This is a genomic window from Quisquiliibacterium sp. (assembly GCF_982640115.1).
In genome coordinates this window covers 1-40,797 of the sequence record NZ_CEXFHW010000013.1, presented here as the reverse complement: position 1 = coordinate 40,797, position 40,797 = coordinate 1, and the positions used below count along the sequence as shown (strand labels likewise).

The following is a 40,797-nucleotide window of genomic DNA, read 5'->3' as shown; positions in this document are numbered from 1 at the left end:
GCCGTCGACCAGCGGGCGCCGCGCACCGGCGCGCGGTCCGCTGACCACCGCGAGCAGCGTGTCCTCGCGCTCTTCCACCGGCAGATGGGGTTCGGCCACCACCGGCTCCTCGCGCTGACGCCTCAGCATGGCGCCCCCATGGCGTCGCGACAGCCGCTCGTGCTGGCGGGAGGCCGACTGCCGGGCCAGACATGCCGGTAGGTGCTGTCCACCCGCGGCTCGGTGCGGCCGGCGGGGGCGCCAGGCGCCACCGCGGCGGGCATCGCGGGCGCCGGCATCGGCACGCGCGGTGCGGGGGAGGCACCCGCGCCGGCACCGGTGGCTGCGGCGCCACCGGACGCACCGGTGAACGCGGCGGCCGCCGCCTGGACGCGACCCGACTGCACCAGCCGCGGCGTGATCAGGATGAGACGCTCGAAGCGCTGGGTGGTCTCGCTGCGGTTGCGAAACAGGTTGCCGATCACCGGGACATCGCCGAGCACCGGCACGCGATCGGTGCCACGCTCGCTGCTCTCGCGCGTCATGCCGCCGATCAGCAGGCTCTCGCCCTCCTGGATCAGCGCCTGGGTGTTGATGGTGGAGCGGTCGACCACCGGGATCTGATCCACCTGCTGCTTCGAGATGCTGCCGTCTTCCACCGCGACGAGCAGCTTGATGCGCCAGCCTTCGCGGTCGCGGAACACATTGGGGGTCACACGCAGCGAGGTGCCGGCCGACACATTGAAGAGGTCGACCTCCTGCCGGCCGGCCACCCGCACATAGAAGGTGGAGTTGTTGTCGAACAGCGCCTCGACATTCGAGAGCGTGATCAGCTGTGGCCGCGATACCACCCGGGCCGCGCCATCGGAGGCCAGGGCATTGATGCGCGAGATGAAGTTGTAGCCGCTGCCCAGCACCGTGGACACATACATGCCCATGCCGGTCGGGGTGATCTGCTGGCCGGCGGCCAGCCGCGAGTCGGAGTCGTTCCCGCGGCCAAAGAGCACATCGTTGCGGCCGTTGATCCAGCGCCAGTTGATGCCCAGTTCCTGCAGCCGCGAGATATTCACATCGACGATGGTGGCCTCGACCTCGACCATCTGCGGTTCGAAGTCGAGGGCGGCGATCAGCTGCTCGTACATCGGCAGTCGCTCGACCACATCGCGCACGATCACGGCGTTGGAGCGCGGATCGGCCTCGACATGCGCGCCGCCCACCTGGCTCACGAGGTAACGCGAGCCCGGGCCCACCGCAGCCGCCGCACCCAGCGCGCCACGGTCGGCTCCGCGCTCGACCACCGCGCGCTCGGCACCGGCATCACCGGCATCGCCGCCCTGCCCGTTCTGCCCGAGGGTGGGCATCCGCCCGATGTCGGCCAGTCCCTTGCCGCGCAGACGAGGCTGCGACGGACGCAGAAGGGTCTCGCCCTCGGCCATCGCGGCGCCCGGCGCCGCCTGTCCCGGCACCATCGGCTGAACCAGGGTCTGACCAAGCCCGGCGGTGACATTGCGCAGCACCGAGGCCACACCCGGCACCACCAGCTGCCGCCCGCCGAAGGCAACCCGCGTGTCCTGGGCCCAGGCGTGACGCAGATAGAAGACCCGGAAGCCGATCGTGCCTGGCGGCACCGAACCCGGCGCCATTGCCGCGGAAGTGACCGTGGCAGGGGCAGGCACGCGCGGCGCCGGCACGCTGAATTCGGCGCGCACCAGGTCATCCACCTGCTGCAGAAAGCGCGGCGCCCCCAGCGCCACCAGCGTGCCGCTGCGGGTGGTGCGAAGGGTGTTGCGCGGGTCGGTCAGCCCGAGATCCTCGGCCGAGCGCAGCACCCGCGAGGCCTGGGCGGGATCGATGCCGTAGGTTCGCGTGCCGATCTCCGAGGCCGAGGTGACATGCATGACCGCGCCGTCGTGATAGCCCACCAGCGAGAAGCTGCGGGCGATCTCGCGGAACACCGAGTCGGCAGTGCCGGCAAAGCGGCCGTTGACCACGCCGGTGGCACTCTGGCTCACCGCCACCGGCACATCGATCTGCGAGAACAGGTCATTCAGGAAAGCCGGCAGCTGCTGCTCGCGGGCCACCAGACTCACCTTGCGTCCGAGGTTGGGCGCCACGCCGGCCGCTGCCTCCTGGGGCAGCGCGAGCGAGGCCAGCGCAAGCGCCGCCGCCACCGCCAGCATGGCCAGCGCGCGGGCATGACCCCGGATCATCCGCGACGGGCTCATGCCGCCTCCGCCGCGATCTGCCGGGCCGGCTCGGGCGGCACCGCGATCTTGCCCGTGACCTCCATGCGCAGCGTCGGCACGAGCTCATGGAAGGACAGCACGGCCACATCGAACAGGTCGTTCTCGATCAGCTTGCGCAGATGACGCCGCACCTCGATGGTGGTGAGCAGCACCGGCGTGCCGGTGCGCGCCACCTCGGCGCCGATCGCCGCCACCAGCCGCTCGGCAAAGGGCGGATCAATGGCCAGCTGCTGGGAGTGACCCGCGGTGCGAACGGACTGTTTCAGATGATTCTCCAGGTCGGGGTCGAGCAGCAGCGCGCGCAGCACGCCGCCGGGCGCATGGCGGTGACACAGCTCGCGCCGCAACGCGATCCGCGCGAACTCGGTGAGGGTGTGGACATCGCTGTCGCGGTCCGCCGACTCGACGATGCCGCCGAGCAGGGAACGCAGGTTGCGCACCCCCACCTCCTCTTCCACCAGCCGACGGAACACCTCGGCAAAGCGCGACACCGGCACCAGCCGCTGCGCCTCCTTGACCAGGTCGGGCAGGTCCTCGGCGGCGCGGGTGAAGAGCTGTGACACCTCCTGCGAGCCCACGAACAGCGAACACTGCCGGCGCAGCGCCTGAGCGCAGGCGGTGACGATGCCCTGAACCCCGTCGGGCGCGGTCTCGCCGCTGGCGATCGGCACCTCGAAGGCCAGCAGGCGCCAGCTCGAGCGCGGCAGCGAGGGATCGAAGTGCAGCGACACCCGCGGCAGGGCCACGCCCAGCCGAAGGTTGAAATCGCGCAGCACCGCATCGAGCCGGCGGGCAAGATCGGCGGGTCAACCTGCCGCGCCTGCGGCCCGCTGATCTCGAGCAGCAGCATCACCATCGGCTGGGGAACCACCTCGGCAGAGCGGGTGACCACCACCGCGCTCTCCTCCTCGGGGCGCTTGCGCCAGCTGCTGGCCGGGCGCAGGTAGCGCTGCAGACGCTCGCGCAACTCCGGCGTCAGCATGGCGCCGGTGATCATCAGCGTGAGACCGGCCACCACGAAGACCACCGCCGGAAAGCCCGGTACCAGCGCCATCAGCAGCGAGATGCCACCGGCCACCAACAGCACCCGCGGCTTGGCCATCACCTGCTTGCGGATGGAATCGCCGAGATGGCGGTCGGTCTCGTCGCCATTGGTGCGGGTCACGATCAGGCCGGCGGACATCGCCGCGAGCAGCGCCGGGATCTGCGAGACCAGGCCGTCACCGATGGTGAGGATGGAGTACTTCACCAGCGCGCTGGACATGTCCATGCCCCGCTGCAGCACGCCCACCGCCAACCCGCCGACCAGATTGATCAGGATGATCACGATGCCGGCGATGGCGTCGCCCTTGACGAACTTCATCGCGCCATCGAGGTTGCCATGCAGCTTGCTCTCGAGCTCCAGGGCCGAACGCTTGCGACGGGCCTCGTGCTTGTCGATGAGACCGGCGCGCAGGTCGGAGTCGATCGACATCTGCTTGCCGGGCATGGCATCCAGCGAGAAACGCGCTGCCACCTCGGCCACCCGCTCGGCGCCCTTGGCGATCACGATGAACTGCACCACCGTGATGATCAGGAAGGTCACCAGCCCGACCACCAGATTGCCGCCGGCCACCATGGCGCCGAAAGTGTCGATGATGTGACCGGCATTGCCCTCGAGCAGGATCATGCGGGTGGTGGCAATGCCCAGAGACAGCCGGAACAGCGTGGTCACCAGCAGCACGCTCGGGAAGGCCGGAAACTCCGAGGGCGAGGCGATGTAGATCGCCAGCAGCAGCAGGGTCACGCCGCACAGGATGTTCACCGCCACCAGCGCGTCGATCGCGAGCGCCGGCAGCGGCAGGATCATCAGCGCCACGATCGCGATCACGCCGGCCACCAGCACCAGGTCGCTGAAGCGCGAGAGCAGGCCCTCGGCCTGCGGCTTGCCGCTGGCGCGGAAGTAGGCTTCCAGGCTCATCGACGCGCTCCTTCCGGTGCGCGGCCCGCGCTCAGTTCACGGTAGGCTGCAAGCACATCACGCACATAGGCCGTGGTCTCCGGGTAGGGCGGCACGCGGCTGCCGTGGCGGCGCACCGCGCCCTCGCCAGCGTTGTAGGCCGCCAGCACCAGCGACAGGTCATTGCCGAACTCGCCCTGCAACCACTTCAGGTAGGCCGCACCCGCAGCGACATTGAGCGCCGGATCATGCAGATGGCTTTCCGACTGCACGCCGAAACGGGCTGCGGTCTGCGGCATCACCTGCATCAGGCCGCGCGCGCCTGCGGGCGACACCGCCTCGGGACGATGACGGCTCTCCACCCAGGCCACTGCATGCAGCAGCAGGGGGTCGATGTCGTTGCGCTGAGCCGCGGCCATCAGAACGCCATCGGCCTCCCGCATGCGGGAAAGCGACCGCGGCTCCCCGGCCTGCACCCGCGGCGCCGGCGGGCGCTCGGCAGGCGGACGCGAGGCCGGCGGCTCGGCGCGACCGCCCTCGGGTCGCGGTGCGGGCGATGCCGGAAACACCGGCAAGGGCGCGGGCAGCACCGGCATCGCCGCAGGCTCGGCGGGCGGCGGCTCGGGGGCAAGCAGCCGGGCCGTGGCGGGGTCGGGGTCGATGCGGCGCAACGCCGGCATAACCGGCACATCACGCGATGCTGCGGCCTGCTGCGGCACGGTCACGGCTGCGCAGGGTCCGAGGGCCAGCGCGAACTTCGCTCGCGCTGGAGATTCCTGGCCGCCGCCGATCAGGGTCTGCGTCAGCGCGCAGCCCATGGGCTCCCGGGCATCTGCCGGCAATCGCGACAGGATCGATTGCGCCCAAGCCGATGCCGGCAGGACCACCGGCAGCCACAGCGCCACAGCCGCGCACGCCAGACGACCGCGCGCAGTCCCGGACGAATCCGCCGGACGGCAGGCTTGAGTCGACGACACGGACAGCTTGGCGCTCATGATCGAACTTATTATCTGAAGCGGTGCGCGCCATGGCGGTGCACTAATGCACGAACAAGCGTGGCCACCACGGACATGCATCACGGATTCGGGGCCACCCTGAACCGCCCTTCTAGCAGCGAGCCCGATGTCTGACCAGCAGGATTCCGGCGAACGCACCGAACAGCCAACCGAGCGGCGACTCAGAGATGCGCGCCGTCGCGGCGAGGTCAGCAAGAGCCGCGAGGTGGGCGCCACGGTGGGGCTGCTGGCCACGCTGGTGGTGGGCAGTCTCGTGGTCGGTTACGCCGGCGCGCAGCTGTCGGCCCTCATCGAGCTGGCCATCGGCTCGATCGACAAGCCCTTCGACATCGCCATGCGGGAAGTGAGCCGCGCCGGCGCCTGGGCGCTGGTGGGCATCGTGCTGTCGGTGGCCGCGCCCGTGGGCTTGCTGGTCCTGCTGGCGGAGTTCCTTCAGGTGGGTCCGGTCTTCAGCACCGAACCGCTCAGCCCCAAGCTGGAGCGGCTCAATCCGGTGGAAGGCCTCAAGCGGATGTTCCAGGCCGAGAACCTGATCGAGCTGATCAAGTCTCTGGCCAAGACCGCGCTGCTCGGCCTGATCGCCTGGCTGGTCACCCGCGAGATGTTCATGCGGGTGAGCGCGCTGCACCACGGTTCGGCACAGGCCTTCGGCGAGGCCTTGCGATCATCCACCGTGCTGCTGCTGGGCTGGACCGTGGCGATCTTCTCCGTGGTGGCGGTGGCCGATGTGCTGTATCAGCGGTACGCCTACCTCAAGAAGATGCGCATGAGCCGCGACGAGATCAAGCGCGAGCACAAGGAGGATGAGGGCGACCCGCACATCAAGGGCAAGCGCAAGCAGCTGCATCGTGAATGGGCCGAGAACAATGCCGTGCTGTCGGCCGAGCAGGCGCACCTGCTGGTGATGAACCCCACCCATGTGGCCATCGCGCTCGACTACCACCCCGAGAAGACGCCCATCCCGGTGGTCAGCGCCAAGGGCGAGGATGCCCTGGCCATGGAGATGCGTGACCGGGCCCAGCAGGCCGGCGTGCCGGTGCTGCGCGACATCAGCCTGGCGCGCACCCTGCTTCACCGCGCCGAGGTTGGCGAGATCGTGCCCGATGATCTGTTCGATGCCGTGGCCCAGGCGATCGTCTGGGCCAAGGGCATGCGCGATCAGGCAGCCGCGAAGACCGCGGCGGGCTGAGCATGCCGCCGCGGCAGCGGTCAGCCTTGCTGCCGGAAGAGCTGCTGCAGGCCGTCCGAGGTGCGGTTGGCGACATTCGAGGTGAGCTGGCAGTGGAACATGAATTCCTGGCAGCGCACCGTCAGCATGATCATCTCGCCCGGCGTCAGGGTGGAACCCTTCGCGCTCAGGGCGCCGGCCTTCGCCTGCATCTGCGAGGCCTCGGCACTCAGGTGCTCGAAGGGCTTCATCAGCTGCTTCATGGTCGGCGAGCTGGCGGCCGAGGCCGGCGGCTGCACGGACGATGCCTGACCGCCTGCGCGCGCGGCGGCAGCATCGAAGCGCGACAGGTCGGTGAGCGAGAAGGTCGGGTCGGCGGGCTTGATCGCGGGCGTTGCCGCAGGCACGCCGGAACCGAGAGAAGCGACGGACATGGCGGGAGCGGCCTTTGTCAGCCTTTGCGAGCCATGGTCTCGAGCGCCTGACCCACCGAGGTGAGCGAGGACGACGAACTGGTGGCCATGAACTGCATCTTGGCCGACTCCGCCGAGAGCATGGTCAGGGTGGAGGGCTTGTCGTCACCCTCGTTGATCTGCTGCGCCAGGCTCTCGAGCTGACCGGCCTGACCGTCGAGCGACTGGCCCCAGGCATTGGCGAGGGCCTCGTACCAGGTGGACTTCTTGCCGCCGTTGGCCACATTGCCAGCCGCCGAGGTCTGGATGTTGCCGGAAATGTTCTGGAAGTTCAGGTTGCTCATGATGTCCGTCCGATGATGCGTTGACCGGGAGAGCGCTCGCGCAGGTTCAGGGCACACCCGCACGCGAAGCCTCGACAGGCCTGCAGTCTGGCATGGCCGCTGATGCCGGGCCAAGCGCCCATTCATCGGTCTGAGCGGCTATTTCGAGGCTGTCGTGACTTTTCTCACGCGGACACCGCTTGCCGGGCTGGGGCGAACCCCAGCTATCGCACGCCCCAGCTTTCCCGGGCCTGCGCCACGATGGTCCACTGCGGTCGTCGCCAACACACCGGCGCCATCCAAACACCACGAGGACACCCATCATGACCGTCGCCGCCACCTCCGCCGTCAACTGCAACACCGTTTCGCCGACCTGCAACAAGCCCACCTGGCAGATCACCTCCCAGAACAGCGGCAGCGCCACCACGGGTGGCACCATGACCGTCAAGCTCGACAACGGCTACGAGCTGCAGTTCAGCGAGAACAGCTCCCAGATCAAGATCATCAACAACTGCACCACGCCGCCGGAAGTCACCACCATCTGGGGCGACCCGCATGTGGACTGGAACGGTGTGGCCGGCGACGAGGGCCGCTTCTTCGGCACCGCCACCTTCGTGCTCGCCGACGACACCAAGATCACCGTCAACACCGTGCCCTACAACAACGGCAATGAGTGGCTGGCCAACAATGTGGTCGTCACCAAGGGCGACCAGTCGCTGATCGTCGATGGCCTGGCCCAGACCACCAAGGGCGACTTCAAGGTCTACCAGGGCATGAACGGCAAGGAACTCGACAAGCTCGTGGGCGACGGCAAGCTCACCGTGTACGAGAACGCCAACGGCATCGGCTGGGTGACCACAAAAGGCGGCTGCGTCCTCGCGAAGCAATCCGACTTCGACAAGACCAAGGTCTGCGCCGATGATCCCAAGGCCCCCGATCTGTGCAAACAGCTCGAGACCCTCTACGGCTGCGACAAGCCCGGCGGTGGCGGCGACTGCGACGACGACCATGGCGGCGGCGACAAGCACTGCTGCCCGAGCTGGCTCGAGATCATCGCCGGCAAGTGGGGCGACCTGCTCGACTGCCAGGCCAAGAAGCTGGAAGAGCTGGCCAAGAAGCTGCAGGATTGCACCGACGACAAGCTGCGTCCGAGCATCACCCAGGAGCTGACCGTCGCCTCGCAGCAGTTCCAGCTCTACTCCACCCAGGCCATGACCATGACCAACTCGCTCAGCACCGCCCTGCAGAGCCTGGCACGCGCCGGCTGATGCCGACGACGGCCCGCCGGGCAACAGCCCGGCAGGCCGTCCCGCAACAACGGCTGCCCATGCTGGGGTCAACCCCAGCTAGGGCGGACCCGAGCTAGCACGCGCCCCATCTGGCAAGCCACCTGATCGCCGGGTTCAATCGCAGCTCGCGAAGCGGCGGCCGCCGCATCGCCGCACTGCCGTCCTTCGAGCGCCGCCATGACCGTCACAACCGTCCTACCGAGCTTCCAGCAGGCACTGCCCGCCGCCTTCAGCCAACCGGCGCTCTGGCGCGTGATGCCGATGGGCGGCGATGCACACGGCGTGGCGATCCGCCTGAGCAACGGCCACCAGCTGCAGATCGACGAGGCCAGTAGCCAGGTGCGGATCATCAACACCGAGGCCCAGCCGCCGGTGACGACCACCCTGCCTGACGATCTCTCGGGCAGGACCGGCAGCGGCTCCGATCTGTCGGGCCCGTTGCGGTTCATGCTGAATGACGGCACCAAGATCACCCTGCAGGTGAGCCCCGGCGCGAACGGTGCCGGGCCGCGCATCGAAGGCCTGGTGGTCACCCGCGACGAGCAGTCGCTGATCGTCGATGGGCTGGGTTCGCGTCGCGGCGGCGATTTGCGCTGCCTGCCCGGCCTGAACGGTCAGGCACTCGACCGGTTGCTGGGCAACAGCATGCCGACCGTTCGCGAGACCGCGCAAGGCAGCGGATGGACTCCCGACCGCGCGGGCTGTGCCCCCATCAGCACGGCAGGCGCGGGCACCGCCTGCGCCAGCGGCCCATCACTGCCAGATCTGCGTCGCCAGCTCCAGTCGCTCTACTGCGGGAGCTGCGAACCCGCAACCCAGCCGGTTCACGGCAAGCACGGGTATGGCAAGCACGGCATCGGCGGGGCCGGCTATGGCAAGCACGGCTGCGATGTTCACGCCGGCAAGCATGGGTATGGCAAGCACGGCATCGGCGGGCATGGCTATGGCAAGCACGGCATCAGCGGCTCCGACTGCGGTACCTCGCCGGTCTACCACGGCAAGCACGGTGCGAGCGTGCATCACGGCAAGCACGGCGGCAGCACCTACCTGGGCAAGCATGGCTGCGAGAGCGTCCCTGTCTACCCGGGCTGCGGCCCCATCCCCGTCCATCACGGCAAGCATGGCGTGAGCGGCGGGCATGGCAAGCACGGCGCCTACGGCAAGCACGGCGTGGGCTGCTGAGCCCGACGCACCACGCCGATGGCCGAGCGCGCCGACAGCAGCCCGCTGCCCACGCCTGCCTTCAGCGCGGGCGGATTGCGCCGAGCTTGCGCAGCACCGGTCCCCAGTGGGCCTTGAAGTCGTCGAGAAAGCCGCTCGCCCAGGCCTCGGTCACCCGGAAGGCAAGCAGCTCCGGCCAGTCCCGGTTGAGCCGATCTGCCAGACGCGCACCCGGGACACCGGGGCCGTCTGCATCGAGACACAGCACGGCCAGTGACGAGCTCACATCGAGGCGGATCGCCGAGCCCAGCCGAGGGGCTGCCATGTGGCCGAAGCCGTTATCGCGCAACCGGGATGCCAGCAGCACCCGGGCGCTGTCGGCCGCGAGAGACCAGTCCTCGGCGACGCACGCTTCATCGTCTGGTGCAGGCTCGATCAGGAACGCATAGTGGCGGGAGAGCTCGAGCAGTTGCGCGGTCTCGAGCACCAGCCGCGGCGAGTGGCGCCGCAGCCTCGGCAGGGCCGCGAGTTCGCGCAGCGTGAGCCTGCCGGCCACGCAGCCGGTGGTGATCGCATCGACCAGATCATCCGTCAGGCTGAATCGGCGCGAGCCGCAGATCAGCTCGGCCGGAATGTCACGCAGCGGTGTGATCGTGGTGAAGGCCTGATCCCACAGGGGGCTGTCTTCCAGGTCGGTTGCGGCCGGCCAGGCGCGCATGTAGAGGTCGGTTCGAAAACCGTCGTTGCGCAGCAGGCTGCTCGCGATCTCGCGTTCCTCGAAGTCCGCGATGCGGGCAATGTAGTCGAGGCAGGCTGGCGGCACACGCTCGAAGGGCAGGTTCGGCCGGGTCTCGGCCTGCGCCACGAACACCAGCCCCTGGCGACGCGCCTGCGCAAAGAGGGTCGAGCAATAGAGCGGCGCGAAATGACGGTTGCAGAACTCGTGCGCCACATAGCGCGGGTCTTCGGCGCGCAGCATCTCGAGATGCTCACCCGCGACCGGGTTCTGCGCGAAGTACGGCACCCCGGCCTCCCGCAGGAACTCGAGAAAACGCAGGCCCTCGCTGACCCGCGCCACCGAGCCCCCCGGCAGGTCGGCGATGTGATGATCGAGCAGCCGCCACAGGGGTTCCTTTGCCGACCAGCCCGGCAAGGCGTTGTATGACACATAGGCCATGCCCTGCGGCGCGAGGTGCTGGCCGATGAAGCGCAGCAGGCCGTCACGCACCTCGGCGTCGACCCAGGCATAGACGCCGTGCGCGGTGATGTAGTCGAAGACGCCCCAGGGCATCGCACAGGCCTGCGTGATGTCGGCCTGCAGGAACACCAGGTTGCCCAGCCCGGCCGACCGCGCAAGCTCGGTGGCTGCAGCGATGTGCACCGGGTTCAGGTCGATGCCCAGGAAGCTGCTGTCAGGGTGCAGCGCCGCCAGCATCGCCAGCGTGGCACCGTTGCCGCAGCCGAGCTCGGCATAACGAAAGCCCGCGATCGGCGTCGCGGGATCGAAGCCGGCACAGCGCATCGAGTGCCGCATGCGGGCCGGGCTCTGGAGATCGAAGTAGCGGGCGGTGTAGGGCTCGTCGAGCACATAGCCGCGCCCCTCGGGCGCGCAGGGCTGCTCGGCGGCAGGACGCGCCCCGCGATGTGATGAGGAGGTCATGCCGGCGGCGTCTCAGTCGTGGGTGAGGTGGACCAGGCGGAACAGCCCCGACAAGGGCGCCGGGACACGCTTGAGTTCTTCGAAGCCCATCTGCAGCGGCGGGAAGCGGCTGAAGTTGACCGCATCCCGGAACCAGCTGCGCTGGTAGACGATGCTCAGCACCGGCCGATCACGGCCGGACCGGTTGGCCAGACCCCGGTGCAGCAGCCGGTAATCGAAGAGCAGGCCGCTGCCGAGGGGCAGCGGGTGGGTCTGGCCGCCCTGCAGGCCGTGCGGGTCTCCCTCGCCACGATGACTGCCCTTGAAGAGCTCGGTGCCGCCAACCTCGTCATCCGTGGCGACCAGCGGAACCAGCAGCGTGACCGCGTGGGGTGGCAGCCAGGCGCCGCCGGCAGCGTGCGGATAGAGCGGCGGATGATCGGCATGCAGGTGCTGGGCGCTGGCGCCCGGGCGCGAGACCACCAGGGTGATGCTGCCGATGAGGAAATCGGGTCCGAGCAGAGACGACATCAGCCGCAACACGAGCGGCTGGGCGTAGAGGGCCGGCGTGTTGAAGGGGCCCGCCAGCGGCAACGGGTGCATCACACGCTGATCACCCACCGGCAGGCCCTCCTGGGAGCCGGGCGGTTGCGCATCGTGATGCGCCAGACAGGCCGCGAGCAGACGGGCGGGAAAGGCCTCCTGCAGCGCCAGACAGCCATGCTCGGCGAGCATGCCCGAACCGACATCGGCCGCGATCGTCAGCAGCGAGTCATCCTGTCGGGCAGCGCCATCGACCGAGAGCGCGGGGACGGTGCCGGGCGCGCGCGCCGCCGCCTCGGCCTGGGCCCAGCGGGCCACGGCCAGCGCGGTCGCCGGCCGGCGGGCCATGAGGGTTTCGCCAGCGTCGTTCCCGACATCGCCGGCATCGCCCGCATCGCCGGCATCGCCCGCATCGCCCGCAAGCGTGCCTCCCGCCGCCCCCAGCAAGGCCTCGGCGCCGCGTTCACGGGCGAGATCGAGCAGAAGATCCTCGCGCTGATGCGCGGCAAGCAGATGAATGATCGCGCTGCTGGCCAACGGGTGCGGCAGCGCGAGGCGCGCGCACCAGGCCAGGATCGCGTCCGAGATCGCGACCAGATCGGGCACACAGACCTCGCGGCTGGCGTCATCGTGGGGCGGGTATTGGGCATAGGCGGTGAGCCGCACCAGCAGGCCGGCCAGCACCGCGGCGGGCAGGCCGGCGCGAATCGAGGCGAGCGGTGCCACGCCCTCCGAGGCCAGGCACTCGGCGTAGCAGGCGGCGAGGAACGACGACTCATCCCGGTCGTGCAGCCCATCGGTCAAGGCGGTGGCCGGCCCGATCAGACTGCTCAGGGACAGGCCGACCGGGCCGATCAGGGCATTGTCCCAGTCGTGGAAGACCCGCTGCCCGTCGGCCAGCACCGCCACATTGCTGAGGTGCAGATCACCGTGCTCCAGCGTGAGCGGCAACGCATCACAAGCCTCGAGCCGGGCCCGCAGCGGCGTCCGGGCTGCGGCAAGCGCATCGCCGATCAACCCGGCGCGGCGCGGACCGAGGAAGTCGGCCAGGCGGGCGACGGTATCCGCCTGAGGGTCGTCGAACCGGCCACCGAGGAACCGATCCACGCGCGCCAGCAGTTCGCTCAGCGACCAGCGCGGCACCGCCGAGAGCCGGTCAAGCCCCGCGACCGCGACGGCCTGCAGGCGCGCATAGGCCTGCAGGACAGCCTGCCGTTCCTCGACTGGCGCGTCGGGCGCGATGGCATGACCGCCGTGATCGGCACTGAGCAGCAAGCCGCGCTCGGCATCGACTGCGAGCACGCGGGAGACCGCGTCCCCGAGCAAGGCCGAGATCGCGGCGGTGGTCGCTGCCGCTGCGGCCTGTGCCGGGGGGAGGCACTTCAGGAAGCAGGGGCCCGGCTGCGCATCGAGCCGCAGGGTGATCCCCCAGGGCGAGCGCCGGATCAACGCCGCGCGCCGAATGGCCCGGTGCTCCGCCGCCCAGGCGAGGGCGGCGTCAGGCTCACACGGGCCGAACACCGAAGGCCTCAAGCAAGAGGGCGCCCGCAGGCGCCCTCAGAGTCCGGCAAGCCGGGGTCACCGCGCTGCCGCCCGACCCCGCGGGGCCTTGGAGCGCTGCGCCGCGGGCGGACCATCGCGGGCGGTGAGGCTGCGCTTGCCGCCCGGCTTGGTGGAGCGCAGGGTGAGCATCACCCCGGTGAGCACGAGCATGGCGGCGAACAGACCCGCCGCGGCCTGCACCCGCCAGTCGGCGAGCAGGCTGCCGATATCGTCGTCAGCGGGTTCGGGTGCCTTGGCAGCAACCGGCGCTGGTGGCTGGGACGGTGCGGGCGGCGTGATTGCGGGGGCAGCCGCGGGGGCCGGCGCAGGAGCCGGGACCGCTGAGGCATCGGCGGCTGCGACCTGAACGGGGGGATTGCCCGCGGGTGGGATCGGCGCCGCGCCGGGGGCCGGCCCGATCGCCGAGACCGGCGTGACGCCCGCCGCGCCCGGCTCGACCGGACGCCGCTGCGCGTTCTCCTGCAGGCGGGCTAGCTGCCGATCGCGGATCTCGAGCAACCGGTTCAGGTCATCGACATTCTTCTGCAGATCGCGGATCCGCGAATCCGCCTCGGCCTTGGCGGTCTCAAGCGCGGCCACCCTGGCGGCCTTGTCGCTGCCGAGACGACCCTTGCCGCCCGCCTTGCCACCCTCGCCCGAGAGCACCAGTCGATCGGCCGGCGGCGCACCGGCGGCGCGAGCGGGCGTTGCGGGCTTCACCTCGGCGCTGGCTTCGTGCCGGGGCGCGGCGCGCAATTCGGCGTCGTCGGGAACCTGCAGCAGCACGCCGGCAGCCAGGCGATCCGGGCTGCCCCCGAACGCCGCCTGGTTGCGCCGATACAAGGCCAGCACCGCTTGCCGGTCGGTGACATCGGCCGGCTTGAACTGCCGCACGATGGTGGAGGCGGTGTCGCCCGGACGGACGCGCACGCTGCGCCCGGGTTTCGCCTCGGCCACCAGGGATCGGGCGTCGGGCTTGCCCGGCGCAGCGCCGCCCGCGGCAGACACCACCGGATTGACGGGCGGCAGGCTCGCAGGAGCGACGGCAGTCTGGCTGGGCGCAGGCTCGGCCACCCGCGGGGGCTCGGGCTCCTCGACCCGGGAGGGCACGGGCGTGAGGTCCAGGCGCCGCGGATTGGGCTCGGCGGCATCGGGCGTGCTGGCCGAAGGCCCGGACGCCGAAGCCGGTCCCGCGGCTGGCGCGGGCGTTGCGGCGGGCGCAGGCACCGGCGAGACAGCCACCGGCGCACTGGCTGATGCGGTGGTGGAGAGCTGGTAGTTGCGCAGGTACCGTCCGAACCGGCCGGACAGCACCAGCACCATGTTCAGTTCGGGATCAGCCACCGGGCCACGGCTGGCGATCCGGACCGTGACCGTGTTGCCCGGCCGCCGCTGGACGCGAACCAGCGCGCCTTCCAGCGCTGCCGGGTAGGGCAGTCCGAGACGGGCATAGTCCTCGCGCGAGCCGATCGCCGCATCGATGCTGTCGGCATCGGCCGCCGAGACATCGCGGATCTCGATCTCGGCCCGCAGCGGATCACCGAACTCGGAAAGCACCGACATGCCGCCCAGGGCGGGGGCGGCCAGCGCATGGGGCGCGCCGACACACAAGGCCAGCGCCAGCGCCGAGGCCCGCACCGGACCGGCGACGCGACGCGATGGACGCGCGGCAACGGCTTGACAGGTCTGGAAGGTCACCATTCGGACGGCGCAAGGCCAGCAGACTAGGGGACCACCGATGCTACACGCGGGATGAATCGGCCCCAAAGGCCGCATGAGGAGAGGAGGTTTCGGGCAGACTGCCGGCGCACCGCTATAGTGCCTACCGCGGGCAACGCTCCGTCGCCCGTGCCCCGCCCTCTGCCCGGATACCTTCCATGACCGCTGTGTCGCCTGCCCGCCTGATGCGGTTCCTGGCTCTGCTGATCCTGCTTGGCACCGTGGGCGTCGCGCGCGCCCAATCGGGCCCGACCGGCTCGGGCGAGTCTGCCGGCAAGGACGCTCAGGCTGCCCGCTGGGTCATCAGCACCAGCCTCTACACCCGGCATTTCCATCCCAGCCCCGATCACAACAACCAGCAGCGCCTGATCGGCCTGGAACGCATCCGCGATGACGGCTGGCTGGCCGGACTGGCCCACTTCCACAACTCGTTCGACCAACCCAGCACGCTCGCCTTCATCGGCCGTCGCTGGGACTCCACCGAACGGCTGCCGGGAGCCTACCTGAAGGTCGTGGGCGGCCTGCTTCATGGCTACAAGGGCGAGTACCGCGACAAGATCCCCTTCAACCGCTCCGGCATTGCGCCGGTGGTCATCCCCTCGGTGGGCTGGCAGATCGGTCGTGGCTCGCTGGAGATGGTGCTCTTCGGCAACTCCGGGGTGATGTGGACCGTCGGTTACGCGATTCGCTGAGGCAAGGGCGCCCACCGGCGCGGGGGGGCTCACTGGCGCGACGGGCCGCGCTGCCCCTGGTCCTGGCCGGCGTGCTCCTCCAGAGCGGCTGCGCCGCGCTTGACGAGCAGTTGCGCATGGCGGTCTACCGGCCTTCGCGTGCCCTGCCCGACCCCCTGCCCACACCGGCCGCGCCCGACGAGCGCTGGTTCGTGACCTCCGACGACGCGCAGTCCGCCGGGCAGCGCCTGCAGCTCTGGTGGATGCCAGCCGCCCGCACGGACGCGCCGACCGTGCTCTACCTGCACGGCAGCTTCCGCAACCTCTACCGCAACCAGCCCAAGATGCAGGCCTTGCGCGAGGCAGGCCTGTCGGTGCTGGCGGTGGAGTATCGCGGCTGGGGCGAGAGCAGCCCGGCCGTGCCCGACGAAGCCAGCCTGCTGGCCGACGCGCACCGAGCCTGGCGTGAACTCGTCCGACGCCAGCCCGATCCGAGTCAACGCCTGATCTTCGGCCACTCCCTGGGCGGCGCGGTGGCGGTGGCCCTGGCCGCAGCCCTGCCCAGGGGCGAGTGCGCCGGGCTGATCCTGGAATCGACTTTCAGCAGCCTGCCCGATCTGGCCGGCCAGCAGGCGCGGCCGGCGGCCTGGCTGGCGCGGATCGCCGGATTCGGTTTCGACTCACGCGAACGCCTGGCCACGCTGCGACTGCCCCTGCTGATGCTGCATGGCGAGGCCGACCGTACCGTGCCGATCGGCCTCGGCCGACGGCTGTTCGAGGCTGCACCGCCGGGCGCGCGCTTCATCGCGATCGCGCAGGGCAACCACAGCGACCTGCATGCGCAGGCCGCGGATGCCTACCGCGCTGCGCTGCAGACCTTCACGGCCTCGCTGCCGCGCTGAACGCAGGCGGCATCAGACCGGGTCGGCGAAGTTCGGCAGCCGCTTCTCGAGGTTGGCACGCACCGCCTCGGCCTGGTTGGGGCTGCCGATCAGACGGGCCTGCTCCACCGACTCGGCCAGCAGGATGGCGGCGGGATCGCCCTGATCGGCCACGGTGAGCAGCCGCTTGGCCGCGCGCAGGGCGTGCGGATTCTTCTGGCTCATCTCGCGGGCGGTCTGCAGCGCGGTCTGGTAGGGATCGTCGCAGACCCGGGTGGCCAGGCCGAGCGCCTGCGCCTCGCGGCCATCGACGATGCGGCCGGTGTAGGTGAGTTCGCGGATGACATCCGAGCGCATCAGCGTGCGCATCAGCAGCGCCCCCCCCATGTCGGGCACCAGACCCCACTTGATCTCCATCACGCACAGACGGGCGTCGGGCGCGATGTAGCGCAGGTCGGCGCCAAGCGCGACCTGCAGGCCGCCGCCGAAGGCCACCCCGTGCACCGCGGCAATCACGGGCACCGGCACCTGGGTCCAGATCATGGCGGCCTGCTGCGCGGCATTGGCCAGGCCGTGGCTGCGCCAGGTGATGTCGCGGCCGGTGGTGCCGGCCACCGGCCCGGCGCCCTGCCCGCCCTGGGCCATCTGGCCGAAGCGCGAGGTGTCCAGGCCTGCGCAGAAGGCACGGCCCTCGCCGGAGAGCACCACCGCACGCACCGACGGCATGCGCGAGACCCGCTCGCCGGTCTCGATCAGGGCGGCAAACATGGTCGCATCGAGCGCGTTCATCTTGTCGGCGCGCCACAGGCGGACATCGGCCACGCCATCGGCATCGATGCGCAGCCGCACCCGTTCGCCCACCATCTCGTCGATCAGCATTCTGGTTCTCCCGGTTCCGGATGAGGATGGACGCGCGATGCCGCGCGCCCGCGTTGTCAGACCCGCCGCAGTCGGAACACCGACAGGCCGGTGGCCAGCACGAGGCAGACCGCCGCGGCGATGAGCAGCGTGGCCGCGCCGACCGGCAGCAGCGGACCGGCCGGCGTGGCAAGCAGCACCCCGCCGACCATGAGCAGCAGTCGCACCGGCCATTCCAGCGCGCCCAGCCCTTGCAGGTTGCCCACCATCAGCAGATAGCCCTGGATGCCCCCGCAGATGAAGCAGATCCCGATGCCGCACTTGGCGGTGAGCCAAAGCGCCTGCGCCCAGGACCCCTGCAGCACCAGCGCGGGGTCGAGCACGAAGAAGAAGGGCAGGAAGTAGATGATCGAGCCCACCCGCATGGACTCCCAGCCGGTCTTCATGGCCGGGGCGCCGGCAATGCCGGCGGCCGCGAAGGAGGCGATCGCCACCGGCGGCGTGATCGAGGAGAGCATGCCCCAGTAGAAGACGAACATGTGGACGGCCATCTTGTTCAGGCCGGCCTTCTCGAGGGCCGGGCCGACCAGGATGGCGAGGAAGATGTAGCAGGCGGTGGTGGTGAGGCCGAGGCCCAGCACGAGGCTGGTGACCGCGGTCATGGCCAGCAGCAGCAGCGCATCGCTGCCCGCGATGCGAAGCAGATCGCTGGCCAGGCTGGAGATCACCCCGGTCATGGAGAAGGCGCCGATGAGCAGGCCGCAGCCGGCCAGGATGCCGATCAGCTCGACGAAGGTGCGGCCGTTCACCTCGAAGAACTTGAGCACCGTGGCCCAGGTCCACTTCTCGCGGTTGAGGGCCTGGTTGAGGACCAGCAGCAGCAGGGTGGCCCAGAACGGCGCGTGGCTTTCGCGCTTCATCACCAGCAGCATGAAGATCAGCAGCGCGATCACGAACAGGTAGTACCAGCCCTCGCGGAAGGTCTGCCGCAGGGTGGGCAGTTCGCTGCGCGGCAGGCCGGCCAGACCGTGGCGCGCGGCATAGGCGTCCACCTGCATGAACAGGCCGAAGTAGTAGAGCAGCGCCGGGATGACCGCGGCGAGCGCCACCTCGGCATAGCTGACGCCCAGGAACTGCGCGATCACGAAGGCGGTGGCGCCCATGACCGGCGGGGCGAGCACCGCGCCGGTGGAGGCGCAGGCCTCGATCGCCCCGGCATAGGTGGCGCGAAAGCCGGTGCGCTTCATGACCGGGATGGTCATGGTGCCGGCGGTGAGCACATTGGAGACGATCGAGCCCGACATCATGCCCAGCAGCGCGCTGGCGAAGATGCAGACCTTGGCCGCGCCGCCGCGCAGCGTGCCGCACAGGGCGAAGGAGAGGTTGATGAAGAAACGCCCTGCCCCGGTCATCATCAGCGCCGAGCCGAACACCAGGAAGCCGATCACGGTCTCGGCGAAGGCCTGCAGCGGGATGCCGAGCAGGCTCTCGGCCGAGAGCATGTGGTAGACCGCCGCCTGCTCGAGGGTGTACTGCTGGCCCTTGAGCGGACCGAGCCAGGCCGAGTCGGCGAACACCGGGTACAGCGTGAACGGGAGGATGGACAGCAGCAGGCTCCAGCCCCCGGTGCGGCGCAGGCCTTCCATGAGCACCGCCCACATCAGGTAGCTGGCCCAGATGACCGAGGTCGGCGCGCCGGTGAACTCCCAGCCGAGCTCGGCGGCGCGGCGGATGTTGACCATGAGGAACACCGACACCGCAGCGGTGAGCACGAACAGCAGCGCGTCGTACCACGGCACCCGGTTGACCGGCGCGCCAGCAGAGCCCGGAAACACCAGGAAGACAAAGGGCAGCGAGACCAGCAGCAGGCCGTAGTAGTACTCGGTGTTCAGCGGCGTGAAGCCGACGAAGAACTTGAGCGTGAACTGCTGGTTCACGCACAGGAAGATGGTGAGCGCGGCGGCGCCGATCAGCAGCCAGCGCCAGGCGCCGGGCAGGGACCGGACGCGGGTGATCTCGGAGTCGAGCGGCGCGGCGTGCGGATCGTCGAAGGCAGGCGGGGGACTGGCGGGGGTGGGGGTCAAGGCAGGGCCTTCGGCTCGCGTCGCGGGATCGGTCGATCATAGCCGCCCTCCGCGGCGGCCGGCCGGCCGCGGACCAAGCCCCGGAATGGCCGCCCTCGGCCCGTCAGCGGAATCGGACCCTCGGGTGGCGCGGCCCTCACCCGCCGGGTTTGTCGGATCGGCCCCGATGTGGTTCGATCGCGGCTACCGGCCGCACCGGGCGGCGGGTTCATCCAGGGAGCACACCATGCGCGCCATTCTCGTCGGAATCGTTCTGTCGGCCTTCGCGGCCACCGCCTTCGCCGAAGGCGAAACCTGCAGCGCCCGCTCGGCCGAGAAGAAGCTGGCCGGCGCGGCCGAGACCAGCTTCATGAAGAAATGCACCAAGGACGCCAAGGCGGCCTGCGAGAGCGCGTCGGCCGAGAAGAAGCTGGCCGGCGCCGCCAAGACCAGCTTCATGAAGAAGTGCGAGAAGGACGCGGTGGGCGGCTGAGCCCACCACGGGCCGCACTCAGGCGGCCGCGGTCTCCATGTCGATGACCACCCGGCCGAGCACACGGCCGGCCTTGAGTTCATCGAGGGTGCGGTTGATCTCGCTGCAGGCGCGCACTTCCACCGGGGTGCGGGCGAGCTTGCCCGACTGGGCAAGCAGCACCAGCTCGCGCAGCTCGGCCAGATTGCCCACGTACGACCCGCCCACGGTGATCGCGCGCTGGGCCAGCGGCGGCAGCGGCAGCGTGATCTGACCGCCATACAGACCGCACATGATGTAGCGCCCGCCCTTGCGGAAGGCGCCGATCGCCAGCTCGGCCGTGGCCGGCATGCCCACCAGGTCGATCGCACCGGCGAGGTTGTCCTGGGTGAGCGCCTTGAGCCGGGCGACCGCATCGGCGCCACGGGTGTCGAGGCTGACCCGCGCACCGAGAGCGACCGCCTGGTCGAGCTTGGTCTGGTCGACATCGCAGGCCACGATGTTCTCGACGCCGCGGGCGCGCAGGATCGCGATGGTGGCCATGCCCAGGCCGCCGCAACCGATCACCGCCACCCAGTCGCGGGCGGTGAGCTCCGGGAGCTTGCCGATGGCGCTGTAGGCGGTCAGACCGGAGCAGGCCAGGGTGGCGGCATAGGCTTCGTCGAGGCCTGCGGAGTCGATGAGGTACTTCGCATCGGGCACCACGAGATGCGTGCCGTAGGCGCCCTGCGACATCACGCCGATGAACCGGCCGGCCAGGCAGTAGTTGTCCTGCCCGGCCTCGCAGACCGCGCACTTGCCGCAGCCGATCCAGGGATAGACCAGGCGCCGGTCGCCCACCTTGACGCCGGTGACCTCGGGCCCGACCGCCTCGACCACGCCGAACGGTTCGTGTCCGACGGTGAACGGCGGCACGCAGCCGCGATCGCGGACATAGAACCGATTGCCGCCGCCGAGGTCGAAGTAGCCGTCCCAGATGTGCAGGTCGGAGTGGCAGATGCCCGAGCGGGTGACACGAACCAGCACCTCCTTGCCCTGGGGACGCGGCGTTTCGCGAAGCCGCACCTGCAGGGGTTTGCCGTGCTCGATGACGTCGTAGCTGATCATGGAAGTGACTCCCGCGGGGCGTTGTGACGGATGGGCGGCCCGTGCCCGGCAACGGCGCCACCCGCCGATGGTATCGCGGGCAACCGGCCGGCCATTCCGCTAAACCCACCCACCCGCCATGACCGCATCGGCCGATGCTGCAGACCGACTTGCCGGCCGGGTGGCTCGCCATGCCGCGTCCAGGGATGCCCCGGCGATGCCCGCCTGCGCCGGCTTATCATCGCGGGCCTCGTCGATCCCGGAGTCGTCCCATGCCCAACCTCACCCGCCGCGCGCTGAGCGCGCTGCCTCTCGCCGCCCTGCCCGGCCTGGCGGCCGCCCAGGCGTTCCCGGCCAAGCCCGTGCGCCTGATCTGCCCCTTCCCGCCGGGTGGCGCGGTGGACATCGCCTCGCGGGCCGTGGCCGCCGAGATGAGCAAGACCCTGGGCCAGCCGGTCACGGTGGAGAACAAGCCCGGCGCCGGCGGCAACATCGGCGGTGCGGAAGCGGCACGCTCCGCACCGGACGGCTACACGCTGTTCATGACCACCAGCGGCATCAGCGCCATCAACCCGGTGCTGTACCGCAAGATGCCCTTCGACCCCAACAAGGACCTGATCCCGGTCTCGGCGCTGGTCTCGCTCTCGAATGTGCTGGTGGTGCACCCCTCGGTGAAGGCCAACTCGGTGGCCGAGGTGCTGGCTCTGGTGCGGGCCAGCCCCGGCAAGGTGACCTATGCCTCGAGCGGCTCGGGAACCAGCATCCACATGTCAGCCGAGATGTTCAAGCATCTCACCGGCACCGACATCGTCCATGTGCCCTACAAGGGCAGCGCCCCGGCGCTCACCGATCTGCTTGGCGGACAGGTGCAGATGATGTTCGACAACATTCCCTCGGCCCTGCCGCACATCAAGGCCGGCAAGCTGCGGGCGCTGGCCACCACCGGCGCGCGCCGGGACCCGGCGCTGCCCGATCTGCCCACCGTGGCCGAAGCCGGCGTGCCGGGCTACGAGGCCGGGGTGTGGTTCGGCCTGGCGGTGCCAGCGGGCACGCCCGCCGATGTGGTCGCACGGCTGAATGCCGAGGCGGTCAAGGCCACGCGCTCGCCCGACTTCGTGCGCCGCATGAGCGAGCTGGGCTACCTCATCCTGGGCACCAGCGCCGAGCAGATGGCATCGATGCAGCGTGCCGAGCAGGCCCGCTGGGCGCCGGTGGTCAAGTCCTCGGGCGCCACCGCCGACTGACGCGTCGGCACTCAGACCGGCATGACGGTCACGCGCACCGTCAGTTGCTGGGCGCCGCCGCCGCGCACCACGCCGCGCAGCGGCGGCACATCGCCGTAGTCGCGCCCCCATCCCAGGGTGATGAATCCCTGGTCGGCGAGGCGGCCGTTGGTGGGATCGACATCGACCCAGCCCAGCCCGGCCAGCCAGACCGCGACCCAGGCATGCGAGGCATCGGCGCCGATCAGTCGCGGCTGGCCCGGCGGGGGCTGGGTGAGCAGATAGCCGCTCACATACCGCGCTGGCAGGCCCAGCCCACGCAGTCCGCTGATCATCAGGTGGGCGAAGTCCTGGCAGACGCCGCGACGGCGCGAGAGCACCTCCGCAAGCGGTGTGCCCACCTGGGTGGCGTCGGGGTCGAAGCGGAAGCTGCCGCGGATGCGGCGTGCCAGGCCGAGCAGCGCGGCCAGCGCATCGCGCCCCGGCACGAACTCCTGGCGCGCCAGCGACAGCGCCTCGGGCAGCAGCGGCACGAAGGGTGAGCCCAGCCCGAACTGGGCAAGCTCCCAGCGCAGTGCCGGCTCGCCCTCGCGCAGGGCGCGCGCCGAGACCTCCCAGGCATCCGCCTGGGACGGCAGCGCCGCGGCCCGCACCAGGACCTCGGCATTGCTGAAGACCTGCAGCCCGGCATGCGCGCCGGGCACGGCGAATCGCTGCACGGGATTGCCGAAGTAGTCCACGCCCTCGGCCATCTCGGCGGCGGCGGGCGCCACCCGCAGGGTGTGATCGCACAGGGTCTGACGCGCCGTCTGGCGCGGCCGAAGATGAGCGAGCTGCCAGGCGCTGTCGGCCGGCCACTCGTAGCGGTACTCGGTCTCGTGGTGGATCCGGTAGCGGCTGGCCATGGATCAGCCCGAGAGCAGGGTCTGGCGCATGGCCGCCGCGTGTCCGAAGAAGCGTTCGGTGAGCCGGTCATTGACCGCGAAGGCGGCCGCGGCCAGTCCGCGCAGGCCGTCGCGCAGCGCCGGATCATCGGGATCGAGCCGGCCCGGCGCATCGAAACGCCCGAGCTCATGCACCGCTGGCGCGATCAGCTCGTCGCCGCAGGGACCGAATCGCATCCGCAGCCGACCGAGGAAGTCGAGCACCCCGTGCGAAAGAAACCGGATGGAGCGCGGGTTGCCTTCGTCGCGGATCAGCAGGTCGAGCACCGGCAACCACTCCGGGCTGCCGAGGTAGCGGGTGCGGTAGGTGATGCTGGAATCGGCCAGCTCCAGCAGCCAGCTCAGGCCGGCATCACGCCCCTCGGTGAGCGCGCTGTCCAGCGCCTGGCACATGAAGACCAGCCGCTCCAGACGGCGTCCGATCGACAGGAAGCGCCAGCCGGTGTCACGGGTCATGCCGTCGAGCGCATAACCCGAGAGCGTGACCAGACCGGTGATCGAGCGGTCGACCCAGGCCAGCGCGTCGAGCAGCTGCGGCTCGAGCTGCTGCTCGCTGTCCTGGATCAGGCGGTTGAGGGTTCGCCAGTTGTCGGCGGAAAGGCGGTCACGCAGGCTGTGGGCAGTGCGCGCCATCTGACGCAGGTTGCCGGCCAGCCCGGCGGGACGATCGGCGCTCGAGGCCGCCACCAGCCAGCCGTCCTCGGCGCCCTCATGCTGAGCGAGCAGGCCGGTGCGGCGGGCCAGAGCCACCGCGGCCGCAGCCTCGGCGGCGGCCTCCTCGCCGGATTCGAGCAGATGGTTCAGGCCCAGCCGCAGCAGCCGCGCGCAGTCTTCGCTGCGCTCGGCGTAGCGCCCGAACCAGTAGAGGTTCTCGGTCAGGCGGGAGGGCAAGGCCGGTGCGGCCTGCGCGAGCTCGGCCGGACCCACGGTGGAGCGCAACAGGCTGAAGGCGGCATTGACCGGCCCCGCCGAGAGCACCCAGGTGTCCTTGGAGGCGCCACCGCGCTGCATGGAGACCACCCGCACACCGGGCGCCGCCGCCACGCGCGCGAGTCCGCCGGGCATCACGGAATACCCCTCGCCGGCACTGGCGGCGAACACCCGCAGGCCGAGGGAGCGGGCACCGAGCCGCGCCGGCATGCCGGGTTCGATGACCGGCGCCTGCGAAACCTCGACCAGCTCCTGCGCCACATAGCGACCCGGGTGACGGCGAACCTGCTCGCGGAACGCGGCAGCCTCACGCGCGGCAAGGTCACGCCCGAACACCGGCTCGAAGGGATGGTCGGGCGTGGCCGGCTTGAACACCAGCGAGTCGAGCCGGGCGAAGGCATCCTCGCGGGCGGCAGGCTCGCCGCACCACCAGGTGGCCACCGAGGGGATCTTCAGCGGTTCGCCAAGCAGGCGTTCGGCCACCGCGGGCAGAAAGCCCAGCAGCGCGCCCGACTCGAGCACCCCCGCGCCCAGCGCATTGGCCAGCACCACCGTGCCGCGACGCGCGCAATCGGTGAGGCCAGGCACGCCCAGGGCGGAATCGGCCCGCAGCTCCAGCGGGTCGCAGTAATCCTCGTCGAGGCGGCGCACGATGGCATGCACCCGGCGACCGCCTTCCAGTGTCTTGAGCCAGACCCGGCCGTCGCGAACGCTGAGATCGGCGCCCTCGACCAGTGGAAAGCCCAGGTACCGGGCCAGCAGCGCGTGCTCGAAATAGGTCTCGTTGAAGGGCCCCGGCGTGAGCAGCACGGTGAGCGGCGGCCCGTCCTCGCGGTCGGCGAGGCGGGCGAGTGCGTCACGAAAGCCCGCGAAGAACGCCGCCTGCCGCTGCACCCGGAGGTCGCGGAAGAGCTCGGGGAACACCCGCGAGACGATCAGCCGGTTCTCCAGGGCGTAACCCGCGCCCGAGGGGGCCTGCGTGCGATCGGCCAGCACCCACCAGCGGCCATCGGGCGATCGGGCGAGATCGGCGGCGTACAGGTGCAGGAAGACCCCGCCGGGCGCCCGGGTGCCATGGGCCGCACGCAGGAAGCCGCCGTGGGCATGCACCAGATCAGGCGGGATGAGGCCCTCTCGAAGCAGGGTCTGCGGGCCGTAGAGATCGGCGAGGATGCGGTTGAGCAGCACCGCGCGCTGGGCGATGCCGGCCTGCAGGGCCGACCACTCCTCGGCCGGGATGACCTGAGGCAGGGCATCGAGCTCCCAGGGGCGGTCGAGTCCCTGGGGATCGGCATAGACATTGTAGGTGACGCCGTGATCGCGGATCTGCCGCTCGATCGACTCCAGACGCTCGCCGATGCGTCGCGCCGGGGTGCGGGCGAGCAGATCGTAGATGGCGCGGAAGTGCGCGCGCGGCCGGCCGGGCGCCTCGAAGAGCTCGTCGAAGCGGGCCCTGGCCGCGGGATAGTCGGCCAGCAGATCGGCGGACGGCGTGCGATCGGTCAAGCCGGCCGGCGCATGTCGAGGGTGAAGGGCAGGTCGGGATTGCGGCGGGCCGCCGCCACCGTCAGCGTGCCCGGGGTGTGGCCGATGCGGAAGAACCGCGCCAGCCGCCGCGCCTCGGCCTCGTAGGCGTTCACCGGAAAGCTCTCATGGTTGCGCCCGCCAGGATGCGACACATGGTACTGGGCCCCACCGAGCGAGCGGTTCATCCAGGTATCGGCCAGATCGAACACCAGCGGCGCATGCACGCCGATGGTGGGATGCAGGCACGAAGGCGGCTGCCAGGCCCGGTAGCGCACCCCGGCCACGAATTCGCCCACCCGACCGGTGGGCTGCAGCGGCAGCGCGCGGCCGTTGCAGGTGATGACATGACGCTCGTCGACCAGCCCGCTGGCCAGCACCTGCAGCCGCTCCACCGACGAGTCCACATAACGCACCGTGCCGCCGCCCCCGCCCTCCTCGCCCATGACATGCCAGGGCTCGAGCGCGAGGCGCAGCTCGATGTGCACGCCACGGGCATCGAAGTCGCCCAGACGCGGGAAGCGGAATTCGAAGTGCGGCGCGAACCAGGCCGCCTGCATGGGGTAGCCGGTCTGCCCGAGTTCCTCGAGCACATCGGTGAAGTCTTCCCACACGAAGTGCGGCAGCATGAAGCGGTCATGGAGCTCGGTACCCCAGCGCTTGAGGCGGGCCGGCCGGTAGGGCTCGCGCCAGAAGCGGGCCACCAGCGCGCGTATCAGCAGCTGCTGGGCGAGGCTCATGCGGGCATGCGGCGGCATCTCGAAGGCCCGCATCTCGAGCAGGCCGAGGCGGCCCGCCGCGCCGTCGGGCGAGTAGAGCTTGTCGATGCAGAACTCGGCGCGGTGGGTGTTGCCGGTGACGTCGGTGAGCAGGTTGCGCAGCAACCGATCGATGAGCCACGGCGCGGGCTCGCCGGGCCTGGTCGCCTGCAGGCGTGCCAGCTCGCCGAGGGCGATCTCGATCTCGTGGACGCTGTCGTTGCGGGCCTCGTCGAAGCGCGGCGCCTGGCTGGTGGGGCCGATGAACAGGCCCGAGAACAGGTACGACAGCGAGGGATGGTTGTGCCAGTAGGCCACCATGCTGGCGAGCAGGTCGGGGCGGCGCAGGAAGGGCGAATCGGCCGGCGTGGCCCCGCCGAGCACGAAGTGGTTGCCACCGCCGGTGCCGGTGTGACGGCCGTCGAGCATGAACTTCTCGGAGCTCAGGCGGGTGGCATGAGCGGCCTCGTAGAGGAAGCTGGTCTGATCGACCAGATCAGACCAGCTCTCGGCCGGCTGCACATTGACCTCGATCACGCCGGGATCGGGCGTGACCCGCAGCATCGCCAGGCGCGGATCGCGCGGCGGCTCGTAGCCCTCGAGGATCACCGGCGTGCCCAGCGCCGAGGCCGCGGCCTGCACGGCCGCCACCAGCTCGAGGTAGTCCTCCAGGGCCGAGACCGGCGGCATGAAGATGTGCAGCCGGCCCTCGCGGGGCTGCGCGCACATGGCGGTACGGGCCAGTCCTGCAGCCGACTGACCCGGGGCGGGGGCGGCGCCCTGACCCGCGGCGCCGGGGGCGGCGCCGCCCACCGACTGCATCAGCGCGCGGGCCGCAGGCAGGGGCGCCCGCGGCGCGAAAGGGTCGGCGGCCTGGATCCACGGCCGGTCACCCGGCGCGGCCCAGGGCTGGGAATCGAGCGGCAGGCGATAGCCCATCGGCGAATCGCCGGGCAGCAGATAGCAGCGCTCGGCGCGCAGGAACCACGAGCCGCTGCGCCACGACGGGCCGGCCGCCTCGCGGGCCAGCGGCAACACGCAACCGGTGATCGCGCTCAGGCCCTGGTCGAAGACCTGCCGCAGGCGCTCGCGCTCGAGCGGATCGTCGAGCCGCGAGTCGAAGGGATCGACATTCACCGGCAGGCGGCGCTCGCGCCACAGGTAGTACCAGACATCCTCGTAGGCATCGAAGACATGGTCGGCACCCACGCCCAGGCGCTGCGCCACCTCGCGCAGGAAGCGCGCCGCCAGGGCAGCATCGGCGCCATGGCTGGCGCGCTCGTCGGCGAGCAGCGCCGGCTCGGTCCAGATCGGCTCGCCGTCACGGCGCCAGAACAGGTTCAGCGACCAGCGCGGCAGCTGCTCGCCGGGGTACCACTTGCCCTGGCCGACATGCACCAGTCCGAGGGGCGCATACCGCGCCCGCAGCCGCTGCAGCAGGTCACCGGCCAGCAGGCGCTTGGTGGGCCCCAGGGCGTCGGTGTTCCACTCCGCCCCATCGCGGTCGTCGACCGACACGTAGGTGGGCTCGCCGCCCTGGGTGAGACGCACATCGCCGGCCCGCAGGTCGGCATCGATCCGGTGCCCCAGGCTCTCGATGTCGGCCCACTGCGCCTCGGTGTAGGGCAGCGTGACCCGCGGCGCCTCCCAGATGCGCTCGACCTTCATCGCGTGCGAGAACTCGCACTCGGCCGGCTCGACCAGACCGGACACCGGCGCCGCCGAGGACGGTTCGGGCGAGCAGGCGAGCGGGATATGACCTTCGCCGGCCAGCAGGCCCGAGGTGGGATCGAGGCCGATCCAGCCCGCACCGGGCAGGTAGACCTCGCACCAGGCGTGCAGGTCGGTGAAGTCGGCCTGCGCGCCGGAAGGACCGTCGAGGGCACGCTGATCGGCCTTGAGCTGGATGAGGTAGCCGGACACGAAGCGCGCCGCCAGCCCGCGATGGCGCAACAACTGCACCAGCAGCCAGGCCGAGTCGCGGCACGAGCCCGAGCCTAGCGTCAGGGTCTGGTCGGGGGTCTGAACGCCGGGCTCGAGGCGGATCAGGTAGGCGACATCGCGCTGCACCCGGCGGTTGAGCTCGACCAGGAAGTCGATGGTGCGCTGGCGCGAGGCCGGCACCTGCGCGAGGTAGGCCTGGAAACGCTCGCCGCCCGGCTCGCGCACCAGAAAGGGCGCCAGTTCGCGCGCCTGCTCGGCGGCATAGTCGAAGGGAAACTGCTCGGCCTGCGGCTCGAGGAAAAAGTCGAAGGGGTTGAGCACCGCCATCTCGGCCACCAGGTCGACCTCGATGCACAGTGCCTCGGTGCGCTCGGGGAACACCAGCCGGGCCAGGTAGTTGCCCTGCGGATCCTGCTGCCAGTTGATGAAGTGCTCGCCGGGCGTGACCCGCATGGAATACGACAGCACCCGGGTGCGGGCATGCGGACAGGGACGCAGGCGAACGATCTGCGGACCGAGCGCCACCGCGCGGTCATAGCGATAGCGGGTGATGTGGTTCAGGGCGACATGGATCGACACGGGGCATCCTCCTGGGCAGGCGTGCCTCGATTGAAGCAATTCATGTGCCGAGCCAGCCCGCGGCTAGCCGGTGATTATCGCCCGGATCGCTCGCGCGGCGGCAGCCATGCCCATGGCGGCCGTGACCGTCACCACGGAACCGTAACCCGCGCATGAGAGGCCGGCTCCCCCAACGGCCCCGCGCGTGCCGGCGGGCGCTTCCCGCGAGTGGATCACCGACACGCCGAAGCGTCGGCCCGGCTCGCGCGGAAACCCGTGCTCGCGGCGCAGGCGCGCGCGTACCGCCGCGATCAGCGCATCGCCCCGGATCAGGGCCAGATCGTCCTCGGCGAGGGCAAGCGGATCGCTGCGGCCGCCGGCCGCCCCGCAGACCACGAGCGCCTGAGCACGAGCCCGGCACAGCGCGATCAGCGCCGCCTTGGCCCGAGGGGCGTCGATGGCGTCGACCACCACCGCGCCCTCGGGCACGAGTTGGGCGACATTGCCGGGATCGATGAAGGCATCGGTGGCGAGCACCTGACAATCGGGCGCGATGTCGCGCAGGCGCTCGCGCATCACCGCGACCTTGGCCGCGCCGAGCGTGGAGTGCAGGGCGTGGAGCTGGCGGTTCAGGTTCGACTCGGCGACATGGTCCAGGTCGATCAGGGTGATGGCGCCCACGCCGGAACGCACCAGCGCCTCGGCTGCCCAGGACCCCACGCCGCCCACGCCCACCACGCAGGCATGGGCCGCCCGCAGGCGCGCCAGGCCGGCCTCGCCATGCAGACGGGCGACGCCGCCGAAGGCCCGCGCCGCGGACTCGGCGGCGGTGCTCAGGGCAGCAGCACCGTGGAGCCGGTGGTGCGGCGGGCCTCCAGATCCTGGTGGGCGCGCACGGTGTCGGCCAGGGCATAGCGCTGGTCGATCTCGATGCGCACCTTGCCGCTGGCGACCATGCGGAACAGGTCGGCCGACATGGTCTCGAGGTTCTCGCGGCTGCTGGTGTGGGCCATGAGCGAGGGCCGGGTGATGTAGAGCGAGCCCTTGAGCGCGGTGAGCGGCAGCGGCGGCACCGGCCCCGAGGCGTTGCCGAAGCTCACCAGCAGACCGAAGGGCTGCAGGCTGTCGATCGAGCCCTGGAAGGTGTCCTTGCCCACCGAGTCGTAGACCACCGGCACCATCTCGCCGCGGGTGATCTCGCGCACCCGCTCGGCCACATTCTCCTTGTTGTAGAGGATCACATGGTCGGCGCCGAAATCGCGCGCGAGCTTGGCCTTGGCCTCGGAGCCGGCGGTGCCGATGACGGTCACGCCCAGCGCCTTGGCCCACTGCATGGCGATCAGACCCACGCCACCGGCCGCGGCATGGAACAGGATGGTCTGGCCGCGCTGCAGCTTGTAGGTGCGGCGGAACAGGTACTGGACGGTGAGGCCCTTGAGCATCATGGCCGCGGCGGTGTCAAAGCCCACCGACTTGGGCAGCTTCACCAGCGGCGCCGCCGGCATGTTGCGCAGCTCGGCATACGAGCCCGGGGGCTGGCCGCAGTAGGCAACCCGGTCGCCCACCTTGAAGGTGTTCACGCCCGCGCCCACCGCGGTGACCACCCCGGCGCCCTCCAGGCCCACCCCGGCGGGCAACGGCATGGGGTACAGGCCGGATCGGAAATAGACATCGATGTAGTTCAGGCCGACCGCATGGTTGCGGACCTGCACCTCGCCGGGGCCGGGCGGGCCGACCTCGACATCGACGAACTGCATCACTTCCGGACCGCCGGTCCGCTCGATTCGAATTGCCTTGGGCATGGTGTTCTCCGATTGGGGAATGAAGGCGCGCGCGGCAAGGACTGCCGCGCGCGATGCGGGGGGAAACCGGCGCGCCGGCCGCGGCCTCAGAAGGTGCCGGGGTAGGCACCGCCGTCGATCAGGAAGTTCTGGCCGGTGACATAGGACGCCTGGGCGCTGCACAGGTAGGCGCAGGCCTGGCCGAACTCGTAGGCATCGCCCAGGCGTCCGGCCGGCACCGAGGCCGTGCGCAGCCGCCGGGCCTCCTCGATGCTGACCCCGGCAGCCTTGGCCGAGGCGGCGATGGTGCCACGCAGGCGGTCGGTGTCGAACATGCCGGGCAGCAGGTTGTTGATGGTGACATTGTGGACGACGGTCTTGCGGGCCAGCCCGGCGATGAAGCCGGTGAGGCCGGCGCGCGCGCCGTTGGACAGGCCGAGGATGTCGATGGGTGCCTTCACCGAGCTGGAGGTGATGTTGACCACCCGGCCGAAGCGGCGCTCGATCATGCCGTCGAGCGTGGCCTTGATCAGCTCGATGGGCGTGAGCATGTTGGCGTTGAGCGCGGCCAGCCACTGCTCGCGGGTGAAGCTGCGGAAGTCGCCGGGCGGCGGGCCGCCGGCGTTGTTGACCAGGATGTCGATCTGCGGCGCGGCCGCCAGCGCCTGGGCCTGGCCCTCGGGGGTGGTGATGTCGCAGGCAGCCTCGATCACCGTCACCCCGGTCTGCTCGCGCAGACGGGTGGCGGCCTGGGCCAGCGTGTCGGCCGAGCGAGCGTTGATCACCAGGTTCACCCCCTCCTGGGCGAGCGACAGCGCGCAGCCGTAGCCCAGCCCCTTGCTCGCGCCGCAGACCAGCGCCCATTTGCCCTTGATGCCGAGATCCATGTCCGATCGCTCCGGAAGAAACAGGTTGGAAAAAGAACCACGCCGCGTCAGCGGCGCCGGCCGCCGCCACCGAGCAGCGAGCCGAGCACGCCGCGGATGATCTCGCGGCCGAGTGTGGACCCGATCGAGCGGGCCGCGCTCTTGGCGGCAGCCTCGATCACGGAATCACCGCGGCGCGAACCGCCACCCGACCCGCCGCCGCCGGCAAGGCCGCCGAGCACATCACGCAGCGTGTCGGTGATGGATCCCTCGGCCGGTGCGGGCGCAGGTGCACGGCCCGCTGCCGGCGCACCACCGCCCGCGGCGCCCGCGCCGGCACCCGAGCCCGTCGGGCTTGCGGCACGACCGGTCGCGCCGGCCTTCAGGCGCTCGAAGGCGCTCTCGCGGTCGATCGCCTGCTCGTAGACGCCAGCGACCACCGAGCCGGCGATCAGCGCGCGTCGTTCGGCGTCGTCGACGGGGCCGATGCGCGACCCCGGCGGTACCACCAGCGCGCGCTCGACCATGCCAGGGCGGCCCTTCTCGTCGAGGAAGGAGACCAGCGCCTCGCCCACGCCGAGCTCGGTGATCACGGCCTCGGCGCTGAACGCCGGATTGGGCCGCAGGGTGCTCGCCGCCGACTTCACCGCCTTCTGGTCGCGGGGCGTGAATGCGCGCAGCGCGTGCTGCACCCGGTTGCCGAGCTGCCCGAGCACGGTGTCGGGCACATCGAGCGGGTTCTGCGTGACGAAGTACACGCCCACCCCCTTGGAGCGGATCAGGCGCACCACCTGTTCGACCTTCTCGACCAGCGCCCGCGGCGACTCGCTGAACAGCAGATGGGCCTCGTCGAAGAAGAACACCAGCTTCGGGCGGTCCCGGTCACCGACCTCGGGCAGCCGTTCGAAGAGATCGGACAGCAGCCAGAGCAGAAAGGCTGCGTACAGGCGCGGCGAGTTCATCAGGCGGTCGGCAGCCAGGATGTTGACCACGCCACGACCCGCGCCATCGGTCTGCAGCAGGTCGTCGATGTTGAGCATCGGCTCGCCGAAGAAGCGGTCGGCACCCTGGGAGTCGAGGGTGAGCAGCGCGCGCTGGATGGCGCCGATCGAGGCCGAGGAGACATTGCCGTAGGCGGTGGTGAAGTCGCGGGCGTTCTCGCCGACATGCTGCAGCATCGCCCGCAGGTCCTTGGCGTCGAGCAGCAGCAGCCCGCGCTCGTCGGCGATGCGGAACACCAGGTTGAGCACGCCCTCCTGGGTTTCGTTCAGGCCGAGCATGCGCGCCAGCAGCAGCGGCCCCATGTCGGAGACCGTGGCGCGCAGCGGATGACCCTTCTCGCCGAAGACATCCCAGAGGGTGACTGGCGCGCCGGCGAAGGCCGGCTCGGGCAGGCCCAGGCGCTCGAGCCGCTCGCGCAGCCGTGGGCTGGCGGTGCCGGGCCGGGCGATGCCGGTGAGATCGCCCTTCACATCGGCCATGAACACCGGCACGCCGATGGCCGAGAAGCGTTCGGCCATCACCTGCAGGGTGACGGTCTTGCCGGTGCCGGTGGCGCCAGCGATCAGGCCATGCCGGTTGGCGAGGGCCGGCAGCAGGCACAGGTCGAGCGGCGCGCTGCCGGCGGCGGCCGGCTCGCTGACCGCGATTCGGAGGGGTTCGGGCATGCTGCCTCGGGGGCGGCCGCACTGGGGCCGGGTGATAGAATGGACGGCTGCGAGGGCGCCGTTGCGAAGGCGTCAATTCGACCACGCCGCGCGCGCACCGCGCAAGCCGGCACCCCCCGGAGAGACACTGATGGCCGGCCATTCCAAGTGGGCCAACATCCAGCACCGCAAGAATCGCCAGGACGAGAAGCGCGGCAAGCTGTTCACCCGCATCATCCGCGAGATCACCGTTGCGGCCAAGCTCGGCGGCGGCGATCCCAACGCCAACCCGCGGTTGCGGCTGGCCATGGACAAGGCCTCCGACGCCAACATGACCAAGGACAAGGTCGCCAACGCCATCCAGAAGGGCGTGGGCGGCCTGGATGGCGTCAACTACGAGGAAATCCGCTACGAGGGCTATGGCATCGGTGGCGCGGCGGTCATCGTCGACTGCCTGACCGACAACCGCACCCGCACCGTGGCCGAAGTCCGGCACGCCTTCTCCAAGTACGGCGGCAACCTCGGCACCGACGGCTCGGTGGCCTTCCTGTTCCGCCACTGCGGCCTGTTGCTCTATGCCCCCGGCACCTCCGAAGACCGGGTGATGGAAGCGGCCATCGAGGCCGGCGCCGAGGATGTGGTCACCGATGAGGAAGGCGGCATCGAGGTGCTCTGCGCGCCGCCCGATTTTCCGGCGGTGCGCCGGGCCCTCGAGGCGGCCGGCCTGAAGGCCGAGGTGGCCGAGGTCACCATGAAACCCGTCACCGAAACCGTCTTCACCGGCGAGGATGCCGCCCGCATGCAGAAGCTGCTCGATGTGCTCGAGGGCCTCGACGATGTCCAGCAGGTCTACACCAACGCGGTGATCGACGAGGCCGCGCTGTGAAGCTGCTGGTGGTGGGCTCGGGCGGGCGCGAGCACGCGCTCGCCTGGCGCCTGTCCTGCTCGCCGCGGGTCACCACGGTGCATGTCGCCCCGGGCAACGCCGGCACGGCCCGCGACGGGCGGCTGCGCAACCTGCCGATCACCGACATCGCCGAGCTGGCCGAGTTCGCCGCCACCCAGGACATCGCCTTCACGGTGGTCGGGCCCGAGGGGCCGCTGGCGGCCGGCATCGTCGACCACTTCCGCGAGCGCGGCCTTCGCATCTTCGGGCCCACCCGGGCAGCGGCCCAGCTCGAGTCCTCCAAGGACTTCGCCAAGGCCTTCATGACACGGCACGGTATTCCCACCGCGCGCTACCAGACCTTCACCGACGCGGCGGCGGCCCATGCCTACCTCGACAGCCAGGGCGCGCCGATCGTCATCAAGGCCGACGGCCTGGCCGCCGGCAAGGGCGTGGTGGTGGCCACCACGCTGGCACAGGCGCACGCCGCGGTCGACGACATGCTGGTCGACAACCGGATGGGCGCGGCCGGGGCGCGCGTGGTCATCGAGGAATGCCTCGGCGGCGAGGAAGCGAGCTTCATCGTGATGGTCGACGGCCGCCATGTGCTGCCGCTGGCCACCAGCCAGGACCACAAGCGCCTGCTCGATGGCGACGCCGGGCCCAACACCGGCGGCATGGGCGCCTATTCGCCCGCACCGGTGGTCACCCCCGAGATCCACGCCCGGGTGCTGCGCGAGATCATCCACCCCACGGTGGCCGGCATGGCCCGTGACGGCATCCCTTTCACCGGCTTCCTGTATGCCGGCCTGATGATCGACGAGCAGGGCAACCCCCGCACGCTCGAGTTCAACTGCCGCATGGGCGACCCCGAGACCCAGCCGATCATGGCCCGGGTCAAGAGCGATCTCGCCGAGGTCTTCGAGGCGGCCATCGACGGCCGCCTGGACACCGCCGAGATCGCCTGGGACCGGCGCACCGCGCTGGGCGTGGTGCTGGCCGCCGCCGGCTACCCCGACAACCCGCGCCGTGGCGACGCCATCGAGGGCCTGCCCGCGCAGGGCAACGGCGCGCTCGATGACACCCTGGTCTTCCACGCCGGCACACAGGAGGCCGACGGCAAGGTGGTCACCGCCGGTGGCCGCGTGCTCTGCGTCACCGCGCTGGGCGACTCGGTCAAGATCGCCCAGGCCGCGGCCTACCAGCGGGTGAGCGGCCTGTGCTTTGCCGGCATGCAGTTCCGCACCGACATCGGCCATCGTGCCCTGGCGCGCAAGCGCTGACCCTGCCCCGGAGACGCCCCATGCAAGCCCCCGTGGACGCAAGCGCGGTTCGCGCCTGGCTGCTCACCCTGCAGTCCTCGATCGTGTCGGGCCTGGAAGGGCTCGATGGCCAGCCCTTTCTCACCGACCAGTGGGAGCGCCCGGGCGGCGGCGGCGGTCTGTCGCGCGTGATCGAGAACGGCGGGGTGCTCGAGCGCGGCGGCGTGCTGTTCTCGCATGTCACCGGGCCGGCCCTGCCGCCCACCGCCAGCGCCCAGCGCCCTGCCCTCGCCGGTCGGCCCTTCGAGGCCATGGGCGTCTCGCTGGTGCTGCATCCGCGCAACCCGTACATCCCCACGGTGCACCTGAATGTGCGCTTCTTCGTGGCCTATCCGGCCGCCGGCAGCGCCGACGCGCCGGTGTGGTGGTTCGGCGGTGGCATGGACCTCACGCCCTACTACGGCTTCGATGAAGACGCCACGCACTTCCACCGCCAGTGCCAGGCCGCGCTCGCGCCCTTCGGGCCCGACTTCCATCCGCGCTTCAAGCGCTGGTGCGACGAGTACTTCTTCCTGAAGCACCGCAACGAACCCCGCGGCGTGGGCGGCGTGTTCTTCGACGACTTCTCCGAACTGGGCTTCGAACAGTCGTTCGCGCTCACCCGCAGCGTCGGCGAGCACTTCCTGCCGGCCTGGCTGCCGATCGCGCAGCGCCGCCGCGACCATGCCTGGGGCGAGCGCGAGCGCGACTTCCAGTGCTACCGGCGCGGCCGCTATGTGGAGTTCAACCTGGTGTTCGACCGTGGCACGCTGTTCGGGCTGCAGTCGGGCGGGCGCACCGAATCCATCCTCTGCTCCATGCCGCCGGTGGTCAACTGGCGCTACAACTGGCAGCCCGAGCCCGGCACCCCCGAGGCCCGGCTCTACAGCCACTTCCTGCAGGCCCGGGACTGGGTTTGAGCGAGCGTCTGCGCATCGGCGTGCTCGGCGGCACCTTCGACCCGCCGCATGTCGGGCACCTGGCGCTCGCCCGCGCCGCCCGCGAGGCGCTCGGCCTCGATGCCTTGCGGCTGATCCCCACCGGCGCGTCCTGGCAGAAGCGCGGCGTGGTGGCAAGCGCGGCGCAACGTGCGGCCATGCTGCAGGCAGGCTTTGCCGGCGAGCCCGGCATGACGGTCGATACCCGGGAACTCGCACGGGCCGGGCCGAGCTACACCGCGGACACCCTGGCCGAACTGCGCGCCGAGCTCGGTCCCGAGGCTGCGCTGATCCTGGTGCTGGGCAGCGACCAGCTGCGCAACCTCGCCACCTGGCATCGCTGGGAGTCGCTGATCGGGCTCGCGCACCTGGCCTGCACACAGCGCGAGCGGGTATCCCTGTCAGCGCTGCCCGAGCCGGTGGAGCGCCTGGTGCAGAGCCACGGGCGGCAGCGCCTGGCCGACGCCCCCGCCGGGTCGATCGTGTTCTTCTCGATGCCACCGGTGCCGGTGTCGTCCACGGCGCTGCGGGCTGCGCTGGCTCGCGGGGAAGACCCTGCCGAACTGGTTGCGCCCGCGGTTCTCCACTATATTCGGCAGCATCACCTCTACCGGGGCTGTGCCCCAGCCTCAGACTGAACGCATGGATCTTCGCAAACTGCAGCGCCTCGTGGTCGACGCCCTGGAAGACATCAAGGGCCAGGACATCCGGGTCTTCGACACACGCCCGGTCACCGACCTCTTCGACCGGGTGGTGCTGGTCAGTGGCACCTCCAACCGGCAGACACGGGCACTGGCCGCTCATGTGCGCGATCAGGTCAAGCAGGCCGGGGGCGATGTCATCTCGGTCGAAGGCGAGGACAGCGGCGAGTGGGTCCTGGTCGATCTCGGCGACATCGTGGTTCATGTGATGCAGCCCGCCATCCGCGCCTACTACAACCTCGAGGAGATCTGGGGCGGCAAGCCGGTCCGGGTCAAGCTCGGCGCCACGCGCCGCGCCCCGGCCGCCTGATCCCCCGGCGCGGCCGCAGCGGCCGCGAACCCGATGCGCATCCGCGTGATCGCCGTGGGCAGCCGCATGCCGGCCTGGGTGCAGGCGGCTGTCGCCGACTACACCGCTCGCCTGCCCGCCGACTGCGCGCTGGAGTGGCGCGAGGTGAAGGCCGAGGCGCGCGGCGCCAGTGGCAGTGCCAGCGCCTGGATGGCCCGCGAGGCACAGCGCATCCGTGCCGCCCTGCCCGAAGGCGCGCGGCTGGTGGCACTCGACGAGCGCGGCACTGATCTCGACACCCGGGGCTTTGCGGCCCGCATGGCTGCCTGGCGCGAGACTGCCCGCTCGGTAGCAATCCTGATCGGCGGCCCCGACGGACTCGACCCCGCCCTGAAGGCCGAGTGCGCCGAGCGCCTGCGCCTGTCCAGCCTTACCCTGGCGCATCCGCTGGTGCGGGTGGTGCTCGCCGAGCAGCTCTGGCGCGGCTGGTCGGTGATCACCGGCCATCCCTATCACCGCGACTGAAGGCACACCGACCATGACCGGCTTCATCTACCTCGCTTCGCAGAGCCCGCGCCGCGTGGAACTGCTGCGCCAGGTGGGCATCGCCTTCCAGCCCCTGCTGCCCGACCCGGATGAAGACGCCGAGGCGCTGGAAGCCACCCGCACCGGTGAAGACCCCACCGCCTATGTGAAACGGGTGGTGCTCGCCAAGCTGCAGGCCGCCCGCGATCGGCTGAGTCGCCGCGACCTGCCGCCTGCGCCGGTGCTGTGCGCCGACACCACGGTGGCCATCGGCGGCACCCTGCTCGGCAAGCCGGCCGACGCAGCGCAGGCCACCGGCATGCTCGAACGCCTGGCCGGACGCAGCCACCGGGTGCTCACCGCCGTGGCAGTGGGCGACGCCCGCCATGCCGAGCTCGCCATCCAGGTCTCGAGGGTGAGCTTCGCGCGCCTGAGTGCGGCGCAGATCGCCGCCTATGTGGCCGGCGGCGAACCCTTCGGCAAGGCCGGCGGCTATGCCATCCAGGGCGCAGCGGCAGCCTTCGTGCGCCGGATCGAGGGCAGTCACTCCGGTATCATGGGGCTGCCCCTGCACGAGACCTGCCGGCTGGTCGATCGCGCGCTGCGGCGAGCCGCGCGCCATGCCGGCGAGCCCCCCCGCCCTCCCGCCCCACCATGACCGAAGACATCCTCGTCAACCACAGCCCGCACGAGACCCGCATCGCGGTGGTCCAGCAGGGCGTGGTGCAGGAACTGCACATCGAACGGGCCGCCGCGCGCGGGCTCACCGGCAACATCTACCTGGGCAAGGTCTCCCGGGTGCTGCCCGGCATGCAGTCGGCATTCATCGACATCGGCCTCGAGCGCGCAGCCTTCCTGCATGTGGCCGACCTCTGGCAGTCGCGCTCGCCGCAGGCCGGCCAGAACGCCCCGGTGCCGATCGAGAAGCTGCTCTTCGACGGTCAGCCGCTGCTCGTGCAGGTGATCAAGGATCCGCTCGGGACCAAGGGCGCGCGGCTGTCCACCCAGATCAGCATCGCCGGACGGCTGCTGGTCTACCTGCCCCATGACCCTCACATCGGCGTGTCGCAACGCATCGGCGACGAGGCCGAGCGCCAGGCCCTGCGCCGCCGCCTGCAGGCCGCCCTGGGCGACAACGATGCCGGCGGCTTCATCATCCGCACCTCGGCCGAAGACTGCACCGAGGCCGAGCTGGCCGCCGACGTGGCCTACCTGCGGCTGCGCTGGCAGGAGATCCTGCAGGGCAGCCGGCGCCAGCCCGCGCCGTCGCTGCTCTACCAGGAAGTCTCGGCCACCCAGCGCATCCTGCGCGATGTCGCCGGCGAGAACACCCACGCGATCATCATCGACAACCCCGACGAGCTGGTCGCGCTGCAGGCCTTCGCGCAGACCTATGCACCGGCCATGGTGGGCCGGCTGCGCGCGCACCGCGGCGACCGGCCGCTGTTCGGCCTGCATGCCATCGAGGCCGAGATCGAGAAGGCCCTGGCGCGGCGGGTCGACCTCAAATCGGGCGGCTACCTGATCATCGACCAGACCGAGGCGCTCACCACCATCGATGTGAACACCGGCGGGTATGTGGGCAGCCGCAACTTCGACGACACCATCTTCAAGACCAACCTCGAGGCCGCGCACGCCATTGCGCGCCAGCTGCGGGTGCGCAACCTGGGCGGCATCATCATCGCCGATTTCATCGACATGACCGATGTCGCCCACCGCGACTCGGTGCTCGCCGAACTGCGCAAGGCGCTGGCGCGCGATCGCACCCGCACCTCGGTGAACGGCTTCACCGCGCTGGGTCTGGTGGAAATGACCCGCAAGCGCACCCGCGAATCGCTGGCGCATCTGCTCTGCGAACCCTGCCCCACCTGCGCCGGCCGCGGCGAGATCAAGACCGCGCGCACGATCTGCTACGAGATCCTGCGCGAGATCCAGCGCGAGTCCCGGCAGTTCAATCCGCGGGAGTTCCGCATCCTCGCCTCGCAGGCCGTGATCGACCTGTTCCTCGAGGAGGAGGCCCCGCCGCTGGCCACGCTCTGCGACGCGATCGGCAAGCAGATCTCGTTGCAGGTGGAGACCAGCTACGGGCAGCAGCAGTACGACATCGTCCTGGTGTAGGGAGCGCCGAGACAAACCAGGCCCGTGGCAGGCCGATGCAAAAAGGCGACGATCGACGCCTGATTTGCATCAACCCCTGGCGCTGGCTCATCGCTCAATCAAGCGTGATCCTGGCCGTGCGGATGATCTCGCCCAGGCGCTTCTCCTCGCTCGCCCGATAGGCGGCCGTGTCCTGCGGCGAGCGCCAGATGGCGGTGGCGCCGCGATCGAAGAAGTCTTTCTTCAGCGACGCGCTTTCGAGGGCCTGGCGGGTGAACTGCGAGATGCGCTCGACCACGGCCGGGGGCAGACCGGCCGGCCCGGTGACGGTGGTCCAGGAGACCACATCGAAGCCCGGCAGGAACTCGGCCAGCGAAGGGATGTCGGGCACCACCGGACTGCGCGTGGCGCTGGTCACGCCGAAGGCCTTGACCTTGCCGGCCTTGTACTGCGCCAGCGCGCCGGGAATGTTGTCGAAGATCATCTGCACCGCGCCGCCGATGACATCGGTCATGGCGGGGGCCGCGCCCCGATAGGGCACATGGGTCATCTCGACGCCGGCAAGCAGCTTGAACATCTCGCCGGCGAGATGCAGCGTGGTGCCCAGCCCGGCCGAGCCGTAGTTGTACTTGCCGGGATTGCGCTTGAGCAGCTGGATGAGCTCCGGGACGGTATTCGCGGGCAGGGCCAGATTGGCCACCAGGAAATTAGGCAGCGCCCAGAGCGTGCTCACGAAGGTGAAGTCGCGGGCGGCATCGAAGGGCAGCTTGCCGGCCTTGAGCGTGGGCGAGATGCCGTGCGAGGCCACGCCGCCCAGGCCCAGGGTGTAGCCATCGGGCTGCGAGCGGGCATAGGCTGCAACCCCGATATCTCCGCCA

33 protein-coding genes and 2 pseudogenes are annotated in these 40,797 nt (G+C 70.5%); 15 read left to right on the top strand and 20 right to left on the bottom strand.

What is annotated here, in order from left to right; translation table 11 throughout:
• Positions 1 to 122: 122 nt before the first annotated feature.
• The 4 genes and pseudogenes from sctC to AC2H6A_RS03065 form a co-directional block, all read right to left on the bottom strand.
• A complete protein-coding gene (sctC, locus tag AC2H6A_RS03080) occupies positions 123 to 2,204 on the bottom strand; it encodes a type III secretion system outer membrane ring subunit SctC (RefSeq protein WP_484271664.1) in 2,082 nt (693 codons plus the stop codon).
• Entirely contained in the window at positions 2,201 to 2,803 is a 603-nt protein-coding gene (locus AC2H6A_RS03075; protein ID WP_484271663.1) for an FHIPEP family type III secretion protein, read from the bottom strand. The genes sctC and AC2H6A_RS03075 overlap by 4 nt, the downstream gene beginning before the upstream one ends.
• A 410-nt stretch (positions 2,804 to 3,213) precedes the next feature.
• Positions 3,214 to 4,074 (bottom strand): annotated as a pseudogene (locus AC2H6A_RS03070) (FHIPEP family type III secretion protein); the annotation flags it as partial.
• Positions 4,075 to 4,181: 107 nt separating this feature from the next.
• A complete protein-coding gene (locus AC2H6A_RS03065; protein WP_484271662.1) occupies positions 4,182 to 4,889 on the bottom strand; it encodes a lytic transglycosylase domain-containing protein in 708 nt (235 codons plus the stop codon).
• Between the two features lie 397 nt (positions 4,890 to 5,286).
• Here AC2H6A_RS03065 and sctU point away from each other — a divergent pair, with 397 nt between their 5' ends.
• The gene (gene sctU, locus AC2H6A_RS03060) at positions 5,287 to 6,369 is read left to right on the top strand and encodes a type III secretion system export apparatus subunit SctU (RefSeq protein ID WP_484271661.1); all 1,083 of its coding nucleotides are present in this window, start codon (positions 5,287 to 5,289) and stop codon (positions 6,367 to 6,369) included.
• A 20-nt stretch (positions 6,370 to 6,389) separates the two neighbouring features.
• On the opposite strand, the gene AC2H6A_RS03055 is transcribed toward sctU, so the two are convergent.
• Together AC2H6A_RS03055 and AC2H6A_RS03050 are read right to left on the bottom strand one after the other, a co-directional pair.
• Positions 6,390 to 6,782 (bottom strand): hypothetical protein, encoded by a 393-nt coding sequence (locus tag AC2H6A_RS03055; protein WP_484271660.1) that lies wholly within the window; start codon positions 6,780 to 6,782, stop codon positions 6,390 to 6,392.
• Positions 6,783 to 6,799: 17 nt separating this feature from the next.
• A complete protein-coding gene (locus tag AC2H6A_RS03050; RefSeq protein ID WP_484271659.1) occupies positions 6,800 to 7,105 on the bottom strand; it encodes a hypothetical protein in 306 nt (101 codons plus the stop codon).
• A 302-nt stretch (positions 7,106 to 7,407) separates the two neighbouring features.
• Between AC2H6A_RS03050 and AC2H6A_RS03045 the strand changes: the two genes are divergently transcribed.
• Positions 7,408 to 8,352: a DUF1521 domain-containing protein gene (locus AC2H6A_RS03045; RefSeq protein WP_484271658.1), complete on the top strand. Its 945-nt coding sequence runs from the start codon at positions 7,408 to 7,410 to the stop codon at positions 8,350 to 8,352.
• A 198-nt stretch (positions 8,353 to 8,550) separates the two neighbouring features.
• Positions 8,551 to 9,555, top strand: a complete 1,005-nt coding sequence (locus AC2H6A_RS03040; protein ID WP_484271657.1) for a DUF1521 domain-containing protein — start codon at positions 8,551 to 8,553, stop codon at positions 9,553 to 9,555.
• A gap of 61 nt (positions 9,556 to 9,616) precedes the next feature.
• On the opposite strand, the gene AC2H6A_RS03035 is transcribed toward AC2H6A_RS03040, so the two are convergent.
• The 3 genes from AC2H6A_RS03035 to AC2H6A_RS03025 all read right to left on the bottom strand — a co-directional run bounded on the left by AC2H6A_RS03035 (position 9,617) and on the right by AC2H6A_RS03025 (position 14,956).
• Entirely contained in the window at positions 9,617 to 11,194 is a 1,578-nt protein-coding gene (locus AC2H6A_RS03035) for a methyltransferase (RefSeq protein WP_484271656.1), read from the bottom strand.
• 12 nt (positions 11,195 to 11,206) lie between these two features.
• Positions 11,207 to 13,018, bottom strand: a complete 1,812-nt coding sequence (locus AC2H6A_RS03030; RefSeq protein WP_484271655.1) for a phytanoyl-CoA dioxygenase family protein — start codon at positions 13,016 to 13,018, stop codon at positions 11,207 to 11,209.
• 276 nt (positions 13,019 to 13,294) lie between these two features.
• Positions 13,295 to 14,956 carry a type IV pilus assembly protein FimV gene (locus AC2H6A_RS03025; RefSeq protein ID WP_484271654.1) on the bottom strand — a complete coding sequence of 554 codons (1,662 nt, stop codon included), beginning with the start codon at positions 14,954 to 14,956 and terminating at the stop codon, positions 13,295 to 13,297.
• A 179-nt stretch (positions 14,957 to 15,135) separates the two neighbouring features.
• Between AC2H6A_RS03025 and AC2H6A_RS03020 the strand changes: the two genes are divergently transcribed.
• Both AC2H6A_RS03020 and AC2H6A_RS03015 read left to right on the top strand, forming a co-directional pair.
• A complete protein-coding gene (locus tag AC2H6A_RS03020) occupies positions 15,136 to 15,669 on the top strand; it encodes a sn-glycerol-3-phosphate transporter (protein ID WP_484271653.1) in 534 nt (177 codons plus the stop codon).
• A gap of 71 nt (positions 15,670 to 15,740) precedes the next feature.
• Complete coding sequence (locus AC2H6A_RS03015) at positions 15,741 to 16,550, top strand: alpha/beta hydrolase (RefSeq protein WP_484271652.1); 810 nt, start codon at positions 15,741 to 15,743, stop codon at positions 16,548 to 16,550.
• Positions 16,551 to 16,562: 12 nt separating this feature from the next.
• Here the strand turns inward: AC2H6A_RS03015 and AC2H6A_RS03010 are convergent, their stop codons facing one another.
• Together AC2H6A_RS03010 and AC2H6A_RS03005 are read right to left on the bottom strand one after the other, a co-directional pair.
• Positions 16,563 to 17,408, bottom strand: a complete 846-nt coding sequence (locus tag AC2H6A_RS03010) for a crotonase/enoyl-CoA hydratase family protein (RefSeq protein ID WP_484271651.1) — start codon at positions 17,406 to 17,408, stop codon at positions 16,563 to 16,565.
• Positions 17,409 to 17,464: 56 nt separating this feature from the next.
• Positions 17,465 to 19,471: a TRAP transporter permease gene (locus tag AC2H6A_RS03005; RefSeq protein ID WP_484271650.1), complete on the bottom strand. Its 2,007-nt coding sequence runs from the start codon at positions 19,469 to 19,471 to the stop codon at positions 17,465 to 17,467.
• A gap of 226 nt (positions 19,472 to 19,697) precedes the next feature.
• Between AC2H6A_RS03005 and AC2H6A_RS03000 the strand changes: the two genes are divergently transcribed.
• On the top strand, positions 19,698 to 19,943 hold the full coding sequence (locus tag AC2H6A_RS03000; RefSeq protein ID WP_484271649.1) for a hypothetical protein: 246 nt from the start codon (positions 19,698 to 19,700) through the stop codon (positions 19,941 to 19,943).
• An 18-nt stretch (positions 19,944 to 19,961) separates the two neighbouring features.
• Here the strand turns inward: AC2H6A_RS03000 and AC2H6A_RS02995 are convergent, their stop codons facing one another.
• Positions 19,962 to 21,029 carry an alcohol dehydrogenase gene (locus AC2H6A_RS02995; RefSeq protein ID WP_484271648.1) on the bottom strand — a complete coding sequence of 356 codons (1,068 nt, stop codon included), beginning with the start codon at positions 21,027 to 21,029 and terminating at the stop codon, positions 19,962 to 19,964.
• A 251-nt stretch (positions 21,030 to 21,280) separates the two neighbouring features.
• Between AC2H6A_RS02995 and AC2H6A_RS02990 the strand changes: the two genes are divergently transcribed.
• Entirely contained in the window at positions 21,281 to 22,252 is a 972-nt protein-coding gene (locus AC2H6A_RS02990) for a Bug family tripartite tricarboxylate transporter substrate binding protein (RefSeq protein WP_484271647.1), read from the top strand.
• A gap of 11 nt (positions 22,253 to 22,263) precedes the next feature.
• On the opposite strand, the gene AC2H6A_RS02985 is transcribed toward AC2H6A_RS02990, so the two are convergent.
• The 7 genes from AC2H6A_RS02985 to AC2H6A_RS02955 form a co-directional block, all read right to left on the bottom strand.
• Positions 22,264 to 23,136, bottom strand: a complete 873-nt coding sequence (locus tag AC2H6A_RS02985; RefSeq protein WP_484271646.1) for a transglutaminase family protein — start codon at positions 23,134 to 23,136, stop codon at positions 22,264 to 22,266.
• 3 nt (positions 23,137 to 23,139) lie between these two features.
• Positions 23,140 to 25,611 (bottom strand): circularly permuted type 2 ATP-grasp protein, encoded by a 2,472-nt coding sequence (locus AC2H6A_RS02980; protein WP_484271645.1) that lies wholly within the window; start codon positions 25,609 to 25,611, stop codon positions 23,140 to 23,142.
• Positions 25,608 to 28,910: a transglutaminase family protein gene (locus AC2H6A_RS02975; protein WP_484271644.1), complete on the bottom strand. Its 3,303-nt coding sequence runs from the start codon at positions 28,908 to 28,910 to the stop codon at positions 25,608 to 25,610. Before AC2H6A_RS02975 ends, AC2H6A_RS02980 begins: the two co-directional genes overlap by 4 nt.
• 63 nt (positions 28,911 to 28,973) lie before the next feature.
• Positions 28,974 to 29,675: a tRNA threonylcarbamoyladenosine dehydratase gene (locus tag AC2H6A_RS02970; protein ID WP_484271665.1), complete on the bottom strand. Its 702-nt coding sequence runs from the start codon at positions 29,673 to 29,675 to the stop codon at positions 28,974 to 28,976.
• Positions 29,676 to 29,722: 47 nt separating this feature from the next.
• Entirely contained in the window at positions 29,723 to 30,691 is a 969-nt protein-coding gene (locus tag AC2H6A_RS02965; protein ID WP_484271643.1) for a quinone oxidoreductase family protein, read from the bottom strand.
• An 86-nt stretch (positions 30,692 to 30,777) separates the two neighbouring features.
• On the bottom strand, positions 30,778 to 31,557 hold the full coding sequence (locus AC2H6A_RS02960; RefSeq protein WP_484271642.1) for an SDR family oxidoreductase: 780 nt from the start codon (positions 31,555 to 31,557) through the stop codon (positions 30,778 to 30,780).
• 47 nt (positions 31,558 to 31,604) lie between these two features.
• A complete protein-coding gene (locus tag AC2H6A_RS02955) occupies positions 31,605 to 33,203 on the bottom strand; it encodes a helicase HerA-like domain-containing protein (protein WP_484271641.1) in 1,599 nt (532 codons plus the stop codon).
• 130 nt (positions 33,204 to 33,333) lie between these two features.
• Between AC2H6A_RS02955 and AC2H6A_RS02950 the strand changes: the two genes are divergently transcribed.
• The 8 genes and pseudogenes from AC2H6A_RS02950 (at position 33,334) to rng (ending at position 39,940) form a co-directional block, all read left to right on the top strand.
• Positions 33,334 to 34,068, top strand: coding sequence for a YebC/PmpR family DNA-binding transcriptional regulator (locus tag AC2H6A_RS02950; protein WP_484271640.1), 735 nt, complete (start codon positions 33,334 to 33,336; stop codon positions 34,066 to 34,068).
• Positions 34,065 to 35,351, top strand: coding sequence for a phosphoribosylamine--glycine ligase (purD, locus tag AC2H6A_RS02945; protein WP_484271639.1), 1,287 nt, complete (start codon positions 34,065 to 34,067; stop codon positions 35,349 to 35,351). The genes AC2H6A_RS02950 and purD overlap by 4 nt, the downstream gene beginning before the upstream one ends.
• 20 nt (positions 35,352 to 35,371) lie before the next feature.
• On the top strand, positions 35,372 to 36,289 hold the full coding sequence (hemF, locus tag AC2H6A_RS02940) for an oxygen-dependent coproporphyrinogen oxidase (RefSeq protein WP_484271638.1): 918 nt from the start codon (positions 35,372 to 35,374) through the stop codon (positions 36,287 to 36,289).
• Positions 36,286 to 36,945, top strand: a complete 660-nt coding sequence (nadD, locus tag AC2H6A_RS02935; protein WP_484271637.1) for a nicotinate-nucleotide adenylyltransferase — start codon at positions 36,286 to 36,288, stop codon at positions 36,943 to 36,945. Before hemF ends, nadD begins: the two co-directional genes overlap by 4 nt.
• 4 nt (positions 36,946 to 36,949) lie before the next feature.
• A pseudogene (gene rsfS, locus AC2H6A_RS02930) lies at positions 36,950 to 37,291 on the top strand (ribosome silencing factor); the annotation flags it as partial.
• A gap of 60 nt (positions 37,292 to 37,351) precedes the next feature.
• On the top strand, positions 37,352 to 37,822 hold the full coding sequence (rlmH, locus tag AC2H6A_RS02925) for a 23S rRNA (pseudouridine(1915)-N(3))-methyltransferase RlmH (RefSeq protein ID WP_484271636.1): 471 nt from the start codon (positions 37,352 to 37,354) through the stop codon (positions 37,820 to 37,822).
• 13 nt (positions 37,823 to 37,835) lie between these two features.
• A complete protein-coding gene (locus AC2H6A_RS02920) occupies positions 37,836 to 38,480 on the top strand; it encodes a Maf family protein (protein ID WP_484271635.1) in 645 nt (214 codons plus the stop codon).
• Positions 38,477 to 39,940, top strand: coding sequence for a ribonuclease G (gene rng / locus AC2H6A_RS02915; RefSeq protein WP_484271634.1), 1,464 nt, complete (start codon positions 38,477 to 38,479; stop codon positions 39,938 to 39,940). Before AC2H6A_RS02920 ends, rng begins: the two co-directional genes overlap by 4 nt.
• Before the next feature lie 94 nt (positions 39,941 to 40,034).
• On the opposite strand, the gene AC2H6A_RS02910 is transcribed toward rng, so the two are convergent.
• A partial coding sequence (locus AC2H6A_RS02910) for a Bug family tripartite tricarboxylate transporter substrate binding protein (protein ID WP_484271633.1) occupies positions 40,035 to 40,797 on the bottom strand: 763 nt, incomplete at its 5' end.

Coding starts and splice junctions, on each gene's coding strand:
- sctC (WP_484271664.1), bottom strand. CDS start 2,204: ATGAGCCCGTCGCGGATGATCCGGGGTCATGCCCGCGCGCTGGCCATG.
- sctU (WP_484271661.1), top strand. CDS start 5,287: ATGTCTGACCAGCAGGATTCCGGCGAACGCACCGAACAGCCAACCGAG.
- AC2H6A_RS03055 (WP_484271660.1), bottom strand. CDS start 6,782: ATGTCCGTCGCTTCTCTCGGTTCCGGCGTGCCTGCGGCAACGCCCGCG.
- AC2H6A_RS03050 (WP_484271659.1), bottom strand. CDS start 7,105: ATGAGCAACCTGAACTTCCAGAACATTTCCGGCAACATCCAGACCTCG.
- AC2H6A_RS03045 (WP_484271658.1), top strand. CDS start 7,408: ATGACCGTCGCCGCCACCTCCGCCGTCAACTGCAACACCGTTTCGCCG.
- AC2H6A_RS03040 (WP_484271657.1), top strand. CDS start 8,551: ATGACCGTCACAACCGTCCTACCGAGCTTCCAGCAGGCACTGCCCGCC.
- AC2H6A_RS03035 (WP_484271656.1), bottom strand. CDS start 11,194: ATGACCTCCTCATCACATCGCGGGGCGCGTCCTGCCGCCGAGCAGCCC.
- AC2H6A_RS03020 (WP_484271653.1), top strand. CDS start 15,136: ATGACCGCTGTGTCGCCTGCCCGCCTGATGCGGTTCCTGGCTCTGCTG.
- AC2H6A_RS03010 (WP_484271651.1), bottom strand. CDS start 17,408: ATGCTGATCGACGAGATGGTGGGCGAACGGGTGCGGCTGCGCATCGAT.
- AC2H6A_RS03000 (WP_484271649.1), top strand. CDS start 19,698: ATGCGCGCCATTCTCGTCGGAATCGTTCTGTCGGCCTTCGCGGCCACC.
- AC2H6A_RS02995 (WP_484271648.1), bottom strand. CDS start 21,029: ATGATCAGCTACGACGTCATCGAGCACGGCAAACCCCTGCAGGTGCGG.
- AC2H6A_RS02990 (WP_484271647.1), top strand. CDS start 21,281: ATGCCCAACCTCACCCGCCGCGCGCTGAGCGCGCTGCCTCTCGCCGCC.
- AC2H6A_RS02985 (WP_484271646.1), bottom strand. CDS start 23,136: ATGGCCAGCCGCTACCGGATCCACCACGAGACCGAGTACCGCTACGAG.
- AC2H6A_RS02965 (WP_484271643.1), bottom strand. CDS start 30,691: ATGCCCAAGGCAATTCGAATCGAGCGGACCGGCGGTCCGGAAGTGATG.
- AC2H6A_RS02960 (WP_484271642.1), bottom strand. CDS start 31,557: ATGGATCTCGGCATCAAGGGCAAATGGGCGCTGGTCTGCGGCGCGAGC.
- AC2H6A_RS02955 (WP_484271641.1), bottom strand. CDS start 33,203: ATGCCCGAACCCCTCCGAATCGCGGTCAGCGAGCCGGCCGCCGCCGGC.
- AC2H6A_RS02950 (WP_484271640.1), top strand. CDS start 33,334: ATGGCCGGCCATTCCAAGTGGGCCAACATCCAGCACCGCAAGAATCGC.
- hemF (WP_484271638.1), top strand. CDS start 35,372: ATGCAAGCCCCCGTGGACGCAAGCGCGGTTCGCGCCTGGCTGCTCACC.
- rlmH (WP_484271636.1), top strand. CDS start 37,352: ATGCGCATCCGCGTGATCGCCGTGGGCAGCCGCATGCCGGCCTGGGTG.
- AC2H6A_RS02920 (WP_484271635.1), top strand. CDS start 37,836: ATGACCGGCTTCATCTACCTCGCTTCGCAGAGCCCGCGCCGCGTGGAA.
- rng (WP_484271634.1), top strand. CDS start 38,477: ATGACCGAAGACATCCTCGTCAACCACAGCCCGCACGAGACCCGCATC.